The organism is Blautia intestinihominis, assembly GCF_040096655.1.
Taxonomy (GTDB): Bacteria; Bacillota; Clostridia; order Lachnospirales; family Lachnospiraceae; genus Blautia_A; species Blautia_A intestinihominis.
In genome coordinates, this window is sequence record NZ_JBBMEI010000006.1 from 1 (window position 1) to 57671 (window position 57671).

Genomic DNA, 57671 nt, shown 5'->3' on the forward strand with positions numbered 1-57671 from the left:
AAAAATCAAGGAATTGATATTCTAAAAATTTTAGTTTTCCAATAATTACAGGGATTCTTTGCGCATTTACAGGTTTTTATATAATTTATTTGAAGTAGCACAATAGGTTAAGTTAAGTGTAACATGTTTGCGGTGGTTGTCAATAACTGAGAAATAGGGTATAATCACCATAGAAAATGTAGAAAATTCGATACAGAATCATCTATGGAGGTTGAAATGGAGAATGTATTTATTATGGATCATCCGCTGATCCAGCATAAAATTTCTATGCTTCGTAACAAAAATACAGGAACAAATGAATTTCGTAAACTGATCGAGGAGATCGCAGTACTGATGGGATATGAGGCACTGAGAGATCTTCCACTGGAAGATGTTGAGGTAGAGACACCGATCGAAACCTGCATGTCACCTATGATCGCAGGCAAGAAGCTGGCTGTTGTTCCGGTACTTCGTGCCGGACTTGGAATGGTCAATGGTATCACTACACTTGTTCCGTCTGCAAAGATCGGACACATCGGACTTTACAGAGATCCTGAGACACATGAGCCGCACGAATATTACTGCAAACTGCCGGATCCGATCGATCAGCGTCTGATCGTTGTCACAGACCCGATGCTTGCAACAGGTGGTTCTGCTGTGGACGCAGTCAGAATGATCAAGGAACACGGCGGCAAAAATATCAAATGCATGTTTGTTATCGCAGCACCGGAAGGATTGGAGAGTCTCCATAAAGAGCATCCGGATGTACAGATCTATGTAGGACATCTGGACCGTGAACTGAACGACCATGCATACATCTGCCCGGGACTTGGCGATGCTGGAGACCGTATTTTCGGTACTATCTAAGGAGCGCAGAATGACCAAAGAAGAACTGGCACTGGAAGTGATCGACAGACTTAAGAAGGAATACCCGGATGCAGGATGCACACTGGATTATGACCAGGCGTGGAAGCTTCTTGTGAGCGTGAGACTGGCAGCCCAGTGTACGGATGCGAGGGTCAATGTAGTCGTAGAGGATCTTTATGCAAAATATCCTGACGTAGCTTCTCTTGCAGCAGCAGAACCGGAGGAGATCGAGGCAATCGTCCGTCCCTGCGGTCTTGGCAAGAGTAAGGCGAGGGATATCAGCGCGTGTATGCGGATCCTTCATGAGCAGTACAATGACAACATCCCGACCACATTCGAAGAACTTCTCAAACTCCCGGGTGTAGGACGCAAGAGCGCAAACCTGATCATGGGAGATGTCTTTGGCAAACCGGCGATTGTGACAGACACACACTGTATCCGTCTGACGAACCGTATCGGTCTGGTTGACGGCATCAAGGATCCTAAGAAAGTGGAGATGGCTCTGTGGAAGATCATTCCGCCGGAAGAAGGCAGTGATTTTTGCCATCGTCTTGTTTGCCACGGAAGAGAAGTCTGTACTGCACGGACAAAGCCATATTGTGATAAATGCTGTCTGGAGGATATCTGCCAGAAGAATATATAACGACCAGGCTCCTCACTATATGAGGAGCCTGTTTTGAAACATAATACAAGTGATCAAAGGAGGAATCTGGTGTGAAATACGCAATCATCGGGGCAGGAGGAACCGGAGGGACTCTTGGATTTTATCTTACAAAAGCAGAAAAGGACGTAACTCTGATCGCGAGAGGCAGCCATCTTGAGGCGATGCAGAAACAGGGACTTACCATGAGGCAGCTCTGGGATGGAAAAGAAGAGACCATTCCTGTCAAAGCATGCCGGATGGAAGAATACACAGAGCAGCCAGATGTGATCCTGGTGTGTGTCAAGGGCTATTCCCTGACGGATCTGATCCCGGATATCCGCAGGATTGCCGGACCGGAGACAGTAGTTCTTCCAATCCTGAATATTTATGGAACCGGCGGCAGATTACAGAAAGAATTTCCGGATCTCACCGTACCGGATGGATGCATCTATGTATCAGCGGCGATCGAGGAGCCGGGAGTGATCCTTCGCCATGGCAAGATCCTTCGAGTTGTTTTTGGCGCGCGGACTCCTTCTGAAGAGACAGAAAGCATGAGAGCGATCGCACGGGATATGGCATCCGAAGATCTGGAAGTGATTCTTTCACCGGATATCCGCAGAGATGCGATGGTGAAGTTTTCCTACGTATCACCGATCGGAACGGCAGGTTTATATTACAATGCCACGGCAGTTGATTTTCAGCAGGAAGGCGAGAAACGTGAGATGATCTGCGAACTGATGCGTGAGATCGTTAATTTGTCCCATGCAATGGGAATTGAATTTGAAGAAGACCTTGTGGAACGAAACCTCAGGATCCTTTCAAATCTCGCACCGGAATCAACAACATCCATGCAGAGAGATGTTATGGCAGGAAAGCAGTCTGAGATTGACGGACTTGTATATGAAGTTGTGCGTATGGGCAGAGAATACGGCGTGCCGATGCCGGAATATGAAAAAGCAGCCGCACAGTTTCAGAAACAGGGATTATAGTTATAAGAAAAGAGAAAAAATATGAGAAAGATGAAACATATGGAGGATTCCCGTACCGAAAATACTTATCTCATCATGAATAAGCACATCAACGGTTACGGCAGGCTCTTTGGCGGAGTTCTGATGCAGTGGATCGATGAGATGGCGGGGATCGTAGCGTACAGACATGCAGGAACGATCGTGACGACTGCCTGTGTGGACAATCTGAATTTTAAGGCAGGAGCCTATCTGGGAGACACCGTGGTCCTGATCGGAAAGCTGACTTACGTCGGAAGAACTTCCATGGAAGTACGGATCGATACTTATGTAGAAAGTCCTGACGGAACACGCAGGGTCATCAACCGTGCCTATGAAGTCATGGTCGCACTGGATGAAAACGACAACAAGGTCGAAGTTCCCGGTCTGATCGTTGAAACGGAATCCGAGAAAGCTGAGTGGCTCGGGGCACAGAAGCGTAATGAACTCCGAAAGGAAAGACGCAGAGAGGGCTACTGATAATATCATCAGATCTGAAAGAAAGGAAGTGACATCATATGGCAAAAAAAATTGGCATCATTTCAGACACTCATGGTTTATTAAGACCGGAAGTCCTGGAAATCCTCAAAACATGTGACTGCATTCTGCATGCAGGTGATGTGGACAGACCGGAACTTCTTGACAGGATCCGTTGCCTTGGTTCCATCTATGTCGTAAGAGGAAATAATGACAGAGACTGGGCTGAGGGGATTGCAAAGACACTTCGTTTCACTATAGAAGGTGTGAAATTTTTTATGACACACAACAAAAAAGATGTGGCATGGGAGCTTGGCAGTGCCCAGGTCGTGATCTTTGGTCATACGCACAGTTATTCTGAAAAAGTGGTCGACGGCAGATTGTGGCTGAATCCGGGAAGCTGTGGAAGAAGCCGTTTTGGGCAGGAGGCCACGATGGCTGTCATGAGCGTGGATCAGGGGACGTATCATGTGGATAAAATTGTGTTCGCAAATAAATAGTGAACATATATTCTGAAATTTAAGTTCGTCCCGTTTTATTGGACATTTAATATGAGATACTCTTTATATCGAAAAGATGTTCGGAAAATATGTTCAGAACAAATATTCGAAATTCTCAAACCATAATACGATATAAAGGGGATCTTACTATGATGAACACAGCAGAAACAGCAAAGAGACACTACGAGACAGAGAACAGAGAGAGCCATACAGAGAAGAAGAAATTTTCCAATGTCATGGCAATGATACTCGGAATACTGGTAACAGTGGAGATCATGATCCTGGGTGCCATGGTCATGAAGATCGATGTGCATTCTGCTGACAGGATTGCGATGGCACTGGCATTTGTGGTAGTATATTCCGGTGTGGTAGCAGCACTGACTGACAAGTAATAAGAAGGATAACAGACAATACATGCCGAAATCATTTAACCAGAAACTCAAAATATTATACCTGATGGATGTGCTGCTGGAGCGGACAGATGAGGAGCATCCCATATCTGCGAAGGATATGGCACAGTATCTCAGAGGATACGGGATCAGTGTCGAGCGCAAGACAGTTTACGATGACATTGAGGCACTGAGGATCTATGGACTTGATATCCGCAACCGCCGTGGGAAGGTTGGCGGTTTCTATATAGCGAACCGGAAGTTCCAGCTTCCGGAAGTGAAGTTCCTGATGGATGCAGTACAGTCTTCCAGATTTGTCACACAGAAGAAATCCAGAGAACTGCTCCGCAAACTGGAGAGCCTTGTTATCCCGGAAGCTGCAAAGAAACTCCGTGAGCAGCTTTTTATCGAACCAGGCAATAAGACAGTCAACGAGGAGATATACAGCAACATCCAGACGATCTATGACGGCATGTCCAGGAACAGACAGATCCGTTTTCATTATTACGAATGGACTCTGTCCAAGGAACTGAAACCCAAGAAGAATGGAGAGTGGTATCAGGCCAGCCCATGGAAGATGATCTGGAAGAATGAGAATTACTATCTTCTGGGACTGGATGAGCGAAGCGGAGTTGTGAAGCATTATCGCGTGGACAAGATGATGCAGGTAGAGGTAATTGAGAAGCAGAAGAGAAATGGCGGCAATATTTTCAGGGATTTTGATCTCGGGAAGTTCTCTTCCAGTACTTTCGGGATGTTCGGAGGGAAGGAGAGAAGTGTCCGGATGGAGTTTGAGAATCAGTTTGTAGGCGTTGTGCTTGACCGTTTTGGTCAGGATGTCATGCTGATCCCCAAGGATGAGAATCATTTTTCCATGCAGGCACAGATCAAGGTCAGTACACAGTTTTTTGGCTGGCTTGCAGGACTGGGTACAGGAGCCGTGATCGTATCACCGGAGAATATCCGCAGGGAATATGTATCATTTCTCAAGAAGACCCTTAAGAATTATGGAGAGAAATATGACGGTAAAATCTAAACTTTTAGGAATATTAGAACAGCAGAAGGGGGAAACTCTTTCTGGAGAGAAACTTGCCGAGGAACTTCACTGTACCAGAGCTGCGATCTGGAAGGCGGTGAAGTCCCTGAGGGAAGAAGGATATACAATAGAGGCAGGACAGAATAAGGGCTATATGCTGGTGAAGGACAGTCATCGTCTTTCCATGGAAGCAATACAGCCCTTTTTAGTTTCACCGGAAGTTTATCTGAAGGTATATCAGGAGATCGACTCGACCAACCGTGCCGCGAAGGAAGCGGCGGTAACCGGACTTGCCGGTCATGGTGGATGCGTTGTGGCAGGGAAGCAGACAGCAGGAAGAGGACGGAGAGGCAGAAGCTTCTATTCTCCGGAGGAAGCAGGACTCTATCTCAGTGTTATCCTTAAACCTCGCGGGAGCCTCAAGGAGAGCCTTCTGCTCACCGCAGAGGCGGCTGTGGCAGTCTATAAGGCTGTCCTTCGGATTACTGGTATCTCACTTGGAATCAAGTGGGTGAATGACCTCTATTACAATGAGAAGAAGGTCTGCGGCATCCTGACAGAAGCTGTCACAGACTTTGAGAGCGGAGATATTGACTTTGCCGTAGTTGGGATCGGGCTGAATCTGTATGAGGCAGAGGGCGGATATCCGTCTGAGATCAGGAATGTCGCCGGAGCCCTGTATGAGAACCGGGAAGCGGCAGCAGGACTGGATCGTAACCGTCTTGCCGCTGAGATCATCAATGCCCTTCTGGAAGAGACAAGAGAGCTGCGTTTACCTCCTGAATATATCCAGCAGAATCTTGTCCCGGGAAGGGAGATCCAGATCGTGGACGGGCAGGATATCCGTAAGGCGAAGGCACTGGAGATCTGTCCGGACGGAAGGCTCAAAGTACAGGAGTCTGACGGCTCTTTGTCTATTTTAGCCTATGGAGAGGTCTCACTTATAATATGAAGTTATATTTAATATAATTGTGCAAAGTGTATAGGATCGGCTGATCTTTTTGGACAAAATGGGGAGAATGGATATTGACTTTTTTTTGACAAAGCGTAAAATAAAGGCATCAAATGACAGACCGGTATGACCAATATGTTGGTTCGGTCGGAGAAAAGGAGGGAGAAAGACGGGGAATTTATCAGCCACATTGGCAGAAGAGCTTGAGAGCAAGACATTGTTTACGATACCAGTGTTCGGCGGAATACCGATTGCAGAGAGCGTCGCGGTTACCTGGGTCATTATGGCCATTCTGGTAATACTTTCTCTGATACTGGTTCGAAATCTTAAAGTCGAGAATCCAGGCAAAAAACAGCTTCTTCTGGAATCAGGAGTAAGTTTCCTTCAGGATTTCTTTGTGGGAATTCTGGGAGAAGAGGGAAAACGGTATGTCCCTTATCTGATGTCAACCGTAATTTTCATTGGAATAGCCAATATAGCAGGTGTGTTTGGGTTTACACCACCGACAAAGGACATGAATGTTACCATAGCATTGTCGCTTATGAGCATTATTCTGATCGAATATGCAGGATTTCATAAGAGAGGACTTAAGGGATTCCTTAAGAGCTTTGCAGAGCCTGTGCCGATCATGCTTCCGATCAATATTCTGGAGCTTGCGATCAGACCAACATCTCTGTGTATGCGATTATTTGGTAATGTTCTGGGAAGCTTTGTTGTAATGAAATTGCTTGAATTTATATGTCCGGCAATTCTTCCCATACCGTTCAGCCTGTATTTTGATTTCTTTGACGGATTCATACAGGCTTATGTATTTGTATTTTTAACATCCTTGTTCATCAAGGAAGCAATCGAGTAAGACAAAAGAAAATTGGATATCTATTCAGGAGGAAAAAAGTATGTCAACATTAGTAGCAATCGGAGCAGCTATCGCAGTTCTTACAGGTATTGGAGCAGGTATTGGTATTGGTATCGCAACTTCCAAGGCAGTTGAAGCTATCGCAAGACAGCCGGAAGCAGAGAGCAAGATCAGTAAGAACCTGCTGTTAGGATGTGCCCTTGCCGAGGCAACAGCTATTTACGGTTTCGTAATCGGACTTCTGATCATCATCATGCTGGGCTAATGATAAAGAACCGAAAAATACAGAGAGGCAGGTGGACCAGGTGATAAAAATTGACATCAACCTTGTCTTTACGATCATCAACCTGTTAGTTCTTTATTTATTGATGAAGAAGTTTTTATTCGGACCGATCATCAAAGTGATGGACGTAAGAAAGGCTATGATCGATCAGCAGTTTGCAGGAGCAAAGGAGCAGGAGGATCAGGCGAAGGCACTTAAAGAACAGTATGAGGGTGCATTGAAATCCGCCAGAGAAGAATCCTTCCAGATTATGGAACAGGCCAGAAAAGAGGCCAAAGCACAGGCAGACAAAACTGTGGAAGATACACAGGCAAAGGTATCTGCAATGCTTGCCAAAGCGCAGGAGGACATCAACACAGAGCGCGAGAATGCTATGCGTCAGATGAAAGATGATGTTGCCTCTCTTGCTATGGAAGCTGCCGGTAAAATTATTGGTAAAAACAGTGGAGCAGACCAGGATTTATCCTTGTATGACCAATTTATAGAAAAAGCAGGTGATCCAGATGACAGTGACCGCCGTTAATTATGCAAAAACTCTGTATGACCTTTCTGTTTCCAGAAAGGTCATACAGAATACAAAAGAAATATTTCGGAAGGTTCCTGAACTCGCACAGAGTCTGAAGAACCCATTGGTACCATTTGAGATCAAGGAAAAAGTGATCGACAGAGTGATCCCTGAGGAAATGAAGAGTTTCATCAAGGTCGTCTGCAAGCATCACAGAATTGATCTGATCGAGGAAATTTTTGAAGATTACGAAGAACTGTGCCGACAGCATGAGAAGACCATACACGCAGTCATGCGTTATGTAACAGCACCGAAGGATGCACAGCTTGATGGTATCAGAGCATTTTTATGCCGGGAATTTGGGGCGCAGAAAGCCGAAATAGAAATGATAGAAGATAAAAGCCTGATCGGAGGATTTGTCCTTCTGGCAGGCGGAAGCGAATATGACTGGAGCCTGCGGGGACGTTACCGCAAGCTGGAACAGAAATTGACCCGGAGGTGAACACGTTGAGTGCAATCAATCCAGATGAGATTATTTCCATTCTGAAAGAAGAAATAGAGAATTATGATGAAATCAGCCAGAACCAGGAAGTAGGAACGGTCATTTCCGTAGGAGATGGAATTGCAACTGTTTATGGAATTGATCACGCTATGTATGGCGAGGTTGTAGTATTTGAAAACGGACTCAAGGGAATGGTTCAGGATATCCGTACAAACAGCATGGGATGTATTCTGTTTGGTAAGGATACCGGAATCAAGGAGGGAACCAAAGTAACCAGAACTGGTAAACAGGCAGGTATACCTGTAGGTGATGGTTTCGTTGGACGAATCGTCAATGCTCTTGGAGCCCCGATTGACGGAAAAGGTGATATCAAAGAACAGGATTATCGCCCGGTAGAGAATCCGGCACCTGGAATTATTGACCGTAAATCCGTAAATGTACCGCTGGAAACAGGAATCCTTTCACTTGATTCCATGTTCCCAATCGGACGAGGACAGCGAGAACTTATCATTGGTGACAGACAGACCGGTAAGACTTCCCTTGCAATCGATACCATCCTGAACCAGAAGGGTAAGGATGTGATTTGTATTTATGTGGCAATCGGTCAGAAGGCATCTACGGTAGCCAAAGTTGTATCCAACCTTGAGAAATATGGAGCTATGGAATATACCACAGTATTTTCTTCAACAGCAAGCGACTGTGCGCCGCTTCAGTACATTGCTCCTTATGCAGGAACAGCACTTGCAGAGTACTTTATGTACAAAGGCAAGGATGTCCTGATCGTATACGATGATCTGAGCAAACATGCAGTTGCATATCGTGCACTGTCACTGCTTCTGGAGCGTTCTCCGGGACGTGAAGCATATCCTGGTGACGTATTCTACCTTCATTCCAGACTTCTGGAGCGTTCCAGCCGTCTGAGTGATAAGCTGGGCGGAGGTTCCATTACAGCACTTCCGATCATCGAGACACAGGCAGGAGATGTATCCGCATACATTCCTACCAACGTAATTTCCATCACAGACGGACAGATCTTCCTCGAGAGTGACCTGTTCTTCTCAGGTATGAGACCGGCGGTCAACGTAGGTCTTTCCGTATCCCGAGTTGGTGGTGCAGCGCAGACCAAGGCAATGAAGAAAGCATCCGGAAGTATCCGTATCGACCTGGCACAGTACCGTGAGATGGAAGTATTCACCCAGTTCAGTTCCGATCTGGATGATGCGACCAAAGCACAGCTTGCTTATGGCGGATGCCTGATGGAACTTCTGAAACAGCCGTTGTGTAATCCACTTTCTCTCCACCAGCAGGTTATCACACTGTGGACAGCGACCCACAAGAAGCTGGTTCATGTGGATAAGAAGGCTGTGAAGAAATATCAGATGGATATGCTCGAATACTTCGACAACGTATATCCTGAAATCGGCAAAGAAATCGATGAGAGCAAAGTCTTAAGCGATGAACTCGGAGAAAAAATCCTTCAGGTTGCAGATGAATTCAAGGATCGTGCAGCCGCAAAATAAAGCAGAGATTGCATAGGAGGAACTTATGGCAAATGCAAGAGAAATAAAAAGCAGGATAAGCAGTGTCCAGGACACAATGAAGATTACCAATGCCATGTATATGATTTCCTCTTCCAAGATGAAAAAAGCCAAGAAGATACTGTCTGATACAGAGCCTTACTTCTATAATATGCAGGGGGCGATTGCCAGAATTCTTCGTCATGTTCCGGATATCCAGCATCCGTTCTTCAGCGTGCGTCATCTGATCCCACAGGAAGAACGTAAGATAGCGACCATAGTGGTAACCGGTGACAAGGGTATGGCAGGTGCTTATAACCATAACATCACCAGAATGACAGAAGAATTTATAGCATCTACACCTGGATATCATAAGCTGTATGTTCTTGGTATGGTCGGTCGTCAGTATTTTGGCAAGAAAGATGTGGACATGGATGGAAGCTTCCACTATACCGTACAGAAGCCGACCATGCATCGTGCAAGATTGATCAGTGAGGAAGTTGTAAGAAGCTTTCTGGAAAGAGAAGTGGATGAGGTGCATATCATCTATACACAGATGCAGAATGCAGTTGTGATGGAGCCGGTAAATATGCAGCTTCTTCCTTTAAAGAAAACGAACTTTTCGCCACTTGAGGTTCCGGTGGGCGTTCATCAGGAGGAGATAGAGATGTTTCCTTCAACAGACGGCGTACTGGACATTATGATTCCTAATTATCTGACAGGTGTGATTTATGGCTGTCTTGTAGAAGCATATGCAAGTGAGAACAATGCGAGAATGACAGCCATGCAGTCTTCTACAGACAGTGCAAAGAAAATGCTACAGGATCTTTCAATTCAGTATAACCGTGCACGTCAGGCAGCGATCACACAGGAGATCACAGAAGTTTGCAGTGGTGCGAAGGCCCAGAAAAGGAAGGGACGATAATGAGTAAAGGTAAGATTGTACAGGTCATGGGACCTGTTGTAGATGTTGTTTTTGAGAATGGCGATCTTCCGGATATCAAGGACGCCCTTGAAGTCGAAAACAATGGTAAGAAATGCGTTATGGAAGTTTCTCAGCATCTGGGAAATGATGTGGTTCGCTGCATTATGCTGAGTGCCAGTGAGGGACTTCAGAGAGACAGAGAAGTAGTTGCCACAGGAAGTGGAATCAAGGTTCCGGTAGGAGACTGCACTCTTGGCAGACTTTTTAATGTTCTTGGAGAGACAGTTGACGGTGGAGAAGCTCTGGATGATGCAGAGCGTTGGGTGATTCACAGAGATCCGCCAAGCTTCGAAGATCAGAAACCGGCCGTAGAGATCCTGGAGACAGGTATCAAGGTCATCGACCTTCTTGCTCCTTATGCAAAGGGTGGTAAGATCGGTCTGTTCGGTGGTGCCGGTGTTGGTAAAACCGTTCTGATCCAGGAACTTATCCAGAATATCGCTACAGAGCATGGTGGATATTCTATTTTTACAGGTGTCGGAGAACGTTCCCGTGAAGGTAACGACCTCTGGTCAGAAATGAAGGAATCCGGTGTTCTTGAGAAAACAGCCTTAGTGTTCGGACAGATGAATGAGCCACCGGGATCCCGTATGCGTGTTGCGGAAACAGGTCTTACAATGGCTGAATATTTCCGTGATACAGAGCACAGAGATGTACTTTTGTTTATTGATAATATTTTCCGTTTTGTACAGGCCGGTTCTGAGGTATCTGCACTTCTCGGACGTATGCCGTCTGCCGTAGGTTATCAGCCTACACTGGCAACTGAGATGGGTGAACTTCAGGAGCGTATCGCTTCTACAACTTCTGGTTCTGTAACTTCTGTACAAGCCGTATATGTACCTGCCGATGACCTGACTGACCCGGCTCCGGCAACAACGTTTGCACATCTGGATGCGACTACAGTACTTTCCCGTAAGATCGTAGAGCAGGGTATTTACCCGGCTGTTGATCCGCTGGAATCTACTTCCCGTATTCTGGAAGCTGATGTAGTAGGCGAGGAGCATTATGAAGTTGCACGTAGAGTACAGGAAATCCTTCAGAAATACAAAGAACTCCAGGACATCATTGCGATCCTTGGTATGGAAGAACTTTCCGATGAGGATAAGAATACGGTATTCCGTGCAAGAAAGATCCAGAAATTCCTGTCCCAGCCATTCCATGTAGCTGAGAACTTTACAGGTATTCCTGGTAAATATGTTCCGCTCAAAGAAACAATCCGTGGATTCAAGATGATCATTGATGGTGAGATGGATCAGTATCCGGAAAATGCGTTCTTCAACGTAGGAACCATTGACGAAGTAATCGAAAAAGCCAAAACTTTATCAGAAGAATAAGGGGTGAGGCTTATGGAAAGTACATTCGGACTTGAAATTTATGCTGCCAACAGACAGTTTTTTGCAGGAAGAGCCAAATCATTGATCATCCCGGCCGAGGATGGACAGAAGGAATTTCTGGCACATCATGCCAATATGATCTGTGCGATCGTTCCGGGTGAGATGCGCTTTGAGGATTCTGAAGGGAACTGGCTGACAGTTGCAGTAAGCTCAGGTTTTGTTGAGATGATCAACAACCGTGCAAAGCTGTTCTGCCTGACTGTGGAACGTCCGGAAGAAATTGATATCCGCAGAGCAGAAGAGGCAAGAGACCGTGCGGAAGAGCAGCTGCGTCAGAAACAGAGCATTGTGGAATATCACAGAAGCCAGGCTGCACTCGCAAGAGCGATGACAAGACTTCGTGTCAGCAAAAATATATAAAAGTAACTGCTAAGACATGAACCGGTTACGGGATGTGAACAGAGAACAGTTACAAATCAAAGTCAGCAAAACAGGACTGCGATTCAGAAATGAATGCGGTTCTGTTTTTTTGGATTTCAGGGAAATCTGAAGAACTTGTTTCATGTTTTCAGGAGAGGTTGCTGAAAAAACGTCTGTTTTTTCCTACAGGATGATAATTGTAAAGAAAATGCTGCTGTGCTATAATTGTCACATTACTTATAACTGCAGAGTCACTCTGCGTGATAAGAATTCATATTGCTGTTGATGAATGAACAGTAATGATCTACCGCGAAAAAGATTGGAAATGTTTTGAACTCGTTGTCTGAAGTGGAAAAACTGTAAGGAGACAGAACAGTTACAATAAACTATCGTAACCAGACAACAGAGTATAAGAAAGGTTAATTTAAGAAATATGGCAAGTATCAAAGATGTGGCACAGAAGGCCGGAGTAGGGGTCGGTACTGTGTCCAGAGTAATAAATGGCAGTGGCTATGTTGCTGCTGATACCCGCAAAAAAATTGAACAGGCGATCAGCGATCTGGAATATACACCAAATGAACTGGCAAGAAATCTGTTTCGTAACAGAACCGGTATCATAGGTGTCCTGATCCCTGATCTGGATCATCCGTTTTTCTCGGCATTTACGCGGGAAACGGAGGTAGCTCTCTACAAGAGAGGCTACAAGGCGATGATCTGCAACACAGTAGGGAGCAGCAACAGAGAACGTGATTATCTGAATATGCTTGACCGTAATATGGTGGATGGGATCATTACCGGTGCACATACACTGCACTGGAAGGAATATGTAAACCGGAAGCGTACAATTGTCGCACTGGACCAGGATTTCGGTCCGGAAATCCCTATGGTAGGGTCTGACCATGCTTATGGTGGTAAGCTGGCAGCAGAGATCATGCTGAAAAATAACTGTAAGAGGGTCGTCCACATCACTGGTATTGCTCCGAATGTAGCGGCAAATGACAGACATATCATATTTGAAGAGACGTTGAAAAAGCATGGAGTGGAAGTCCTGGATCTGACCATGGAATGGAATCTGTTTGATCACCAGTCTTACTGGGATGCAGCAGCCGAGGCATTAGAGAAATATCCGGATGCGGATGGTATATTTGCGGCTGACCAGCCGGCGCTCTGCTATATGCATCTTGCCCTCAAGGCAGGGAAAAGAGTCCCGGAGGATCTCAAGGTGATCACTTATGATGGCATGGATGTCAGCAGAATCTGCTATCCGGAGGTAACGGCTATTTGTCAGAATGTGAAATTTTTGGCAGAAACCTGTGCCAAAAGTGTCATAAATCTGATAGAAGACAAGGAACCCGTTCCACACAGACAGATTTTATCCGTGGAATTAAGGCAGGGACAAAGCACATACCCAGTTGAAATTAACGATGAATTATAAAAAATAAAAATAAAATACAGAATATACGACATAAAAAGTAAATTACAAGCAAATTATAGTAAAATATTCTGATAATAATTCGAAACATGCAGAGTCTGCAAGCGGCTTTGCATGTTTTTTATATTACAGATAATTTGTGTTAAAAAAATAACGCATACAGATATGCAATATGCACAAAAATGAATATATAAAATTATAAAAATGCACGGAATTGTGCTTGGAAGCGGTTTTTTAGTTAAAATCTGTTGACAAATGTACCTCATGGAAGTATGATAAAGACACGATATGGAACGGATTCCATATAAAACTTCTCGAACATAATAATGAGAATCGGCTGTTTGAGAATATGGAACGGGTTCTATAATATTTCCTTTCGCGCGGTGGAAATAAACATTAAAGGAGGATTAAGAAATGAAAAAAACCATTAGTCTGGCAATGGCAGCAGCACTTGCAGTTTCAGGAGCAGTAACGACTGTACCGGTATTTGCAGATGACGTAACAAATATCACCATCTGGAGTCCAACAGACAGAGAATCAATTGAAGCATGGTGGAAAGAAAAAATTTCCGAATGGAACGAAGAACATCCTGAGATTCAGGTAAGTCGTGAAGCAATTGACCGTTCTGACTCTTACGCTTACGACAACAAGATCGCTACAGCAGTTACATCCAACGATCTTCCGGATATCTTCTATGTAGACGGACCGCAGGTTTCCTATTATGCAGCTAATGGAATCACAGTTCCGCTGGATGACTATTTTACAGATGAAGACAAAGCAGATTTCGTAAATTCTTCAATGACGCAGAATACATATGATGGCAAATTATATGCTGTAGGTGCAACAGAGTCATCCGTAGCATTCTACTACAACAAAGATTACCTCAAAGAATGTGGTGTAGATACAGATGATCTGGATTCCCGTACACTCGAAAATCCTCTGACAACAGATGAAGTTGCTGAGATTGCTGAAAAATGTACAACAGATGATTATGTAGGAACACACATCATCATGGACCACGGCGAAGGACTTCCATATGCTCTTGAACCGCTGTATCTTTCTGCTGGAAAAGATTATATCAGCGAAGATGGAAAAGAAGCCGATGGATATGTGAACAGTGAAGAAGCAGTAAACACAACAGCATGGCTTGCAGATCTGATCGCTAAAGGATATGCAAACGTTGAACCGATCACAGATGAATTCCTCAATGGTGCATGTGCAACAATGATCGGTGGTTCATGGGAAATCGCAACACTTGAACAGAATGCTGATTTTGACTGGGGGGTAACTTATTATCCGGTTAATGCTGAAACTAAAAAAGCAGTTTCCCCATGTGGTGACTGGGCAGCAGCAATCTCCAAAGACTGCGAGAACGCAGATGCAGCAGGTGAATTCCTGGCATGGCTGATGAATACTGATAACGTAGCATCTTATGCAGCAGCAATTGCAAAACCTGCAACACGTTCTTCTGCTTATGAAACAGAAGCAATGGCTGACTATAAAGAAGGTGCAAGAGCTCTTATTGTAGATCAGCTTGAAAACACAGCAGTTCCGCGTCCTAGAACACCATCCTATGCTACATTCTCATCTGCATACGCAGAAGCAATGACAAACATTTTCTCCGATGCAGCAAGTAATGAAGAAGTAGATACAGATTATGTTCAGTCCGAGCTTGATACAGTAGTTGACACATTTACAGAAGACTACGAAACATATTACGCTGAATAAGAAAACAAATAAATGAAAACGAAGCCGCATCGGCAAAAAAGCGGTGCGGCTTCGCTTTTTCTGGATAAGAAAAAGGGGGAAAGGCAATGGCAAAGGCAGAAAAAAAGAAGCTTTCCGGCCGTAAACGTGATGAAAGAGTGGCTGCATATATCTTTGTAGCACCGGCAGTGATTCTTCTGATTGCATTTCTTGTTGTACCTATGATCTATACCGTATATTTTTCAGGATTTAAATATCAGATCATGAGACCTGATGCCATGAAATTTATTGGTTTAGAAAACTATCAGAAGCTTTTCAGTGACAAAAACTTCTGGCTTGCATTAAAAAATACAGTGTACTTTACTGTAATTGTTGTTCCGTGTCAGTGTGTACTCGCACTCGCACTTGCACTTCTGGTTTCAAAGAAGTTCCGTGGAGTGGCTGTTTTCCGTACCATGTACTTTGCACCACAGCTTACTTCTATGGTAGTTATCTCCGTACTGTGGTCCGTACTTTACAATGCAAACCCGAACACAGGTCTTATCAACTCCATTCTGGTATCTCTGGGAATGAGCCCGATCAAGTTCCTGAGTGATGCAAGCACAGCGATGAATTCTATCATCTTTATGTCTGCATGGCAGGGCGCCGGTTATCAGATGATGATCTTCCTGGCAGGTCTTCAGGGAATCCCGAGAGACCAGTACGAAGCAGCATCCGTAGACGGTGCTACAAAATTTAAACAGTTCCTTTATATCACTATTCCTGGGCTGAAGGGAACAATTAAATATGTAATCATGATCACTATGATCCAGGCAATGAAACTCTTTACACAGCCATATATCATGACACAGGGTGGACCGAAAAACTCCACAAAGACTCTTGTATACTATATTTATACACAGGGCTTCCAGAAGGGTAACTTTGGCTATGCCTGCTCGATCGCGGCTGTATTCTTTGTAATCGTAGTATGTATGTCTATGGCTATGAAGAAAGTAACTGCGGCAACAGACTGAGAAAGGAGGATATAAATATGAAAAAATCAATGAGGTTTTCTAATGCATTTGGAAAATTTATGTTCTATTTTGGAAATATTATCATCGGTATCATCTTTGTATCTCCTCTGATCTGGATGATTTCCGCATCACTGAAGCCAGAGGCTAAGATTTTTGCAAATATGGATTCACTGACTACTTTTTTACCAGTTCAGGCATCCTTAAGTAACTATGCAGAGGTATTTTCACGATTGAATATGCCACTGGTATTTAAGAATACACTTCTGTATATTGCATTGATCCTGGTTCTTGATCTTCTTGTAAACTCCATGTGCGGTTATGCACTGGCTAAATTTGAGTTCAAAGGTAAAGGTGCAGTTCTGAATCTCGTAATTGCACTGATGGTATTGCCGATGGAAGCTATCATGCTCCCGCTTTATATTGAAATGTCTCAGCTTGGCTGGGTCAATACACTGGCAGCACTTGTTATTCCTTTTGTTGCGAAATGTTTCTCTATTTATATGTTCCGGCAGTTCTTCTGTGATGTTCCGGATGACCTGATTGAAGCAGCGGCAATTGATGGCTGCAGTCCGATCAGAACCTTTTTCCAGATTGTAATGCCAATTTCCAAAACGGTGTATGCTACAGTATTTATTCTTGATTTCGTAGCACACTGGAACGACTTTATGTGGCCATTCCTCGTTATGACAGGTGAGGATAAACGTACGATCCAGCTTGCAGTTCAGTCATTTTTTGGTACCCAGCCGGTGCACTACAGTGCCATCATGGCAGCCCTGGTTGTCTCTGCGATCCCGATGATCATTATGTTTATCTTCATGCAGAAATACTATGTAGAAGGTATTGCATCTTCTGGTATCAAAGGCTAAAATCTTACTCGGATCAGAAACAGGAAACCAAGATGTCAGGTTTTTTTGTTGCCATGTAAAACACATCGTGGGATACTATCTGTAAACCGTTAGAATATTACAACAAGGAGAACGAATGTATGATTAGTGAGAAATTACAGAAGGCCAGAGAATTTGAACAGGAACAGTTGAGCAAAATTTCTCCGGAAGAGCGTCCTTCTTTTCATGTGACTGGTGGCACAGGCTGGATCAATGATCCAAATGGATTTTCCTATTACAATGGAGAATACCATCTGTTTTATCAGTACCATCCATATTCCAATGAATGGGGTCCGATGCACTGGGGACATCTCAGCAGCAAAGATATGCTTGTATGGAAAAGGCTTCCGGTAGTTATGGCACCGGAAGAATCCTATGATAACTTTGGATGCTTTTCAGGAAGTGCTCTGGAGCTTTCTGATGGACGTCATCTTCTGATGTATACCGGAGTTGGATATGTAGGCGATACCCCGATGGCAAACGGAGAACTTCCGACTCACCAGACACAGTGTATGGCTGTTGGCGATGGCGTTAATTATGAGAAATACGAGAACAACCCGGTCATCACCGGAGACGATATCCCGGAAGGCGGAAGCAAAGTAGATTTCCGTGACCCGAAGATCTGGAAAGAAGACGATGGTTATTTCTATGCTGTTATCTCCAATATGACAGACGATGGAAACAGCCGTATCCTCCTTTACAGAAGCCCCGATGGTTTCAAATGGGAATATGTCACCGTTCTGGATCACAGCGATGCAAAACTTGGCAAGATGTGGGAATGCCCGGACTTCTACGAAGTTGACGGCAAACACGTTCTTGTAGTAAGTCCGATGGCAATGCTTCCGGAAGGACTGAAATTCCACGTAGGTCACAGCGTTATCTACCTGACAGGAACCTACGACAAAGAAACACACAAATTTGTAAGAGAAGATGTACAGCCGCTCGACAGTGGAATCGATTTCTATGCTCCACAGAGCATGCTCACACCAGACGGCCGCCGTGTAATGATCGCATGGATGCAGGCATGGCCGAACTCCAAGTTCGTTCCGGACGGAGCGAAATACTTCGGACAGATGACTGTTCCGAGAGAGATCAACTACCGCAATGGCAGACTGATCCAGCAGCCGGTAAGAGAGATCGAGAACTATCGTGGAGAGCTGGTTCAGCACCACAACGTTGAAATCTCAGAAGAAACCGCACTGGACGGAATCAAAGGCCGCGTTCTTGATATGACCGTGAAACTCAAAGTGACCGATGATTTCAGTAAGTTTGCGATCAAACTTGCAGCAGACGATACATATTCTTCTTATATTACCTATGATCCGGCAAAAGAAGTTCTGAACATCGACAGAAGCAGAAGCGGATATCTCTACGACATCCTCCACACCAGAGATATTCAGGTGAAACCGGTAGATGGAGAAGTGACATTACGAATCCTCATGGATAAATTCAGTGTTGAGATCTTCATCAATGATGGAAGCCAGACTGCTACAATGGTCCTGTTTACTCCGCAGGAAGCAGATCAGATCACTTTTTCAGCAGAAGGAAAAGCAGAGATCAGTATTGACAAGTATAACCTTGTTTTCTGATACAACCTCCAAAGAAAGGCAGGCGTAAGCATTTAGCTGCGCCTGTCTTTTTTCTGTTCAGAAAGGCAAAGCTGTGCTATACTAAAGGGCAGAAAAACAGATTTTTTACTGACTTAAATTTACAGAAAGAAGGTTCGGCAGCATGAGTGAAACAAGAAAACTGTATTACGAAGATGTATATATAAAAGAATTTACCGCAAAAGTTCTCGAGTGCAGAGAAGCTGGTAAAGGATATGAGATCGTTCTGGATCAGACCGCTTTTTATCCGGAGGGCGGTGGACAGCCGTGTGATCTTGGAACACTGAATGAGATCGCAGTGACAGATGTCCAGGAAAAAGACGGCGAGATTGTTCATCATACAGAGGTGGCTCTGGAGGTCGGAAGTGAAGTAACTGGAAAGATCGACTGGGAGAGAAGATTTGACCTGATGCAGCAGCATTCCGGTGAACATATCGTCAGCGGTCTGGTGCATGAAGCATACGGATATGATAATGTAGGATTCCATATGAGCAGTGATGTGATCACAGTGGATCTGAGCGGCGTTCTCACCGAGGCACAGCTTGCTGAGATCGAGGCAAAGACAAACCAGAAAATCTGGGAAAATACTCCGGTAGAGATCTTTTATCCACCGAAAGAAGAACTGGAGAAACTTTCTTACCGAAGCAAAAAAGAACTGACAGGACAGGTGCGTCTCGTGCGTTTCCCTGGTTCCGACCTCTGTGCATGCTGTGGAACACACGTTACCCACACAGGCGAGATCGGTGCGGTTAAGATCCTTACTGTCGAAAACTTCCACGAAGGAATCCGTCTGACCATGATCTGCGGAAAACGTGTCATGGATTACCTGAATATGGTCAACGAGCAGAATCATCAGATTTCCATGAAACTTTCTGCAAAAACAGGCGAGACAGCGGCTGCAGTAGCGCGCCTTCAGGACGAAAACTTCCGTCTCAAAGGAAAAGTCAGCCACATGGTTGATGAACTCTGCGCGACAGAGGCAGAGAGATGGGCAGATTCCGGAAGCGTTCTTCTGTTCCACGAAGGACTGGAGGCAGATCAGGTCCGCAGGATGGCAGATGCAGTGATGCAGAAATGCTCCGGCTGCTGTGCAGTATTTTCAAAGAGTGAAGATGGCAGTTATAAATATGCAATGGGAGAGCAGAACGGAGATCTACGTCAGTTCACAAAAGAAATGAACGCTGCCCTGAACGGCCGCGGCGGCGGCAAGCCGTTCTTTGTGCAGGGTTCTGTCAAAGCTTCTGAAGAAGAAATCCGCAGTTTTTTCCAGCAGTAAAAGACGGAGAGGTACGGGACAATGTTTGGTGAATGTCATGCACATATGCTGATGGATGGTGTCAATTACCGCGAGGCTGTAGCGCGGCACAGAGATGCTGTCTGCGAAGAGAAGGTCAGAGAATTTTTTGAAGCGTATCAGAGGGCTGGAGTTTCTTTTATCCGGGATGGCGGTGATAATGCAGGAGTCTCAAAGAGGGCATCTGAGATTGCCGGAGAATACGGGATCGACTATCGGACACCGGTTTTTGCTGTCCATAAAGAAGGACATTATGGCAGGATCGTCGGACGCAGTTTCAGCAATATGAAGGAATTTCACCAGAGAGTGCAGGAAGCGGCTGCAGAAGGTGCTGATTTTATCAAGATCATGACGACCGGGCTTCTGGATTTCAATAATCATGGAGCGGTCACAGGAACACCTCTCGACAGAGACGAAGTCCGGGAAATGGTACATATTGCACACGAAGAAGGTTTTGCAGTGATGAGCCATACAAATGGAATTTATGGTGTACAGGCGGCGGTCGAGGCAGGTGTGGACAGCCTGGAGCATGGCAACTACATGGATGAAGAGACGCTTTCCATGCTTGCAGACAGTCATACCGTATGGGTTCCGACGCTTGTCACAGTCAGGAATCTTCTGGGCTGTGGAAGGTACGAAGATGAAGTCCTGCTTCCGATCATCCGTCAGGCAGAGACTATGGTCAGGACTGCTTTTCGCAAAAAAATCAAAGTCGCCCTCGGCAGCGATGCAGGGGCGTACTGTGTACCTCATGGGAAAGGAATCTGTCAGGAATATCAGTCTTTCCAGGAGATCCTGGGAGATTCTGACGAAGTCCGGGAATGGTTGGAAAACGGAGAAAAGATCATCCGGCAAAAATTCAGACGAAGTTAAGATCATAGAAATAAAAAATGCCATAATTCTCAGAAAGATGATGATTCTGAGGGTTATGGCATTTTTGTGTGCAGTATATATTTGTGGATCACGTATATAAATCTTCAATCTTGATCGCGGAGACAATATTGGAATTCCGGGATTCCGCCGGATTGAATGTGATCTTTACGGAACTTCCACTTAAGAGCCCGCCCGTGGAGGAATTGGAGGCGTTTTCTATGCTGCAGGTCACATACATATTGTCGTAGGTCAGAAGTGTGAGTGTGTTGGAGGTGGAGGCGGTAATGTCTCCGGATACGGTAAAGGAGATACCGTGGTCGCTGAGTGATTCCGGAACTTCACCGGTAATGCCGAGAATCGAGATTCCTGCTGTAGAAACTCCATCAAACTCACCGGTGTAGGTAACTGTCACATGAGAACCAGAGGAAAGTCCACCACTGAAATAACAGGGGATTGCAGACATATTAAGGTTCAGAAGGTTATCCGTGTTTTCAACAGAGACCTGCAGAATATTAGTCTGGATTCCCTGAATCACGGCACGCATCTGTCGTTCCTTTTCCTGATCTTTATTTTTGGAAGGAGCGGGTGTTGGCGTTGGCTCGGGAACTTTGAGAGGATCAATGTCAGATACACTGAAAACTTTCGTATGGAAGCCATATAAATGGGAAGGATTTTCCGGATCAGGTGTGTCCATTTCACCCTTGAAATGGATGTAGACCCATTTGCCTGCTTTGATTCCGTTCTGATAATACTGTTCGGTTCCGGTGATCGGGAAGGTTGCGGTCTTGCCGCCTTTTGACTTGATGGTGATGGAGTTGGTGGTGAGTTCCTGAACCTGTCCATGGGTGGTTCTTTCTTTGAGGGAATCCATATCGTGATAATCATCGACAACTTTCAGAGTACGGACGGTAGAAGTGTCAGTGCCGGAAAGCTGCCCTTCATAGATTACGCTGATGGAATCTCCCCGTACCATGCCGTCCACGGATTCCAGCGTAGCCTGAGAAACATCGAAGGTGTAATCCTGGGAAGAACTGGTAAGAGTCAGCTTGTTTCCGGTAAAAGTCTGAAGTGTTCCCTGAATTTCATCCATATAGACGCGGGTGCTGTCCGGGTGGATATCCTGCGGTGTTTCTTCTCTGGAAGGTGAAACAGACTCGACAACATTCTGCAAACTGCAGCCTGACAAAGAAACCCCAAAAAGACTGCAGATCAACAAAAGAAGCCATTTTTTCATTTTGTTCCTCCCTGTGGCTGAACACGGAACCAGTATGTGTAGGAATCCGTAAAACCAAGTGAAGCGTAAAGTCTCTTGGCAGGAGAGTTTCCCTTGACGACCTGCAGATAGGCATTCTGTGCGCCCTTGGTCATGCCTTCTTTGAGAAGAGAAGTGCAGATCTGGCGGGCGAAGCCCTGTCCGCGGTATTTTTCTTTGACGTGGATCGCATAAATCCCAATATAATCACGGTCCAGAATGCCGAGACCGGTAGCGATGATCTTGCCGTTCTTCCAGATGGAAGCGCAGACGGTTTCCTTCGGGATCGCACGGTACATGGAAGGAACGACGGCACGGTGGATCGGATTTGTCATTCCCTTGAGGTCAAACAGGCTGGTGATCCAGATATCCGGGATTTCGTCTGTGAGGGTGACATCCGGGCAGTCGGCACTGAGTTCGGCATTTTCAAGGTGGAGTGTCATGACTTCGGTTGTGTGCTGGATCTCGTATCCGCGATTCTCCAGTGTATAGTCAAAATCCGGCGAAACCAGAGGACTGATCTTAAAGATTGCAGGTGATCCCAGACGCTTATAAACGTCCTCACAGTAGGAAACCTTCTCTCTCCATGGAAGGGTAGAAGTTCCAAACTGCTCAACACTGTTCGTTCTGTGTGTATAAAAATAAGAAAAACGGAGGATCCAGCCATCGTACAGTTCCATTTTGTGGGAAGGCCATGCGTTCAATGACATATCCTCGATTTTTTTGATGTTTTTTTCCATAAAAAAAGCCTCCTGTTTCGGGCATCTTCGATAAAATCCAAGATGGATAGACATATTATACAAAAGCCTAAAAAAAACTGCAATAACTCTGAAGCGAAGAGATAAATAAATTTAAGAAAAAAGCGAAATCCGGGAGAATCCTGCTGTCCGGATTTGGCGAACGAATCTTCTTTACAAAGGGCGGAATGCAGGACTATAATAAGACTCACCAGAAATCATCTGGTATTCCTGCCGTCAGTTCTGACGGAACAATCCCATTTTTTTATAATCAAATATCAACAGCGAGGAGGGGTTTTTATTGCAGATGAAATGCTGCTTCTGACGATCGCCGGTGTATCTGTGGTCATGGATCTTTACAAAATGCGTGTAAAAAACAGCTGGATCCTGTGTTCATTTCTTGCCGGAGCAGTAACATGTTTCTGGCAGAAAGGATTTGCCGGTCTGACAAGATTCATACCGGGAATCCTGATGCCGCTGGCGGTCCTTGGATGGATGTTTTATTTTCGGATGCTTGGTCCTGGTGATATCAAGGTATTCTGTGCACTGGGAGGGATTATGGGACCTGTAAAGATCCTGTGGTGTATCTGGTTTTCCTTTCTGTGCGGAGCCGGGATTTCACTTGCCATTCTGCTCTGCAGTGGAGAAATCCGGCAGAGGATGGCGTATCTGGCGGCATATCTTATGGAGTATCTGCAGACAGGCAGCCACAAACCCTATTATCGAAGGGAAAGTACACCGGAAAATATTCATTTCACGGTGCCCATATTTATGAGCGTGATGCTTTATACAGGAGGTCTATATTGAAGAAACAAATTTTTGCAGTCTGTGATCTTGAAGCAGAATATGCCAGAAACTTCATGGAATATCTCAATCGCAAAAACAATCTGCCCTTTGAAGTACAGGCATTTACCAGTGTGCAGAGCCTGATTGCGTATGCAAAAGAAACACATGTGGAACTGCTTCTTATCTCAGCAGATGCCATGTGTGACGAGGTACGGGAACTGGATATCAGCAAAACTGTGATTCTCACGGAAGGAACCAGACCGGAAGAACTGGATACATATGCAGAAGTCTATAAATATCAGTCTTCGGCAGAGATCGTCCGGGAGGTCATGGCGTGCTATGGCGAGGAAAAAACTGTGTTTCCGATGCAGAACCCTGCGTTAAAAAGAAAGACAGAGCTTTTTGGCGTGTATTCTCCATTGGGACGATGTCTTAAGACCTCGTTTGCGTGGACACTGGGACAGATTTTGAGTGAGGAACGAAGTGTTCTTTTTATAAGTCTGGAAGAATATTCCGGTCTGGAGGAACTGATGCAGAAAAAATTCTCCTGTACATTGAGTGACCTGCTTTATTATGTACGTCAGAAAAATCCGGGTGTGATTCTGAAGCTGAACAGTATGGTGCAGAGTGTGGGGCAGCTTGACTTCGTGCCGCCGGTGCAGTCGCCGGAGGATATCCGGGGAACATCCTGGAAGGACTGGGAATATCTTTTGCAGGAACTTATTCTTCATGGAACTTACGAGGTAGTCGTGATCGACATGGGGAATGGAATTGAGGAACTTTTTCAGATGCTTGACCTGTGTAAATTTATTTATATGCCAATCTGTGTGGATCCGGTTTCCAAAAGCAAAATACGACAGTTTGAAAATCTTTTGAATGCAAGAGATTATTCCGAGGTATCTGAGAAAACAGTAAAAATGAAACTTCCGTTCTGTACCGTGGAAAGCGTGAGCGCAGATTATCCGCAGTCGCTGGTGTGGAGCACGCTGGGAGATTATGTGAGAGAACTTCTCGGAAAGGGGCTTTCTTATGAGCAATGACCATTTCCGGAAACTCCGGCAGCTTCTGATGGAGAAACTGGATCTGGCAAGAGAACTGTCAGATCAGGAGATCCTGGAACAGATTGATGATCTGATCCTGAATGGAATGCGGGAATCTGCACTTTCACTCAAAGAGAAGGTACAGCTTCGCCAGGAACTTTTTTATTCGGTGCGTAAACTGGATGTTCTGCAGGAACTGATCGAGGACGATTCCGTGACGGAAATTATGGTGAATGGTCCGGAAAGCATTTTTGTGGAACGTGCAGGGAAACTGAAAAAATGGGAAAAGGGATTTACTTCCAGAGAAAAACTGGAAGATGTGATCCAGCAGATTGTAGGAAGGTGCAACCGTGTGGTCAACGAATCAATGCCTATTGTGGATGCCCGTCTGGAAAACGGAGCCAGAGTAAATGCGGTGATCCGCCCGGTTGCCTTAAACGGTCCGATCCTTACGATCCGAAGGTTCCCGGACACACCGATCACAATGGAGAAACTAATCGCCCTTGGAAGTCTTCCGCGGGAATGTGCAGAGTTTCTGGAGACTCTTGTAAAAGCGAGATATTCCATGGTGATCGGCGGTGGAACCGGCAGCGGGAAGACGACATTTCTGGGGGCATTATCTAACTACATTCCGAAGGATGAGAGGCTGATCACGATTGAAGATAACGCAGAACTCAAGATCCAGGGTGTGCAGAATCTGGTGCGTCTGGAAGCAAAGATGGCAAATGTTGATGGTGGTACTTCGATCACAATACGGGATCTGATCCGGACGGCACTTCGAATGCGCCCTGACAGGATCGTGGTAGGCGAAGTACGAGGCGGCGAGGCAGTTGATATGCTGCAGGCTCTGAATACGGGACATGAGGGCAGTCTGAGCACAGCGCATGCGAATTCGGCAGTTGATATGCTTTCGCGTCTTGAGACAATGACGCTGATGGGTGTAGAGTTACCGCTTGAAGCGATACGCAGGCAGATCGCATCGGGAGTGGACATCCTTATACATCTCGGGCGAATGAGGGATAAGAGTCGTAAAGTACTGGAAATAACAGAAGTTTGTGGATTTGAAGAGCATGAAATAAAGACCAGGACACTTTACCGGTGGCAGGAGGGACGCGGGCTTGTACAGACGGCAGAACTTCTGAACCGGGAGAAGCTGGTCCGGGCAGGGGTGGAACTATGAAGCAGGATTACAGGGAATATCATTTTTCAGGAAAGGAGATCACGAAATATCTGGTACAGAGCATTCTGCTCTGTGGTGCACTGGATTATCTTTTTTACCAGAGCAAATGGTTGATGATACTGGCTATTCCGGCAACAGTGGTGTTTCTGAAAATGCGGAAAAGGCAGCTGATCCGGGAGCGGAAGAAAAATTTGAATTATCAGTTCAAGGATGCGCTGAATGCGCTGAGCGTGGCAGTGCAGGCCGGATACTCTGTAGAAAATGCAGTCTCGGCCTGTGCAGGAGATCTGGAACGGATCTATCCGCAGGACGCAGATATTGTAAAAGAATTCCGGTATATGGAAGGCCAGCTAAAAGTCAGCGTTCCGGTAGAAGCACTGTTTCAGAGTCTGGGTGAGCGCAGCGGTATTGAAGATATGGAGAATTTTGCAGCAGTCTTTTATACAGCCAAGAGAACAGGCGGGGATATGACCAGAATCATTCAGACTTCCGCAAGGATGCTTGGAGACAAGATTGACGTAAAGAAAGAAATAGAGACAACTCTGGCGGCAAAGAAAGCCGAGCAGATGGTCATGAGTCTGATGCCGGCAGGGATCATTATTTATCTGAAACTGACTTCTCCGGGATTTTTGAGTGTTTTGTATGGGAATCCGTTCGGGATCGCTGCGATGACGGTGTGTCTTGGAATTTATGGATTTTCCTACTGGCTTGGACGTAAGATCGTCGATATAGAGGTGTGATATGTGGGTACATCTTGTGATTTTTATCGTTGCGGCAGGAAGCGCCTTTGCCTGGAAAGCCGGATGGCTTAAGCTGGACGGACTGGCAGACAGAGAAAGCGTGCGATGGTTTCTTATTGTGGCAGTTTGTGGAAATCTTGTGGGAATGCTTCTGACACTGACAAGTGGAAGCAGTGAAGTTTACACGAATGGATATCGTCTCGAAAAAGAGTCGACAGGGGCATATACCCAGGAGTTTCAGGTTGCTGTAAACGGCGAAGATACGGAGAAAGTTGAGATTCAGGTGCCGGAGAAAGAGAGTGAGGAATCACCTGCCTCTGAAGAAACAGTAAAAGAAGAAACTCCGGAGGAATCCAGAAAAAAAGAACTCAGGGAAGCTATCGAGAAATATAACGAAGAAAAAGAGGACCCGGATTACTATTATCTGCCGGAAGAATGGAATGGACAGAAGTTAGAATGGCAGAAGCCGGGAGACAATACAGGAACGTTGATCGCTGCGCTGAGCTTCTTTGCTGCTTTTGTGCTTCTGTTGAAGAAGGCAAGGGAAGAACAGGAGGCACTGGCAAAACGTTCGGAACAGCTTCTGATGGACTATCCTCCTCTGCTTCTGAAATTTACACTTCTGATTCAGGCAGGAATGACAGCGAGGCGGGCATTTCAGAAGATGGCAGCAGATTATATGAGAACAAAACCGGCAAAAGGCAGGTTTGCATATGAAGCGATCGTGACAGCCTGCCATGAGATGGACAGCGGCGTGTCAGAACTGGAAGCCTATCGTCGGTTTGGAGAACACTGCGATCTGATGAAGTACAAAACCTTTTCTACGATCCTGATTCAGAACCTTCAGAAAGGAAGCCAGCGCATGGCGGATCTTCTTGAGAAAGAAGCACTGGAAGCCTGGGATGAGCGCAAACGAAAAGCGAGAGTTCTGGGAGAGGCGGCAGCCACGAAACTTCTGGTACCGATGGTCATGATGCTTGTGGTTGTCATGGCAATCATCATGATTCCGGCATTTCTTTCCTTCTACGGGCAGTAAAAATAAGGAATTGCAACAATTCAAAGACAGTATTGGGAGGTATGTATATGAGAGAGTTTATGGAAACAGCAAGAGAGTTTGGAAGAGAAGAAGATGCAGTAGGTGTTGTTGAGATTATTTTGATCCTGGTGGTGTTGATCAGTCTTGTCATTATCTTTAAGGAACAGCTCACAAATCTTGTAAAAGCAATTCTCAGCAAGATCACAAAACAGAGTAATTCTATCTGATCCGGTGGTGTGTTTATGAAGAAAAAAGGCAGCATTACGGTTTTTCTGGCACTGGTACTCAGTGTTCTTTTGTCTCTGGTTGCCACCAGTATCCAGTCGGTGCAGGCGGCTGCGGCGAGGACACAGATCCTGAATGGGCTGGATATTGGACTGTATTCTCTGTTCGGGCAGTATGACCGTTCACTTCTTAAGGATTATGATCTGTTTTTTCTGGACGGGGCGCAGGGTGGAACTGAGCTGGATCTGGCAGCTGTCTATGACAATATGGAATCCTATATGAAGCCTGTATTGAAGCAGAACAGCCAGAAACTTCGGATTAAACAGGGTGGTTTTACCGGATATCGTCTGGCAACAGATCAGAATGGAGAAGTTTTTTATCATCAGGCGGTGTCCTATATGAAGGATACTCTTGGCGGTCAGGGAGTTCAGGCACTTCTGAACCGGCTGAAAGACAGGGAAGAAAAAACGAAACAGGCAGAGACAGATGGAAAGACTGCAGAAAATGGAGGGACGCTGGAAAATTATGATTCGGAGATGAATGGTGCATTTAACAAAAGTCAGGAAGCGGCAGAAGCTGCCAAGAAGGAAGAAGCGAAGGAAGAGGATTTCGGAAGCGGTGAAGGCGGTGGATTTTCGGATGGTGAATCAAATAATGCAAAAAATCCGATCCCGGCAATCCGACGGATCCGAACGATGAGTCTTCTGGATCTGGTCGTTCCGGCATCGAAGGGAATCTCAGAAGTACAGATTTCAACGAAAGATCTGGTATCCAAGCGGAACCTCGAAGTGGGAATGTCCATGCCAGGAAATCCGACAGAAGACTCTTCACAGACTTCTCAGATGCTGTTTCAGAAATATCTGACAGACCGGCTTGGCAATTACCAGAAACCGGCAGCCTCGGGACTTAAGTACCAGCAGGAGTATATCCTTGGCGCAAACGATAATGACAGGGCAAACCTGCGGACAGTCGCGAACCGGCTGCTTCTGATCCGTGAGGGAATCAATGCGGCATGTCTGATGTCGGATGCAGGAAAGCGGGCTCAGATGCATGCACTTGCACTTGCGATCGCGTCTGGATTTCTCGTGCCGCCTGCGGCGGTCATCATCGAAGCAGCACTTCTTCTTTGCTGGTCCTTTGCGGAGAGTGTTCTGGATGTCAGGGAACTGTTTCACGGCGGCAAAGTTCCGCTGGTAAAGAATGCGGCAAACTGGCAGTTATCACTGGAAAATCTTCCGTATCTTCTCGAAAATCTTGACAGTCAGAGGAAGGATGCCGAGAATGGCATGTCCTATGAAGACTATCTTCAGGTGCTGCTTCTGGCACAGTCCAAACAGGAAAAATTACAGCGGGGGATGGATATGATCGAGGTCTGTATCCGTGAATCGAAGGGCAGAGACAGCTTCCGGCTGGACTGCTGCATTGAGGCGATCGAGGCTTCGGTGGATGTTGATGCGAACAGAAACAGAGTATTTACCGTAACAAGACAATACAGTTATATCTGAGGTCAGGGCGGTTCAGCAAAGGGACCGTCCGATACAAAAGGGGTGCAGAAAGATGCTTTTTCAGAAGGATATATATGATGGGTATATAAAAAAGATAGACAGGAAGAAAAAAGAAGTAAATGAAAATAAAAAAGAAAGGAAGCGCTCTTTAAAAAAATCAGTTCTCCAGTTTCCCCCGATAAGCGGAGATTTCCTGAAGCCTTCTGAAAAGGTGTCTTTCTGCACCTTTTTGAGATTCTGCAGGCGTGCAAGCCTCGCGGTGGAGACGGCACTGGTGCTGCCGTTGTTTTTCCTGGGGATGGTTACGATGATCTCCTTTATGGATATTTATCAGATCCAGACACTGCATCTCCAGAAATTGTGTGAAAAGACGAAAGATGCGGGAATGTATGCGTATGTACTGGACGGGAAAGGTCCGGACAAAGTTACTCTGCCGGATGTATATTCCTATACGCCGGTTGGCGGACTGATTCCGCTCTCAAATGTGTGGATGCATAATACCATAACTGTCCATGCATGGACGGGAGCAGAGGAACAGGAAAATTCAGGAAAAACAGAGAAGCAGGAAGAAATGGTGTATGTAACAGAATCCGGTTCTGTATATCACAGAAAACTGGGATGCCGGTATTTGAAAGTGTCGATCCAGCAGGTTGCCGGTTCAGGAATCTCCTCGATGCGGAACAGTTATGGAGAGAAGTATGCAGCGTGTGAATCGTGCAGCCGTGGTCAGAAGCCCGCGGGAAGTGTCTATGTCACTTCGACGGGAAACCGCTATCATAATCAGGAAACATGCAGCGGACTGAAGCGGACGGTGAAACTGGTGAAGCTGTCGCAGGCAGGAAGTATGCATGCGTGCAGCAGTTGCGGATAAGGAGGATGGAGTGAAAGAATTGTGTACGGTGGTTTTTCTGGCGATGAACAGCTGGCTGGATATCAGGAGAAGGGAAATTTCGCTGCTCCTGACTGTGGTCTATGCAGGATGTGGGATCATTTGCAGTATTTTGCAGGGAAGAAAAATTCAGGATGTGCTGATACCGGCAGGGATTGGTATTTTGTTTCTTGCAGCGGGGCTGATAAGCAGGGGTGCGATTGGGGCGGGAGACTGCTGGATCCTGCTGGCACTGGGAGCTTTGCTGGATACGGAAACATATATCCGGATGCTCTGCATTGGATTTTTTCTGGCAGCGTTCTGGTCCGGGATTTTGCTTGTGATCCGCAGGAAAAGCAGGAAGACAGAGATTCCGTTGGTGCCTTTTCTGCTGGCGGGATATATAGGAGGAATTTTGATATGACGGATTTGCGACAGATAAAAAAAGGCAGTTTTACGATCGAGGCAGCATGTGTGATGTCACTGGTCCTGCTGGTTTTGATGGGAGTTTTGTACTTGAGCTTTTTTGTACATAACCGTGCATGGCTGACAGCGGCGGCGTGCGAGTCGGCACTTACCGGAAGTATGGAAGGTGTACGAAAAGACGGACAGCCACAGGAAGCGGCATCTGTCAGGAGCCGGGAACTTGGAAATGTCGGATTTTTTGGAGCTGAGAATCTGACCGGTCAGGTAAATGGCGGTAAGGAGATCAAAGTAACTTATACAGCGGATACAGTGTCTGGATTTGGAGGTCTGAAATGGAAACTTGCAGTGGATGGAAGTTCCAGAGTCGTTCGTCCGGTGGAGTGGATCCGGAAGATCAGGGCTGCTTCTGAAGTAATAGCAGAAATTGGAGGATAAAAATGAGGGCAGAATATAAACGGGATGTAAGTCGTAATTATCTGATCCTGCATGGGGAGAATCCGGTAGATACTGCTTCCTATCAGGTGAGGATGCTGACGGGAAATGCGGTTCCTTCTATATTGAAATGCAGGATCCAGGGGCTGGACGGGAGATTTCTGTTTTATTATGACATTACGTCAAGGCAGTCGCTGGCATCTTTCTATGAGCAGAAGAAACTGAAAGCATCGGATCTGCGTATTATTTTTGGCGGTGTTGTGAAGATCATGGAAGAAATGATGGAATTTCTTCTGAATCCGGATCAGCTGTTGTTATCGCCGGAATATATGTATCTGGATGTGGAAAAACAGAAACTGTATTTCTGTTGTCTGCCAGGAGAAGCAAAGGCAGTCAGCGAGCAGTTCCGGGAGATGACAGAATATTTCCTGCCGAAACTGGACCATGATGATGCGGCAGCTGTGACGATGGGGTATGGAATCTACCGCAAAGCACTGGAAACGGGAGTGCAGCTGGATGCACTCAAAGAGTTTATCTATCAGAGTGGGACAGAAGAACCAGCGGAGAATAAGGAACCGACGAAGCCAGAGGAAAAGATTTCAGAACAAACAGTACTTCGGGAAGAACAAATACCGCTGGATTTTGCAGAGAAACCGCCCGAATGGGAAGAAAAAAGTGAAACCTCGAACAAAACAGGAGGAAAGATTCGCGGAAACTTTGTGTGGATCGGTGGATGCGGTTTTGGGGTGTTCGTGCTGCTTGGAATTCTGGCGGCGTGTTATCTGGGATACCTCCCCGGAGTTCCGATTGAGGCGGTGCTGGCAGCAGCGATCGCGCTTCTGGGTATTGGAGCACTTGGGATGTGGGCAGGTGAGAAAAAGAAGAAAAAGCAGGACGAAACAGCGGAATGGAGAAAGAAAGTCCGCCGGGAATTTACAGATGCCGCAGGGAATACTGAAAAAGCAGAACAGCACAAAAAGTTCCGGGATGAGTACAGAGAAAGACTGCAGTTCGAAGAACCGGAAGAGACAGATTACGGTGAGACAGTCGTTCTTTCCGCAGGAGCAGTCAAGGGACCGTCCAGCCTTGTGAGTAAGGAACCAGGAGAGCTTGCAACGATCTTTCTGGAACGGGACCTGACGATTATCGGCAAAATGGAAAACGCAGCTGATGCAGTGATTCCCAGACCAACCGTAAGCCGGGTTCATGCCAGGATCCGTAAAGATGAGGAAGAATATTTTCTTGCGGATCTGAACTCAAGAAACGGTACTTCTGTAAATGGAAGAATGCTCAGGGCAAATGAAGAATACCAGCTTCAGGACGAAGATGAAGTAGATTTTGCAGAAGCGCGGTATATATTTATAAAATAAGCTGCGGAAGTTTATAAAAAGATAAGATTTCACGGGGACACAGTGCTTGCTATGCAGCAGACCATCTGTTAGAATAAACGGAATAATGAAAATGTTGACCAGGCTGCTGGAAACAGTGACCATCTGACAGAATGGAGTGAGGACTTTGGAAGAGATTCGGAAAGAACCGGTGACGGTCGCATTAATTCTTATTAATGTACTGATTTTTATTGCAGTGGAACTTACAGGGACTTCGCAGGATGCATGGCATGTACTGAACTATGGAGCGGCGTATACGCCTTATATTGTGGAAAAAGGAGAAGTCTACCGGCTGTTTACCTCCATGTTCCTGCACTTTGGAATTGAGCATCTTGTCAACAATATGCTGGTGCTGTTTGTACTTGGAAGCCGGCTGGAGCAGGTGACCGGAAAGATCCGTTTCGTGCTTATCTATCTTCTGGGCGGAATTGCGGGAAATATTCTCTCGCTGGTTCTGGAACTGCGGTCTCAGGAATTTTCTGTATCAGCAGGGGCATCCGGAGCAGTGTTTGCTGTGATGGGAGCGATGATCTATGTTGTCATTCGAAATAAAGGCTGGCTTGGTGATCTGTCTATGAGACAGGTTCTGGTGATGGCAGCATTCTCACTTTATTTTGGGTTTACCAGTTCAGGTGTGGATAATGCCGCTCATGTTGGAGGGATGATAGCCGGATTTGTAATTGCTGTTCTGGCCTGGCATCCGTCCAGCCGGGTTAAGGGAAAATATATATGAAAAGTGCTTCCACTTCCGGGAGCACTTTCGATTTCTATGGAGCCGTGATGGGCTTCGATGATCTGTCTGGTGACAGCAAGTCCGAGGCCGGTGCCGCCGGACTTGTAGGTTATGAAAGGTTCAAATACCCGCTTTTTTTGAGAGGAGGTCATGCCGCATCCGTTGTCAGAGATGGAAATATGTACGTACTGTGCTGAGGATTCGGCACGAAAATGGATGGTTCCATGCGGATGATCGATTGCTTCCTGTGCATTGCGAAGAATGTTCAGAAAGACCTGGCGGATTTTTAACGGATCGAGAGATAGATTGGGGAGATCATTTGGAATATCCGTCTCAAATTCAATACCAAGATAATCAAGTGTGGGGCGAAAGGACTTTGCGATTTCATTTAAACATGCGCTTAAGTCAGTCAAGACAAGGGAAAGCTGCCCCGCATTCTGGTATCTGGTCATGTCGTTCAGGAGAGCATGGATATAATCCAGGTTTGCATAAATATTTTCCCACTGTTCGTCATATGTGAGTTCCGGGTGGGAGGAAGCGAGAAGCTGCAGTTCGCTGGAGAGAAGAGCCAGCGGGTTTCGCAGCTCATGCGAAAACCTGGAAAGCAGGATCTGAAACTGTTCTGTCTGTACCGCAGAATCGATTTTTTCTTTCATAATCTGTCACCTCACGTCAAGTGTAGCATTGGAAAATGCCCACGGCAACAAATTTCGTATTGAAAAAATCGAAGAAATACGTCACAATAGAACCAGAAAACACTATAAAATAAAGGAGAAAACGACCATGGAAAATTGTATTTTTTGTAAAATTGCAAATGGAGAAATTCCGTCAGCTACTTTATATGAGGATGAAGACTTCCGCGTGATCCTGGATCTGGGACCGGCAAGCAAGGGACATGCCCTGATTCTTCCGAAATCACACGCAGCGAATATCTATGAACTTCAGGATGAAACAGCAGGCAAGGCAATGATCCTTGCAAAGAAAATGGCAACGAAACTCAGAGATGGACTGAACTGTGACGGCTTCAATATCGTTCAGAATAACGGTGAGATCGCCGGTCAGACAGTATTTCATTTCCATATGCATCTGATTCCGAGATATGAGGGCGACAATGTTGGGATTACCTGGAAACCTGGCAATCTGACTGATGAGGAGAGAGAGGAAATTCTGGCAAAAGTAAAATAAAAATGCCGGAGTGCTATGAAAGATATGGTTGAGAATTTTACAGGCTTTTATAATGCTTTCTTTGAATTCTCAGCAAGAAGTGCCTACAGGATCGTGAAAGAAAAGAATGCCGCCATGGATATTGCACAGGAAGTATTTCTGTATTTCCTCAAAAATCAGGAGACGCTTGATTTCTCAGATGAGGCGAAATTAAGAGCCAAGATTGGATGGAAAACCAGGAAGGTATGTCTTGATTATCTGGAGCGGTCCTGTAACAAACATGAAATGTGTATTATCAATGATGAGGACAATGGTGCCGATATCATAGATGAGAAGAATAATCCTGAAGTTGTTATTCTCGAATTAGAGGACAAGGCAGACAGGGAACTTGCCCTTGAAATGCTTCGGAGGGAAAATCCTGTGAGTTATGATATTCTGATCAGGACACAGCTTTACGGAGTGCCGCCGGATGTGGTGGCGAAGGAGTATGGAGTAAGCAGAAATGCTATCAATAATCGTAATCTGAGGTCGAAGGCGTGGATGGAAGAGAAACTCAAAAAAATACGCAGACAAACCTGAGCGGAATGCCTGCGCGAAATAAATTCTGTTATTTGGAAACACATCCCTCAACGAGAGAGACAATGTGATGGATAGAATCCATCTGTTTGCTTGCTGCCATGGCTTCTTCGAAAGAATGACGGTTATCATAAAGCTGATGGATCGTATCAAGGAGTTTCTGGTCAGTAATCTCTTCTTCCTCGAGAACCATGCTGTAACCCTGTTTTTCGAAAGAACGGGCATTGAGGATCTGGTCACCGCGGCTTGCATTGGCTGACAGCGGGATCAGAAGATTTGGTTTGTGAAGAGCACTGATCTCGCAGATCGCATTGGCTCCGGCACGGGAGATCACAACATCTGCCAGGGAAAAGAGATCCGGCAGCTCATCTTTGATATATTCGTACTGTACGTATCCGGCTGTGCCGGTCAGCTTTTCGTCCATTTTTCCCTTACCACACAGATGAATTACCTGGAAATCCTTCAGAAGTTCCGGAAGGATCTTGCGCACATGGTCGTTGACTGAGGCTGCACCGAGGCTTCCACCGATGATCATAAGGACTGGTTTGTCTGCGGTGAATCCACAGAACTGGCGGCCTGCTTCTTTGTCGCCGTTTAATAATTCCTGACGGATCGGAGTACCGGTAAGAACAGCCTTGTCCTTCGGAAGAGAGCTGACAGTTTCCGGAAAGTTACAGCAGACTTTTACGGCAGATGGAATACACAGTTTGTTGGCAAGTCCTGGAGTCATATCGGACTCATGGATGATTGCTGGGATTTTACAACGCTTTGCAGCGATAACAACAGGGACGGTAACGAAACCTCCCTTGGAGAATACAACATCGGGTTTCAGCTGTTTGAGAAGCTTCTTGGCTTCATGAAATCCCTTGAGAACGCGGAACGGATCGGAGAAGTTCTTAGGATCGAAATAACGTCTTAATTTACCGGAAGAAATTCCATAATACGGAATTCCAAGTTCCTCGATCAGTTTACGTTCGATCCCGTTATAGGAACCGATATAAGATATCTGATATCCAGCATCCTTAAGAGCTGGGATCAGAGCTATGTTTGGAGTAACGTGTCCGGCAGTACCGCCGCCGGTAAGAACAATATGCTTCATGGGAATTCCTCCTGAAAAATCTTTTTTATTATTACCAATAACTATGAACCACAAGGGATGAATTGTCAAGGAAAGATGAGAGGGAGCTGGAAAACCATCGGCAGGAGACATCACTTTATGAGAAAAGAATTTGAAGAAAACGAAGAATCGAAAAAAACTTTAGAAAATAACCTGGAAATACAGGATGAGATAGATGACGAAACCTTCCAGAAGATCCTGGAAGAAGAATTTATAGAACGAGAGAAACAGATTGAGGAAGCTCTCTTTGCGGACGAAGACTTCGAGGATCTTAAACTTACGGACAAAGAAGTGCAGGATTCTTATCAGGAACTGATGCGCCGGTTTGAGGAGGATAAGAAGAAAAGTGCAGAATTTTCCGAGGAACTGGTACCGGATGAGAAAAAGGTGCTTTAGATGGAAAAAGTACGCGAGCGCAGGCACAAGACTGCTGGTGGCATGCAACGGCTTGGGAAAGTCGTGGTCATGGCTGTTGTTGCTGTCGCATGCGTGTTTGCAGCAAGTATGACCAGTGAGGCGAATCGGACATATTTGGTGAATAGTGTGCGGATTTGGAGTGGGGATGATACGAAGACGGTGGTTTATAATGATGATAGTAATGAAAATGCAAATCCGGACGAAGCGAAGGCTATTATTGATATAGAAGAAAAATTGGGAGTAGAAGTTCCGGAATTCTATTATAGGCCTTATGGAATGGAATTTTTAAATTATACTATAAGGGATTTGACATCGTTAGCGAGGATAGAATACAGGTATAAAACTAATAGAATTGTATTACTCATAGACAAGCAAAATGATGACAGGTCAAGCAGAATAAAAAGTACATGTGGAGATGAACAAAAGTTAATAGTAACGAGCAATGATGGAACAACGGTAGAAATAAAGCAAAACTATGATGATGAAGAGACGAGTTATTCAGCAGAATGGGAAAAAAATGGAGTAACATATACTTTGTCGGGTAAGATAGAATTAGAAGAAATTAAAAAAATTATAGAAAAAATGATTTTTTAGCGTGATTTTTCCTTTTTTCTGTCGTATTAATAATGTAAGGGTTGTTTATGACAGAAAGGAAGTGAAAGTGGCAAAGAAGTGGAAACAAGTATTACTGGCCGGTTTAACCGCAGGAATGATATTTGCAGGAAGTTCACAATCAGTATTGGCAGATTCTTCTGATAATCTTATGGATGCAATTTTAGCGGAAGAAACAGAGAATGATGAAGTTACGGATGAAGAGACAACAGAAGATTTTGCAGAAGATACTAATTATAGTTTACTTCGCAGTACAAATTTAAATTTTGGTACGGTTAAGATTAAACGAGTAGCCAGTAATGAGATTGCTATTTATGGTTTGACGCAATGCCATAAGGTATGCAGCAAAACATATCTGTATTTATATCTTGAGCGTAAGGTAAATGGTAGTTATGGTACATATAAATACTGGGAATTTACTGGAAAGAATGCGTCATATTTGGAAAAAGAATTAGACGTTGCAGTCCCAAGCGGTACCTACTACCGTGTCCGTGGCTACCACGCAGCAAGCAATGGAGGTCTGAAAGAGTCAACATCTACCCTGACCCAGGGTATCATGGTAAACTAATCTTTCTACCGGACCAACAGAAAAAGAAAAATATCAGGCAACAAAACCTACAACTGAATAGCGAAGCATGGGTGCAGCCAGCAGGATGACACAACAGATAAAATGAACGAACAAAAATAAAACGGAGTAAACATCCATTACCTTCCGGCTGACGCGAAGTGCTTGCGGCTGCCGATTACACGGAGAAATATTCCGGATCGGCAAAAACAACATCATACAACATACATACAAACAACATACACAGAAGCGGGGTGAAATTTATAAAAATTTCATCCCGTTTTTGTATCTAAAGACTGTTAAAAACTTGCTATATCGTGTATAATAATTACAACTAGAATGTATTGGAATAATTGTCAGAAAAAGGGGGTTCGCACATGAAGATTACCTTTATTGGGGCGACGCACGAAGTAACTGGTAGTTGTTATTATCTGGAAGCAGCAGGCAAGAAGTTTCTGGTAGACTGCGGTATGGAACAGGGACCGGATTATTATCAGAATCAGGAAATCCCAGTTAATCCGGGAGACCTGGATTTCGTTCTTTTGACACATGCGCATATGGACCATTCCGGAAACCTGCCCGCTATCTATGCGAAAGGCTTTTTGGGTCCGATCTATGCGACCCAGGCAACCTGTCACCTCTGCGATATCATGCTCCGTGACAGCGCGCATATTCAGATGTTCGAGGCAGAATGGCGTAACCGTAAGGGACGCCGTCAGGGTAAACCGGAATTTGTACCTGCCTACACGATGGAAGATGCCATGGGTGTAATACAGAATTTTGTACCATGCCCATACGAAAAAACAATTACCCCGGCACCAGGGATTTCCGTTCGGTTTGTAGACGCAGGACACCTTCTCGGATCAGCAAGCATTGAGCTGACCATCCAAGAGGACGGAGAGGAAGAGAAGATCGTCTTCTCAGGAGATATCGGAAACCTTCATCAGCCGTTGATCAAGGACCCGACTTACCTCCACGATGCAGATTATGTTGTCATGGAATCCACTTACGGTGACAGAAGCCATGGGGAACGTCCGGACTATGTTGCCATCCTTTCAGAAGTGATCCAGCATACGTTTGACAGAGGCGGAAGCGTTATCATCCCGTCTTTTGCGGTCGGCCGTACACAGGAAATGCTGTACTTTATCCGGCAGATCAAGGAAGAAAACCGTGTCACAGGACATGGCAACTTCAAGGTCTATGTCGACAGCCCGCTGGCAAATGAGGCGACGACGATCTTTAATGAACATCAGTATGACTGCTTCGATGAAGAAGCGATCGCACTGGTCCAGAAGGGAATCAACCCTTTGATGTTCCCGGGACTCCGTACATCCATCACAAGCGATGACTCCAGAGCCATCAACTATGATGAGGACTGCAAGGTGATCATTTCTGCGAGCGGTATGTGCGATGCAGGACGAATCAAGCATCACCTGAAACATAACTTATGGGATCCAAGAAATACGATACTTTTTGTAGGATATCAGGCGATCGGAACGCTGGGAAGAGCACTGCTCGAGGGTGCCGAGGACGTGAAGCTTTTTGGTGAGACTGTCCATGTAGGCGCAGAGATCCGCCAGATGCCGGGAATCAGCGGCCATGCCGATGTCAACGGTCTGATAGACTGGATCAAAGCTTTTGACGATAAGCCGAAGAAAGTATTTGTAACACACGGCGATGACGAAGTGACGGAGATTTTTGCCCGCCGTCTGCATGATGAGATGGGACTGGACTCCATGGCTCCGTTCAGCGGTACGATCTACGACTTCAAGGCAAACAACTGCATCTATGAGGCACAGGGTATCCGCATCACCAAGGCTTCCGCTTCCCCGAAGGCAAGCAAAGCCGCAAGAGCATTCCAGAAACTGGTTGCCATGGGACAGCGCCTTATGTCCGTTATCCGCAAGAGCGAGGGCATTCCGAACAAAGACCTCGACCGCTTTGCGAGAGACATCCAGTCGCTGTGTGATAAATGGGACAGAGATGATATCTGATACACAGAACAATTTTATAAACATAATAAATCAGCGGAGGTGTCATTGGCACTTCCTCGATATGCAATGCAAAAGGGAGAGGCTTTTATGCCTCTCCTAATGCCTGTTTTAATGCTTTGGAAAGCTGATCCGGGCAGGAAGTCGGTCTGAAACCACAACGGATTCCTTCCAGTCTGCTGATCGCTTCCTTGGCATCCATTCCCTCGATGAGTTTGGCAACACCCTGTGTATTTCCGGAGCAGCCGCCCTGGAATTTCACGTCGTGAACCTTTCCTGCATCGTCAATATCAAATGAAATGGCGCTGGAACAGACACCAGATGTCTTGTATACCATAGTAAAATCCTCCTTTGAATTCAACATTTACGGCAGAATTCCCTGCCGAATTAATATTATAACAGAAAGCAAAAAAAGTTTCCATATAATCTGAAGTTTTGTTATAATGAAAAAACAGTAACGAAATGTTTACTGAAAGCAGAATAGCCAGTGATATAATAAAAAACTGCCATAGAGAATGGGCAGTTACTGGTTTGATAAAATATAAAGAAATTTTTTACAGATAAAACATACACACAGAGGAGAATAACTATTATGAGATGTATTGGTATCATCGGCGCAATGGAAGTAGAAGTAGAGAAACTGAAAGCACGTATGGAGAACGTAGAGATCACACGCAAAGCCTCCATGGAATTTTATGCAGGAACTCTTGAGGGTAAGAACGTAGTCGTAGTCCGCTCCGGGATCGGCAAGGTAAATGCGGCAGTCTGCACACAGATCCTGATCGACGATTTTGACGCAGAAGTTGTCATCAACACCGGTATCGCAGGAAGCCTGAATGCTGATATCAACATCGGAGACCTTGTGATCTCCACAGACCTTGTACATCACGACATGAACGCAGTTGCATTTGGATATCCGGTGGGACAGATCCCGCAGATGGAGACTTTTTCCTTCAAGAGTGATGAGGCTCTGCGTAAACTTGCCGTACAGGCATGCAGAGATGTGAACCCGGATATCGAAGTTTTTGAGGGACGTATCGCATCCGGGGATCAGTTCGTGGCAGATCAGGGAGTCAAGGACGAGATTGTGAAACAGTTCGATGCTTACGCAGTAGAGATGGAGGGCGCAGCGATCGCACAGGCTGCTTACCTCAACAATGTTCCGTTCCTCGTAGTCCGCGCGATCTCTGACAAAGCAGACGGAAGCGCAGAAGTAGATTACCCGACTTTTGAGGCAATGGCAGTAGAACACTGCGTCAAGATGACACTTCGCATCCTGAATCAGATCCAGGGCTGATTGTTACTGCTCACAGCAGCCGTGAACAGTAACGGTTGAAATCGCCTGATTTCTGGCTGAAAACGCACACTACAGACCTAAGTGCATAGACTATTATAGATAGTGGGAAAAACAGGAGAAACTTATGTACTATGACAGATTTTTTCCATTCTATGTAGCATATGCCAATCCCGCTCTTTATGACGGGGAACGGATACAGGAGCAGGAGTTTGCGCTGATGAAATCTTATTATCCCGAGGCAGCAGGCAGGATCCAGGAAAAAGTGGAGGAAGAATGCCAGCTTCTGGATTACGAAGGAAGCAGACTTTATGACGAATATCCGGATAAATTTATGCTGCATCAGCTGTGCAGGCAGATCCGCACGCAGGTAGAAGGTGAAACGGCAGCCCAGGGTGTACCAGACAGCCTTATGGATGATCTCATCCAGGTCCTTCTCTGCCAGGAAATCTCCCGCAGACGATGCAGAAGACGCAGGAACTATGGTTTATATAGATAGAAAGAATTTACAGTAAAATATGAAAACATTACAGGAATTTTTGGAGGAACAGTTTGACCAGGAAATGATGCTGGCGGTCTTGAGCGGACAGCGCAAAAAAGATGCCGATGTCCCGTCCAAAGTGCGTATACGTCCTGTGGAGATCAAAGGAACTGTCTGTTATCAGGCAACTGCGACAGTCGGTCAGAAAGCCATCCACAAGAACTACACACATGAGGAAGTGACTGCCTACATTACAGACTGCCTCGAAGACGGTTTTTCCCAGCTTCAGATACAGGGACAGCGCAAAGATGCTTCCGTTCTTGTCAGCAAGAAGGGTAAACAGACCATGAAAGTAAAACAGCATCCGGCACTGGAACCGGTGAAGATCATGGCACACAACAGGGTAAAGCAGTATATCCTCAAAGAAGGAATACCAGTCCCATTTCTGGTGGATCTCGGCGTAATGAATGCGCAGGGCAAAGTTCACCAGCACTCTTATGACAAATTTAAACAGATCAACCGTTTTCTGGAATTTATCGAGGATATCCTTCCGGCACTTTCCAGAGAGCGGGAGATCACGATTCTGGATTTTGGCTGCGGTAAGTCATATCTTACTTTTGCCATGTATTATTATCTGAGAGAACTTAAGGGTTATGATGTCAACATCATCGGTCTGGATCTCAAGACAGATGTAATTAAGAAATGCAGCGGACTCGCGCAGAAATATGGTTATGAGAAACTGCATTTCCTGCAGGGGGACATCGCAGATTATGACGGCGTTACGAAGGTGGATATGGTCGTGACACTTCATGCCTGTGACAAGGCAACCGATTATGCACTTGCCAAGGCGGTTGAGTGGGGGGCAGAGGTCATCCTTTCCGTGCCGTGCTGCCAGCATGAGCTGAACGACAAGATCCAGAACGAACTTCTCAAACCGGTTCTCAAATATGGAATCCTCAAAGAACGAATGTCCGCGCTCCTGACAGACGGAATCCGCGCGGAACTTCTTGAATCGAAGGGGTACCGTACACAGATCCTTGAGTTCATCGATATGGAGCACACGCCGAAGAATCTTCTGATCCGTGCGGTCAAGACCGGTAAGAAACAGTCCACAGACAGCCTTGCAGAGATGACAGAGGCACTTCACGCAGATCTCATACTCGAGAAACTTCTCTATCCGCAGGGCATCCAGACAGAGAAGGGAGCACAAAAACCATGAAAAATTTTCTCAAACGGTTTTTGATCCTTCTTGGTGTGTTTGTGCTTGGAGTGGCAGGAACCTCATTTCTTATGAACAGTGAGACAACCGATGACCGTTCAGATATGAATGATTCCACCTTACCGGAGGTAATGGTGCAGTTCGGAGATACACTCACGAACCGCATGTACGGATATAAACAGCCTATGGAGACGGATTTTGTCAGGGACAGCGTAACACCTCTGGATACGACAAAGAAATTAACACTTGCAGTAAATCCATATGATGCGAAAGTCAGAAATCTTTCTTACGAGATCCGGACTTCTGATGGAAGCAAGGTCATGGAAAACCGCACGATCAAGAACCTGGAGACAGGTTCTGACGGATATTTAAGGACAGAGATCGAGATTTCTTCCGGGCTTCTGATGAATCAGGAATATTCTTTTCAGATCACGCTTTCGACGAATCATGGTGATGTCTATTACTATACAAGGGTAGTTTCCAGATCTGCAACGTATACCGAGCAGTATGCGAAATTTGCGAGTGACTTCGTACAGATGAGTCTCGATAAAGACCAGGCAGATAATCTGGCAGCTTATATGGAAACGTCAGACAGTGCTTCTTCGAGGAATTTTGCCGGGCTGAATATCAATTCACCGCTTTCTGATATCATCTGGGGAAACCTGAATCCGCAGTTATCCAAGGCGGGAATTCCGATCATCAAGGATATCAATGAAACAACAGCCAGTATTTCTGTTGAATATGAGATCACGGCACCGGATGAAAATGGAAACGCCGAATATTATCTTGTAACAGATTTTTACAGAATGCGATATGATGAGACAAGAATCCGCCTTCTGGATTTTGAGCGTTCTGCAACGCAGGTTTTTGCCCCGTCTCGTTCTGTGATCAGTAACAGTGGGCTTATTCTGGGAGTCCGGAGCAAAAATGTGGATTACATGACGAACGAAGAGGGAAGTGTGACTGCATTTACGCAGAATGGAGATCTGTGGAGCTACGCACCGGATACCGGTAAGTTTGTGGAGATTTTTACCTTCCGCAAGAATGAAAACAGTGATTTTCGTGACGCGCGGGTAGAGCATGATATCACGATTCTGGATGTCGCGGAAAACGGCGATGTTGATTTCATGGTTTATGGATATATGAACCGCGGAGCGCATGAGGGCTACAGCGGTGTCGGAATTTACCACTACAACAACGACAAGAGTGTGATTGAAGAGCAGGTATTTATTCCGTGTACGGAGTCTTATGAATTCCTGAAAGAAGATCTTGGAACATTATCTTATGTAAACCAGAATAACCAGTTATTCCTTCTGATTTCAGGAAATCTCTATAGCATTAATATTAATGAAAATACCTATGAAGTTCTGGGTGATCACATTGACAGTGATGACTTCGGAGTTTCTGCAACAAATGCACATGCGGCATGGAAGATTAAGAGCGGGGATCAGGCAGGCCAGATCGAAATGATTGATTTTGATACCATGGAAACCCGGATGATCGCTCCGAAGACAGCACAGAAACTGGTTCTTCTTGGTTTTATGAATGAGGATATCATTTATGGAATCGTTCTGGATGGAGATACACTGCCGAATGCGAACGGCTACGATATAGATGGAATTTCGACTTTCCGTATCGAAGGCTTTGACGGCACGGTAAAGAAGGAGTATCACCAGGATGGACTGTATGTGGCAGGTGTGACGGTTGGATCGACGCTGATGGAATTTAATCTTTTGCAGAAAAACGGCGATATTTACAAAGCTGTCAAAAAAGACAATATCATGAACAACAACACGACTTCAACGGATCTGACAAGTGCGGAGCAGACAAGCTCAACCCGCCAGGGTGTGATCGTCCGGCTTACGTTTGATGATTCACCGTCAGCAGAGGAGCCGCTGGTTCTTTATGCGAAGGTGAGCAGCGTCGGTGAGAAGACTGTAGATATCCAGGTGGACAAGAGTTCCACAGAGGAAGTTTATTATGTATATGCCAGAGGCGGTCTGGACAGTGTCTGGACAGATCCGGCAAAAGCAGTCCAGCGTGCTGACAAACAGACAGGAGTTGTTTTGAACCGTGCACAGCAGTATGTATGGGAGCGTGGAAATATGAAGACACAGCTTACCCTGAATACTACGGACATTCCGGAAATCATCCGGACAGCTTCTCTGGATGTTCAGAATCTTCAGAATGGTCTGGGTGACAGTGCAAAGGTTGTCGATCTCAGTGGATGCTCTCTGGAAAATGTGCTTTACGAGGTCAGTGCACAGCGTGCCGTGATCGCCAAGACCGGTGCAGATTCCAGTGTTGTGATCGTTGGATATGATCAGTACAATACCTATTTGCTCGATCCGTCTACAGGAGAAGTGAAGCCATATGGAATGAATGACAGTACAGCACTGTTCCAGAGTGCAGGAAATGTGTTTATCACGTATCTTGATCAGAAATAAATGGAAACAAGTTGTTAAAAAACACCACAAAATGACAGGGGGACAACACATATGTTAAGTAACAGTATTGCAAAACTTGTACAGTATGGAATTGAGTCAGGACTTACACCAGAATGTGAGCGCAGTTACACGATCAACCTTCTTCTTGATGTTTTTCATGAGGATGAATTCGTGGAACCGGAAGAAAAAGCTGCTGATGTAGATCTGGAAGAAACTTTGAACGAGCTTCTGGATGAGGCGGTCAAAAGAGGTTTGATCGAGGACAGTGTTGTCTACCGTGATCTTTTTGATACAAGACTTATGAACTGCCTGATGCCGCGTCCGGCACAGGTTCAGAAGGAGTTCTGGGACAGATATGAGAAGAACCCGCAGGAAGCAACGGATTATTTCTACAAACTGAGCCAGGACAGCAACTATATCCGCCGCTATCGTGTTAAGAAAGACCAGAAATGGAAAGTTAAGAGCCCATACGGAGATATCGACATCACCATCAACCTTTCCAAGCCGGAGAAGGATCCTAAGGCGATCGCTGCAGCAAAGAATGCCAAGGCAAGCAGTTATCCGAAATGCCTTCTGTGCCCGGAAAATGAGGGATATGCAGGCCGTGTAAACCATCCGGCAAGACAGAACCACAGGATCATTCCGATCACGATCAACGATACACCGTGGGGATTCCAGTATTCTCCATATGTATATTACAATGAGCACTGCATCGTGTTCAACAGCCAGCATACACCGATGAAGATCGAGAGAAATGCGTTTATCAAGCTGTTTGATTTTGTGAAACTTTTCCCGCATTATTTCCTTGGTTCCAATGCAGACCTTCCGATCGTTGGCGGTTCTATCCTGAGCCATGACCATTTCCAGGGTGGACATTACACTTTCGCCATGGCAAAAGCTCCGATCGAGAAACATGTGACCATTCCGGGATTTGAGGATGTGGAAGCTGGAATCGTGAAATGGCCGTTATCTGTACTTCGTATCCGTCACAAAGATTCTGACCGTCTGGTGGATCTTGCGACTCATGTGCTGGAAGTATGGAGAGGATACACCGATGAAGCGGCATTTGTTTTTGCAGAGACAGATGGAGAGCCGCATAATACGATTACTCCGATCGCGCGTAAAGTCGGCGATATGTATGAACTTGACCTGACACTGAGAAACAATATCACAACAGAGGAGCATCCTCTTGGTGTTTATCATCCGCATGCTCAGTATCATCACATCAAGAAAGAAAACATTGGTCTGATCGAGGTTATGGGACTTGCAGTTCTTCCGGCGAGACTGAAAGAAGAGCTGGAACTTCTCGAGGAATACATTCTCGAAGGCAAGGATATCGCTTCCAACGAAAAAATCGAGAAACACGCTGCCTGGGCAGCAGAATTCCTGCCGAAATATGACAACATCAACAAGGACAACGTTCATGAGATCCTTCAGAAAGAAGTTGGGATCGTCTTCACCCATGTTCTCGAAGATGCCGGCGTCTACAAATGTACACCGGAAGGCAGAGAGGCGTTTATGAGATTTATCGAAACTTTATAAGAACACTAGTATAACAGTTTCCACGAGAGGGACTTCGGCTGTGACAGGCTGAGGCCCCTTTTGTTTATATTCTTTTAACAAAAAAATTTTACAGATAAGCGGGAATGATATGGTACAATAGCACTAATATAAATAAATGGCACAGGGTAAACTTATAATAACGGAAACAGGGCGAAGCAGTAACAGAAATCATGAGGAGAGGTGACTTTATGAAAGATGATCTGAACAAACCAGAAGATAAGAAGCAGAAACAGCCAAAGTTTGAGAAGAAATCCACAGACCAGCGTATGCAGGCGACACCGCCGGTGGATAACTCTGGTGAGGAGGAGATCCCGGAGTGGAAAAGTTCGATCCGCAGGGAGCCGGTGCAGGAGGAGCAGCCGGAACGTAAGATGCCGGTTATCAATAAAAAGTATATGATAGCGGCGGCAGCGGTCGTTGTGCTGGGAGCGGCGGCGTTTGGCGTGGCACCGCGGCTCATGAAAGATCCGGAGACGAAGAAACAGATCGAGGAAGCGAAGAAGCAGGCTGCACAGGAAGAAACTGCGAGCGCAGATGAGAGTCAGGAAAGCGCAGAGCAGGGGGAAGAATTACAGGCAGATGAGGCAGCCCTGAAATCGGATACATCAAATGTAACAGAAACAACAGATGAAACAGATATATCAGGCACCGGGCAGCAGGACAGCAAGGCTGATGGTAAGGAAAAAATCGCCACACCTCCAATCACAGGTCTCGCACATGCTGAGAGCTATGAATCTTTATATGAGATCCTGCACAAATGGCAGAGCGACAGCAACAACTGGAACGCAGCAGACGGTGCACGAGGAATTGAATTGTATTCATCTGATGCAGAGACAGATATGGTAAGCGAAAGCACCGCAGATGCTGTTTCCACGGAAGACTCCTCCGCGGCAATGTATCCGTCTGATATTGACTCCGGTTTTACCTATGATGAATCGCAGGAATCCACCGACCATTCAACAACCAATACACAGGAAGAAAACGTTGACGAGGCAGACATTGTCAAGACAGACGGGACCTACATCTATGCGATGAACAGCAGGGGTGATATCCGTATCGTAGATGCCGTTTCCATGAAACTGGTCAGCGAGATCTCCGGCGACCGTAATGCCGATTATATGGAAATGTATTTAAACGGCGACAGCCTCCAGGTGATCCGCCAGCAGGAGACATATATTACTTATAAAGGAGATATCAACCTTTCTTCATCTGACAGCGGCGACCAGGAAACCAACGCACAGAATAACAGCGACAGTAAAGCTAATAAGAACACCGATAAAGACAGCGAAACAGATAACACCGACACCAACACCGTCCGCGCCAGCTACAGCGTCCCGGTGACAACGGTCTCCATCGACACCTATGACATTTCCGACCGTGAGAATCCGAAACAGACAGGAACCTGCCAGCAGGACGGCACATACCTTTCTTCCAGAAGAAATGGCGGGAATCTTTATCTCTTTACTTCCTACTCCCCGGACACCACAGACGGGGTCGATGCAAAAGTAAAATACATTCCGAGGATTGATGACGAGTACATCGCATACGACCACATCTACCTGCCGGCAGCCGAAGAAACAACAGACTATACCTATGACGGCAAAAACTATCTGGTAGCATCCTCCGTCTCCGATGAGAACCCGGATCAGATCACAGACAGCATGGCAGTTGTCAGCGGCGCAGAGACTTTTTACGTAAGCGAATCCAACATCTATTCTGCTGTTTCCGACTGGACCGCATCCGACACGAAACCGCGCACGGAGATCGTCCGCATCGGTTATGAGGATGGCTTTTTTACAGAAGGAAGCATCGGTTCCGTATCCGGAGAACTCAACAATAGTTTTTCCATGGATGAATATAACGGAAACCTCCGCCTGGTTACAACAACCGCAGGCTGGAACAAAGATTACAGCGAATATACCAGAACCAACGGACTTTATATCCTTGATGCAGACATGAAAACCATTGGCAAGATCGAGAACCTTGCCGATAACGAAGAGATCAAGTCTGCCCGTTTCATGGGAGATACCGGATACTTTGTCACCTACAGAAACACAGACCCGCTGTTTTCAGCAGATCTTTCTGACCCGACGAAACCGAAGATCATCGGCGAACTCAAGATCACCGGCTTCTCCGAATACCTCCATTTCTACGGAGAAAACAAGCTGCTCGGTATCGGCTGGGAGACAGATCCCGACACAGGCAGCATCGAAGGGCTGAAATGCTCCATGTTCGACATCACAGATCCTTCCGATGTCAAAGAGATTGACCGCATTGTTCTCAAGAATGTATCCATCTGCGATGCGCTTTCCAATTACCGTGCGATCCTGGCATCCCCGGACAAAAACCTCTTCGGTTTTGCCTACGGACTGTATAAGAACAGCGGCACAGGAGACTACTACCACACAGAAGAACAGTATTACTACGGACTTCTTTCCTACAGCGAAGAAGACGGTTTTGTTCCGGGAGCATACCTGAACATCACACAGAGCGGTCTGTTTGACGATGCACTCACCAATACGGAATACCGCACCATGAGAGGCATTTATATTTCAGATACGTTTTATCTTGTTACAGAAAACGGCATCAGTTCCTACGATATGACAGACGGATATAAACTTACAGATACTCTTCTCTGGGAATCATAAGAAATCCCGTAATCTCTCATATTTACTCCTTGCAGGAATCAGACGAATAGTCTATACTAGAAATCAATTGGATGAGAAATGAAAGACAGAGAGGAAACAGATTATGAAGCTTACAACTGTAAGAGAAATTTACAAAAACAGAGAACAATATATGAACCAGGAAGTGACAGTAGGAGGCTGGGTCCGCAGCGTCCGTGGTTCCAAAGCATTTGGATTCATCGTCCTTCATGACGGAACCTATTTCGAGACACTTCAGATCGTATATCACGACACCATGGAGAACTTTGCTGAGATCAGCAAATTAAACGTAGGTGCTGCCATCATCGTCAAAGGAACCCTCGTTCCGACACCGGAAGCAAAGCAGCCGTTTGAGATCCAGGCAGAGGAAGTACAGGTAGAAGGCGCATCCGCACCGGACTACCCGCTTCAGAAGAAACGCCATACTCTTGAATACTTAAGAACCATGACACACTTAAGACCGAGAACAAACACTTTCCAGGCAGTATTCCGTGTACGTTCCCTGTGCGCTTATGCGATCCACAAATTCTTCCAGGAGAGAGGATTTGTTTACGTTCATACACCACTGATCACAGGAAGCGACTGTGAGGGTGCAGGAGAGATGTTCCAGGTAACCACACTGGATATGAAGAACCCGCCGCTGAACGAGGACGGAACTGTAGACTACAGCAAGGACTTCTTTGGCAAGGAGACAAACCTCACTGTAAGCGGACAGCTCAACGGCGAGACTTATGCACAGGCATTCCGCAACATCTACACCTTCGGACCGACCTTCCGTGCAGAGAACTCCAACACCACACGTCATGCTGCTGAGTTCTGGATGATCGAGCCAGAGTGTGCATTTGCAGACCTCAACGACAACATGGATCTCGCAGAAGCAATGCTCAAATACGTGATCCGTTATGTACTTGAGAACGCTCCGGAAGAAATGAACTTCTTCAATTCCTTCATCGACAAGGGACTTCTGGATCGTCTGAACCACGTAGTAAATTCCGAATTCGGTCATGTAACCTACACAGAAGCAATTGAGCTTCTTGAGAAAAACAACGACAAATTCGACTACAAAGTATTCTGGGGATGCGACCTTCAGACAGAGCATGAGCGCTATCTGACAGAGCAGATCTTTAAGAAACCTGTATTCGTTACAGATTATCCGAAGGAGATCAAAGCATTCTACATGAAACTGAATGACGACGGCAAGACCGTTGCAGCTATGGACTGCCTTGTTCCTGGAATCGGAGAGATCATCGGAGGAAGCCAGAGAGAGGACGACTACGAGAAACTGAAATCCCGTATGGATGAACTCGGACTCAAAGCCGAGGATTATCAGTTCTACATGGATCTCCGTAAATACGGTTCTACCCGTCATTCCGGATACGGACTTGGATTCGAACGCTGTGTAATGTATCTGACAGGAATGGGCAACATCCGTGACGTGATCCCGTTCCCGAGAACTGTAAATAACTGTGATTTATAAGGAGTAGTAATTAAATGATAAGATTTATTCATCTTGCAGATGTACACCTGGGGGCAGTGCCGGATCGAGGCTGCCCGTGGAGTCGCGAGCGGGAAGAAGAAATCTGGGAAACTTTCCGCCGGGTGATTGCGACAATACGCAAGAGCCCGGTGGATTTGCTGTTTATAGCCGGAGATCTCTTTCATCGACAGCCTCTTCTAAGCGAACTGAGAGAGATAAATGACCTTTTTGGCACGATCAGTCAGACCAGAGTCTTTCTTATGGCCGGAGACAGCGATTATATGAGGAAGGATTCTTTCTACCGGACATTCAAATGGAATCAGAATGTATCATTTTTTGACGGAGAGAGCCATACCTGTATTGAGATTCCGGAGAAAAACGTCTATGTATATGGTCTGAGTTACGAACATAAGGAGATTCACGAAGCACTTTATGATGGCTGGAAGAAATCCGATAAAAGAGGATTTCACGTTCTGATGGCGCATGGTGGAGATACTGAGCATATCCCGATGGATTTCCGTAAACTGGCAGACGGTGGATTTGATTATATTGCACTTGGACATAAGCACCAGCAGCAGGCACCGTTCAAGGACTGGATGCTGTATTCCGGTGCGCTGGAGCCGATCGACAGGAATGACCTGGGAGAGCATGGATATATAGAAGGAACCTACGGTGAAGGTAAAGTAAGGACGCACTTCGTACCGTTTGCCAGCCGTTCTTACCAGAATCTTCTTCTGACAGTCAAAGAAGGTTCTACACAGCATACGTTGGAGGAAATGCTGCGTAACGAGATCATGAAGCGTGGCGGAAAAAATATCTACCGTATCATCATACAGGGAACCCGCTCCCCGGGAAGCCTTCTTCTCGCAGAACGCCTCAAAACAATGGGAAATATCGTGGAAGTTCTGGACGAGTCCCGTCCGGCATATGATCTTGAGAAACTGCACGAACAATATAAGGGAACCCTGATCGGGGACTATATCGAACAGTTTGCAGATAGCGGCAGCAGACCTGTCGTAGAGGACAAGGCACTTTATCACGGCCTGCAGTCCCTTTTGAATGCTTCTGTGCTTGTAAACGGGCGTGTTATGCAGGACGCAGAACAGAAGGATCTCGGACGCATTTTACAGATGCTCAAGATGTCCCGCAAGGGTTATCAGGTGCAGGTAGAACGCCGGAAGAAAGAGAATCTTGCTGAGAAACAGAAGATCCGTACCTCTATTGACCATATGAACAGGGAACTTCATGAACTGGAGGAAGAGAGAATTGAAATGCGCGCGCAGGAGGATTCTTTACGCAGACTGGATGGAGGTCACGGAGAGGGATTTTCGGAAGAACGTATTCAACAGCTGGAACGCAGAAATCAGATACAGGCAGCCGGAATCTGTGTAACATTGATTCTGTTTCTGGCAGGTGCACTCATTCTTGGCGTACATTTCAAAGAAACGATGCTGGCACTGGTAGCAGCCGCAGCCGGAATCTGCCTCGTGCTGCTGGAAGGCTTTTTCAATATGAAAACCATCCGTGAGCTTGAGAAGCGTCGGAGAGTCAAGAAGCGTTTCCTTGCGCGTCAGGACCGCTTACAGTCCGGCAAAGATGATCTCGATGAAGCAATCAAAGAAAAGGAGATCAGCCTGTCAAACCTGATGGAAGAGTACCAGGAAGTCGAAGACTATACATACCTTCCGATCGCAGAGGAGATAGAGATCGATTCCCTTAATCTGGCAATGTCCACGATCCAGAAGCTTGCAGGAGATCAGAACTAATATACTTATAAATTCAAATACCCCGCAGAGAAGATGCAAGAAACATCCTCCCCGCGGGGTATTTATTATGGAAGAAAAAATGTAATCAGATATTATTTCTCGTCATACTGAGCCATATAATTGGACACGCAGCGCTTGATCCTGTCTGCCGGGTTCAGCAGGTGGCTGACAGACATATCATGGTTCAGAGTGTCGATGATCAGGGCGATATACTTACTCATATCACAGCTGATGTAGTATGGCTTCGCAAGAAGTTCCGGAGTCTGATAGATCAGGTTGGTGGTCAGAAGCTTATCAAAGATTCCGTTTCTTGCAGCATCGTCAAACTTCTCAAGTCCGTCTGTAAAGAAGCCGAAGGTTGTGCAGATATAGATCCTGCCTGCACCACGTTTCTTGAGGAGAGATGCGATCTCAAGAATACTGTATCCGGAGGAGATCATATCGTCGATCAGGATAACGTCCTTGCCCTCGAGCTTCGGTCCAAGAAACTCGTAAGCTGCGATCGGATGACGGCCGTTTACCTTGCGGGTGTAGTCCAGTCTGCGGTAGTACATACCCATGTCAACACCGAGGACGTTGGCAAGGTAGATCGCTCTTCTCATACTTCCTTCATCCGGGCTGATGATCATGAAATGGTCATTGTCGATATGAAGTCCCTCTTCGTTCTTAAGAAGAGCCTTAATGAACTGATAAGCCGGCTGGATGGTCTCAAAACCATGAAGCGGAGTAGCATTCTGTACACGCGCATCATGTGCGTCAAAAGTGATGATGTTCTCTACGCCCATTCCGGTCAGTTCCTGGAGTGCAGATGCACAGTCCAGAGATTCACGGCCAGTACGTTTGCTCTGGCGGCTCTCATAAAGGTACGGCATGATGACATTGACACGGCGTGCTTTGCCGCCGATCGCTGCAATCACACGTTTCAGATCCTGAAAATGGTCGTCCGGAGACATCAGGTTGGTGAATCCGCTGATACGGTAAGTCAGGCTGTAGTTGGTTACATCTACCATAAGATAGATATCATCACCACGGACAGATTCATTGACCTCACCCTTACCTTCACCGGAGCCAAAACGAGGAGTTTTGACATCGACAATGTAAGAATCGCGCTGATATCCTTCAAATGCGAAGGACTGCATTTCTGCGTGGTCTCTTTCGTTTCTCCATTTAACAAGCCATTCATTGACCTTTTCGCCAAGGGGACGACAGCTTTCCAGAGGGATGAGTCCCAGTCTTCCTACTGGAAGTGTAGTCAGTTCCTTGTTGTTTAACTGTGCCATCTTTATTTTCCTCCTAAAAATATTTTCTGTATTCGGATGTCTTTGCCGATCAGTTTCAACATCTGATAGTTGCTCGCGATCCGGGAAAAAGTTCTCTCGGAATACGTGGCTGAGAAATCCTCAAGCGTCAGATTCGTTGAAATGACCGTGGATTTACGCCGGGCAATACGCTCGTTGATGCACAAAAATAACTGCGAGGACACAAAGCTGTTGGTCAGCTCCGTACCCAGATCATCAATGATCAGTAGATCACAGTCCAGGATAAAATTTTCGCCGGGGTCGGTTTCGGATTTTCTGGAAAAAGCTGTCTGAGCCATGCTGTCAAACAGATCAAACGCAGAAAAATACAAAACACAGTGAGAACTCTCCAGAAGTGCATTGGCGATACAGTGGGAAAGAAAAGTCTTGCCTACACCGGTGCTGCCATAGAAAAACAGATTCTGGAAGCGGGAGTCAAAATCCTGCACAAAGTTCCAGGCGGTATCGTAAGCCCGCTGTGCTGTCTGGCGGGCAGTTAATCCTGTTGCTTCATTTTTTATTGTATCAGAATACCAGTCAAAAGAAAAGTGCTCAAAATTTTCTTTTTTGAGAATCTCTGTAAGATTTGACTGTGTATAAAGAAGTTCGATCTCTGCTTTTTTGAAACAGGCGCATTTGCGGTGGCCGTCAGTATATCCTGTATCCTGACATTCACGGCAGAAATAATGCGGTTTCAGGTAATCCGCAGGAAACCCGTTTGCCTTGAGAAGAGAGATCCGCTCATTGGCAAGCGCAGCAACCTCCTCGCGCAGTTCCTCGATGGAAGCCGGCTGTCCGAGAAGCAATGCACGGGCCTTACGGGCACTCAAAGATGCGACTTCCTGGTCGATTTCCAGGAGTCTGGGAACTCGTGTATACGCTTCTTTGCGCCGCTCCTCGAGGGCACGCTGGACCTCTGACTGACGGCGGCTATATTCTCTCATGATGGTATCATATTGAAAATTCTGTAAAGCCACGCTTTCCTCCTTATGTGTAAAAAGCTTACTGATTCAGCAGATGCTTCTCATATTCGCTGAAATCATATTCTCTCTGTTCGAAATTGTTAAAACGGTTATTGGAAGCAGGTGCGGCCGGTTTCCTGGAGGCAGCCTTCTTGCTCTGGCGGCGTTTCTGGTGCTCATCATCCAGAGAACGGATGTCGTCCAGAGTTTTGACTTCTTTCTTCTTCCAGCCCTCGAGGATCTTGTCCGTATACTGGAAACTTGCCTGTCCGGTCTGGAGAACGGTACGGTTACATGCCTCCTGGATGATCTCCATGGAAAAACAATACGTCTTGAGCCAGGTATCCATAAGCGTGATCTCTGTCTCAACCGGGTTACGGTTCGTGATCCCCAGCGCCTTGAGAATCGTAAAATATTCCTTATTATAACGTGAATTGGAACGCTTCGCCTGCTCGACAGTAGTGATGCCTTCCTCAGCCCAGGCAATGGCAACCTTCTCAATGTAACGGATGCTCTTGTGATTGTGGCTGACGCAGTATTCAAGAAGATACTCGATCAGATCCGCGCTTAAGCCAAGCCCGTCATAAAAGAAGAGCAGCTTCTGGCTCTCCGTAGGGGAGAGCGTCTTGCCGAGGTACTGTTCTGCGATATAAAGGATCTGGATGATCTCCTCATTCTGCTTCAGCTCGCGGATACGCTCAGGGGTCAGTTCCTGCTTCTTGTCAGAAGAAGCTTTGCCAGTGGGAACAGAAGGTTCCACAGCGGCGGAAGGAGCTGATGCAGCCTGAATGGCCGGCTGTTCTACGGTGGAAACGGTCTCCACAGAAGCAGAGACAGAAGACGCATTCTCCGTATGTTTATCCGGAGAGAGCAGTGCAATCCCGCAGAGTTTATCACTGTCTGTGAAATCAAGGACAAGGAGCTCCTGCTTTGCCCAGTATTTCAGCGCACGGAGGATGTCCCTCTCTGTGCACAGCAGACGGTCTGCCATCTGCTCCAGACTGAAAGAAACCGGAGCATTGGAGAGTGAACGCAAAAGATAGATATACACTTTGACGAATTCCCCGTTTGCCTCCGGCATATAATTGTCGATAAATGTGTTCGATAAGATCGTGACCTCCGTCATGGAGGAGTTTTGTAAGGTGATCATTGCCATGAAATATCGCTCACTTTCCAAGAAAAAATTCCGGTTAAATGCCGCCGAAACAGCGGCAGTCTGGAACAATTGGATTATAGCACAACCTTTTTCAAAAGAGAATAGGGTATTTTTCGGTAAAAGATTTCCACACTAAAATGTGGATAATGTGGATAATGTGGAAAGTGAAATCGGGATAAAATTATCTGCAACCATGATGAATGTCGATAAAACGTGCAAATCAGCGCATTTTTGCAGGTTTCCACATACACTTATGTAAACACTCCAGGGCAATAAAAATCCACATGCTATACACCGTCCAAAATGTGTATAAGCATGTGGATAATGTGGATAACTTACTTGCCGAGGAGCTGTTCTCCAATATTTACAACGTCTCCGGCCCCCATAGTTATCAACAGGTCACCCTGTGTACAATTTTCAAGCAAAAAGTTCTCGATTTCGTCGAAAGTCGGGAAATATTCGCACGGAGTACCGATCTCAGAGATCAGTTCCTGCAGGTTTGCGGAGGAAATTCCGAGGTTATCAGTCTCTCTGGCTGCATAAATATCAGCAAGAACGACATGATCTGCCAGGGAAAGAGCCTTGGCAAATTCCGGAAGCAGAGCCTTGGTACGTGTATAAGTATGCGGCTGGAAAACACACCAGATCTTTTTGTGTGGATAATTCTTTGCTGCATGGAGAGTTGCCTCGATCTCTGTCGGATGATGTGCATAATCATCGATGATCGTAACGCCGCCGATTTGTCCCTTGTACTGGAAACGGCGGTCTGTTCCTGTGAAGTCCTTAAGTCCCTCAAAGATCACTTCGTTGGAAAGTTCCAGAAGTTGTCCGCAGGCGATGGATGCCAGCGCATTGGAAACATTGTGGATTCCCGGAACGCGGAGAGTGCAGGTTCCGATCGGCTCACCGTTATGGAGTACGCGGAAAGTGGCATGTCCGAATTCATCGTATGTGATATTGTCGGCTGTGTAGTCGGCTTCTTTCTCAAGACTGTAGGTGATGACTTTGCATGGAAGATCCTTCGCGATCTCCTCGTATTTCGGAGTATCTGCGTTGATGATGAGTGCACCGTCTGCCGGAAGAAGTTCTGCAAACTTACGGAAAGAATGACGGATGTCATCGATATCCTTGAAGAAATCCAGATGATCCGCATCCATGTTCAGGATGATGCTGATCTTCGGGAAAAAGCTCAGGAAGCTGTTGGTGTACTCGCAGGCTTCGGTGAGGAAAGTCTCTGACTGACCGACACGGATATTTCCGCCGATCGCCGGAAGGATACCGCCGACACTGATGGTCGGGTCGCATTCACCTTTGAGCAGAATGTGGGAGATCATGGAAGTTGTGGTAGTCTTGCCATGAGTTCCGGATACTGCGATTGGGGTGTCGTAATTGCGCATGATCTGTCCGAGAAGCTGCGCTCTGGTGAGCATCGGGATGCCTTTCTCCTTTGCACAGGCGAATTCCGGGTTGTCCGGATGGATGGCTGCTGTGTA

The 57671-nt window shown here is 46.0% G+C and carries 58 protein-coding genes (1 of these 58 running past the window's edge); 49 read left to right on the plus strand and 9 right to left on the minus strand.

Translation table 11 applies throughout. The features are described from left to right. Window positions 1–216 precede the first annotated feature (216 nt). The 23 genes from upp to WMO75_RS03210 all read left to right on the plus strand — a co-directional run bounded on the left by upp (window position 217) and on the right by WMO75_RS03210 (window position 21059). Window positions 217–846, plus strand: a complete 630-nt coding sequence (upp, locus tag WMO75_RS03100; RefSeq protein WP_349077605.1) for a uracil phosphoribosyltransferase — start codon at window positions 217–219, stop codon at window positions 844–846. 10 nt (window positions 847–856) lie between these two features. After that, entirely contained in the window at window positions 857–1489 is a 633-nt protein-coding gene (locus WMO75_RS03105) for an endonuclease III domain-containing protein (protein ID WP_022213949.1), read from the plus strand. 71 nt (window positions 1490–1560) lie between these two features. Next, window positions 1561–2478 (plus strand): ketopantoate reductase family protein, encoded by a 918-nt coding sequence (locus WMO75_RS03110; RefSeq protein WP_022213950.1) that lies wholly within the window; start codon window positions 1561–1563, stop codon window positions 2476–2478. 21 nt (window positions 2479–2499) lie between these two features. Continuing rightward, window positions 2500–2973 carry an acyl-CoA thioesterase gene (locus WMO75_RS03115; RefSeq protein WP_022213951.1) on the plus strand — a complete coding sequence of 158 codons (474 nt, stop codon included), beginning with the start codon at window positions 2500–2502 and terminating at the stop codon, window positions 2971–2973. Window positions 2974–3011: 38 nt separating this feature from the next. After that, on the plus strand, window positions 3012–3470 hold the full coding sequence (locus WMO75_RS03120) for a metallophosphoesterase family protein (protein WP_349077607.1): 459 nt from the start codon (window positions 3012–3014) through the stop codon (window positions 3468–3470). A 149-nt stretch (window positions 3471–3619) separates the two neighbouring features. Then, a complete protein-coding gene (locus WMO75_RS03125; RefSeq protein WP_022213953.1) occupies window positions 3620–3862 on the plus strand; it encodes a hypothetical protein in 243 nt (80 codons plus the stop codon). A gap of 22 nt (window positions 3863–3884) precedes the next feature. Then, complete coding sequence (locus WMO75_RS03130; protein WP_118252167.1) at window positions 3885–4895, plus strand: helix-turn-helix transcriptional regulator; 1011 nt, start codon at window positions 3885–3887, stop codon at window positions 4893–4895. Then, window positions 4879–5847 (plus strand): biotin--[acetyl-CoA-carboxylase] ligase, encoded by a 969-nt coding sequence (locus WMO75_RS03135; RefSeq protein WP_118698921.1) that lies wholly within the window; start codon window positions 4879–4881, stop codon window positions 5845–5847. Before WMO75_RS03130 ends, WMO75_RS03135 begins: the two co-directional genes overlap by 17 nt. 190 nt (window positions 5848–6037) lie before the next feature. After that, window positions 6038–6703 carry a F0F1 ATP synthase subunit A gene (locus WMO75_RS03140; RefSeq protein WP_118698920.1) on the plus strand — a complete coding sequence of 222 codons (666 nt, stop codon included), beginning with the start codon at window positions 6038–6040 and terminating at the stop codon, window positions 6701–6703. Window positions 6704–6743: 40 nt separating this feature from the next. Beyond that, a complete protein-coding gene (gene atpE / locus WMO75_RS03145) occupies window positions 6744–6968 on the plus strand; it encodes an ATP synthase F0 subunit C (RefSeq protein ID WP_015540752.1) in 225 nt (74 codons plus the stop codon). A gap of 40 nt (window positions 6969–7008) precedes the next feature. Then, entirely contained in the window at window positions 7009–7509 is a 501-nt protein-coding gene (atpF, locus tag WMO75_RS03150) for a F0F1 ATP synthase subunit B (protein ID WP_022213957.1), read from the plus strand. Next, the gene (atpH, locus tag WMO75_RS03155; protein ID WP_022213958.1) at window positions 7490–7993 is read left to right on the plus strand and encodes an ATP synthase F1 subunit delta; all 504 of its coding nucleotides are present in this window, start codon (window positions 7490–7492) and stop codon (window positions 7991–7993) included. The genes atpF and atpH overlap by 20 nt, the downstream gene beginning before the upstream one ends. A 5-nt stretch (window positions 7994–7998) precedes the next feature. After that, on the plus strand, window positions 7999–9513 hold the full coding sequence (gene atpA / locus WMO75_RS03160) for a F0F1 ATP synthase subunit alpha (protein WP_022213959.1): 1515 nt from the start codon (window positions 7999–8001) through the stop codon (window positions 9511–9513). A 25-nt stretch (window positions 9514–9538) separates the two neighbouring features. Then, the gene (atpG, locus tag WMO75_RS03165; protein ID WP_022213960.1) at window positions 9539–10435 is read left to right on the plus strand and encodes an ATP synthase F1 subunit gamma; all 897 of its coding nucleotides are present in this window, start codon (window positions 9539–9541) and stop codon (window positions 10433–10435) included. Next, entirely contained in the window at window positions 10435–11829 is a 1395-nt protein-coding gene (atpD, locus tag WMO75_RS03170; RefSeq protein WP_118252163.1) for a F0F1 ATP synthase subunit beta, read from the plus strand. The genes atpG and atpD overlap by 1 nt, the downstream gene beginning before the upstream one ends. Before the next feature lie 12 nt (window positions 11830–11841). After that, the gene (gene atpC, locus WMO75_RS03175; protein WP_022213962.1) at window positions 11842–12249 is read left to right on the plus strand and encodes an ATP synthase F1 subunit epsilon; all 408 of its coding nucleotides are present in this window, start codon (window positions 11842–11844) and stop codon (window positions 12247–12249) included. A 433-nt stretch (window positions 12250–12682) separates the two neighbouring features. Continuing rightward, the gene (locus WMO75_RS03180; protein ID WP_118698918.1) at window positions 12683–13684 is read left to right on the plus strand and encodes a LacI family DNA-binding transcriptional regulator; all 1002 of its coding nucleotides are present in this window, start codon (window positions 12683–12685) and stop codon (window positions 13682–13684) included. A 411-nt stretch (window positions 13685–14095) separates the two neighbouring features. Next, window positions 14096–15409 carry an ABC transporter substrate-binding protein gene (locus WMO75_RS03185; protein WP_243111612.1) on the plus strand — a complete coding sequence of 438 codons (1314 nt, stop codon included), beginning with the start codon at window positions 14096–14098 and terminating at the stop codon, window positions 15407–15409. Window positions 15410–15495: 86 nt separating this feature from the next. After that, window positions 15496–16401, plus strand: coding sequence for a carbohydrate ABC transporter permease (locus WMO75_RS03190; protein WP_118252160.1), 906 nt, complete (start codon window positions 15496–15498; stop codon window positions 16399–16401). 17 nt (window positions 16402–16418) lie between these two features. Beyond that, the gene (locus WMO75_RS03195; protein WP_022213966.1) at window positions 16419–17267 is read left to right on the plus strand and encodes a carbohydrate ABC transporter permease; all 849 of its coding nucleotides are present in this window, start codon (window positions 16419–16421) and stop codon (window positions 17265–17267) included. Between the two features lie 119 nt (window positions 17268–17386). Further along, entirely contained in the window at window positions 17387–18874 is a 1488-nt protein-coding gene (locus tag WMO75_RS03200; RefSeq protein ID WP_349077612.1) for a glycoside hydrolase family 32 protein, read from the plus strand. Window positions 18875–19016: 142 nt separating this feature from the next. Next, complete coding sequence (locus WMO75_RS03205; RefSeq protein ID WP_173905339.1) at window positions 19017–20168, plus strand: alanyl-tRNA editing protein; 1152 nt, start codon at window positions 19017–19019, stop codon at window positions 20166–20168. A gap of 21 nt (window positions 20169–20189) precedes the next feature. Next, window positions 20190–21059 carry an amidohydrolase family protein gene (locus WMO75_RS03210; RefSeq protein ID WP_349077614.1) on the plus strand — a complete coding sequence of 290 codons (870 nt, stop codon included), beginning with the start codon at window positions 20190–20192 and terminating at the stop codon, window positions 21057–21059. A gap of 88 nt (window positions 21060–21147) precedes the next feature. Here the strand turns inward: WMO75_RS03210 and WMO75_RS03215 are convergent, their stop codons facing one another. Together WMO75_RS03215 and WMO75_RS03220 are read right to left on the minus strand one after the other, a co-directional pair. Next, window positions 21148–22293: a hypothetical protein gene (locus WMO75_RS03215; protein WP_118252156.1), complete on the minus strand. Its 1146-nt coding sequence runs from the start codon at window positions 22291–22293 to the stop codon at window positions 21148–21150. Next, window positions 22290–23051 (minus strand): GNAT family N-acetyltransferase, encoded by a 762-nt coding sequence (locus WMO75_RS03220; RefSeq protein ID WP_349077615.1) that lies wholly within the window; start codon window positions 23049–23051, stop codon window positions 22290–22292. The genes WMO75_RS03215 and WMO75_RS03220 overlap by 4 nt, the downstream gene beginning before the upstream one ends. Window positions 23052–23360: 309 nt before the next feature. Between WMO75_RS03220 and WMO75_RS03225 the strand changes: the two genes are divergently transcribed. The 12 genes from WMO75_RS03225 to WMO75_RS03280 all read left to right on the plus strand — a co-directional run bounded on the left by WMO75_RS03225 (window position 23361) and on the right by WMO75_RS03280 (window position 33407). Then, window positions 23361–23855, plus strand: coding sequence for a prepilin peptidase (locus WMO75_RS03225; protein ID WP_349077616.1), 495 nt, complete (start codon window positions 23361–23363; stop codon window positions 23853–23855). Beyond that, window positions 23852–24874 (plus strand): P-loop NTPase family protein, encoded by a 1023-nt coding sequence (locus WMO75_RS03230; RefSeq protein WP_349077617.1) that lies wholly within the window; start codon window positions 23852–23854, stop codon window positions 24872–24874. The genes WMO75_RS03225 and WMO75_RS03230 overlap by 4 nt, the downstream gene beginning before the upstream one ends. Further along, on the plus strand, window positions 24864–26054 hold the full coding sequence (locus WMO75_RS03235; protein ID WP_022213974.1) for a TadA family conjugal transfer-associated ATPase: 1191 nt from the start codon (window positions 24864–24866) through the stop codon (window positions 26052–26054). The genes WMO75_RS03230 and WMO75_RS03235 overlap by 11 nt, the downstream gene beginning before the upstream one ends. After that, a complete protein-coding gene (locus WMO75_RS03240) occupies window positions 26051–26794 on the plus strand; it encodes a type II secretion system F family protein (protein ID WP_227222162.1) in 744 nt (247 codons plus the stop codon). Before WMO75_RS03235 ends, WMO75_RS03240 begins: the two co-directional genes overlap by 4 nt. A gap of 1 nt (window position 26795) precedes the next feature. Further along, window positions 26796–27830 carry a type II secretion system F family protein gene (locus WMO75_RS03245; protein ID WP_118698912.1) on the plus strand — a complete coding sequence of 345 codons (1035 nt, stop codon included), beginning with the start codon at window positions 26796–26798 and terminating at the stop codon, window positions 27828–27830. A 47-nt stretch (window positions 27831–27877) separates the two neighbouring features. Continuing rightward, the gene (locus WMO75_RS03250; protein WP_022213977.1) at window positions 27878–28057 is read left to right on the plus strand and encodes a Flp1 family type IVb pilin; all 180 of its coding nucleotides are present in this window, start codon (window positions 27878–27880) and stop codon (window positions 28055–28057) included. 15 nt (window positions 28058–28072) lie between these two features. Continuing rightward, entirely contained in the window at window positions 28073–29560 is a 1488-nt protein-coding gene (locus WMO75_RS03255) for a DUF5702 domain-containing protein (protein ID WP_118252151.1), read from the plus strand. A 229-nt stretch (window positions 29561–29789) separates the two neighbouring features. Beyond that, entirely contained in the window at window positions 29790–30431 is a 642-nt protein-coding gene (locus tag WMO75_RS03260; RefSeq protein WP_227222165.1) for a TadE/TadG family type IV pilus assembly protein, read from the plus strand. Next, window positions 30409–30852, plus strand: a complete 444-nt coding sequence (locus tag WMO75_RS03265) for a prepilin peptidase (RefSeq protein ID WP_118698909.1) — start codon at window positions 30409–30411, stop codon at window positions 30850–30852. Before WMO75_RS03260 ends, WMO75_RS03265 begins: the two co-directional genes overlap by 23 nt. After that, window positions 30849–31289 (plus strand): TadE/TadG family type IV pilus assembly protein, encoded by a 441-nt coding sequence (locus tag WMO75_RS03270; RefSeq protein WP_022213981.1) that lies wholly within the window; start codon window positions 30849–30851, stop codon window positions 31287–31289. The genes WMO75_RS03265 and WMO75_RS03270 overlap by 4 nt, the downstream gene beginning before the upstream one ends. A gap of 2 nt (window positions 31290–31291) precedes the next feature. Continuing rightward, the gene (locus WMO75_RS03275; protein ID WP_118698908.1) at window positions 31292–32656 is read left to right on the plus strand and encodes a DUF6382 domain-containing protein; all 1365 of its coding nucleotides are present in this window, start codon (window positions 31292–31294) and stop codon (window positions 32654–32656) included. Between the two features lie 136 nt (window positions 32657–32792). Further along, entirely contained in the window at window positions 32793–33407 is a 615-nt protein-coding gene (locus tag WMO75_RS03280) for a rhomboid family intramembrane serine protease (RefSeq protein ID WP_243111609.1), read from the plus strand. On the opposite strand, the gene WMO75_RS03285 is transcribed toward WMO75_RS03280, so the two are convergent. After that, complete coding sequence (locus WMO75_RS03285; RefSeq protein WP_022213984.1) at window positions 33323–34063, minus strand: sensor histidine kinase; 741 nt, start codon at window positions 34061–34063, stop codon at window positions 33323–33325. The genes WMO75_RS03280 and WMO75_RS03285 overlap by 85 nt on opposite strands. Before the next feature lie 127 nt (window positions 34064–34190). Here WMO75_RS03285 and WMO75_RS03290 point away from each other — a divergent pair, with 127 nt between their 5' ends. Together WMO75_RS03290 and WMO75_RS03295 are read left to right on the plus strand one after the other, a co-directional pair. Beyond that, a complete protein-coding gene (locus WMO75_RS03290) occupies window positions 34191–34592 on the plus strand; it encodes an HIT family protein (protein ID WP_296054102.1) in 402 nt (133 codons plus the stop codon). A 15-nt stretch (window positions 34593–34607) separates the two neighbouring features. Beyond that, complete coding sequence (locus WMO75_RS03295; protein ID WP_303223198.1) at window positions 34608–35150, plus strand: RNA polymerase sigma factor; 543 nt, start codon at window positions 34608–34610, stop codon at window positions 35148–35150. Between the two features lie 28 nt (window positions 35151–35178). Here WMO75_RS03295 and murG read toward each other — a convergent pair whose 3' ends face one another. Next, window positions 35179–36246 (minus strand): undecaprenyldiphospho-muramoylpentapeptide beta-N-acetylglucosaminyltransferase, encoded by a 1068-nt coding sequence (gene murG, locus WMO75_RS03300; protein WP_303223197.1) that lies wholly within the window; start codon window positions 36244–36246, stop codon window positions 35179–35181. A gap of 117 nt (window positions 36247–36363) precedes the next feature. Here murG and WMO75_RS03305 point away from each other — a divergent pair, with 117 nt between their 5' ends. The 4 genes from WMO75_RS03305 (at window position 36364) to WMO75_RS03320 (ending at window position 39852) form a co-directional block, all read left to right on the plus strand. Further along, the gene (locus tag WMO75_RS03305; protein ID WP_349077620.1) at window positions 36364–36660 is read left to right on the plus strand and encodes a hypothetical protein; all 297 of its coding nucleotides are present in this window, start codon (window positions 36364–36366) and stop codon (window positions 36658–36660) included. After that, window positions 36661–37275 (plus strand): DUF4367 domain-containing protein, encoded by a 615-nt coding sequence (locus tag WMO75_RS03310; protein ID WP_349077621.1) that lies wholly within the window; start codon window positions 36661–36663, stop codon window positions 37273–37275. Between the two features lie 67 nt (window positions 37276–37342). Continuing rightward, window positions 37343–37861, plus strand: coding sequence for a DUF6147 family protein (locus WMO75_RS03315; protein WP_303223195.1), 519 nt, complete (start codon window positions 37343–37345; stop codon window positions 37859–37861). Window positions 37862–38235: 374 nt separating this feature from the next. Beyond that, window positions 38236–39852 carry an MBL fold metallo-hydrolase RNA specificity domain-containing protein gene (locus tag WMO75_RS03320; RefSeq protein ID WP_303217198.1) on the plus strand — a complete coding sequence of 539 codons (1617 nt, stop codon included), beginning with the start codon at window positions 38236–38238 and terminating at the stop codon, window positions 39850–39852. Window positions 39853–39937: 85 nt separating this feature from the next. Here the strand turns inward: WMO75_RS03320 and WMO75_RS03325 are convergent, their stop codons facing one another. After that, window positions 39938–40186: a TIGR03905 family TSCPD domain-containing protein gene (locus tag WMO75_RS03325; protein WP_022213991.1), complete on the minus strand. Its 249-nt coding sequence runs from the start codon at window positions 40184–40186 to the stop codon at window positions 39938–39940. 255 nt (window positions 40187–40441) lie between these two features. Between WMO75_RS03325 and WMO75_RS03330 the strand changes: the two genes are divergently transcribed. The 8 genes from WMO75_RS03330 to WMO75_RS03365 all read left to right on the plus strand — a co-directional run bounded on the left by WMO75_RS03330 (window position 40442) and on the right by WMO75_RS03365 (window position 52762). Next, window positions 40442–41146: a 5'-methylthioadenosine/adenosylhomocysteine nucleosidase gene (locus WMO75_RS03330; protein WP_022213992.1), complete on the plus strand. Its 705-nt coding sequence runs from the start codon at window positions 40442–40444 to the stop codon at window positions 41144–41146. A gap of 124 nt (window positions 41147–41270) precedes the next feature. Continuing rightward, window positions 41271–41642, plus strand: a complete 372-nt coding sequence (locus WMO75_RS03335) for a hypothetical protein (protein ID WP_022213993.1) — start codon at window positions 41271–41273, stop codon at window positions 41640–41642. 19 nt (window positions 41643–41661) lie between these two features. Further along, on the plus strand, window positions 41662–42843 hold the full coding sequence (locus WMO75_RS03340; protein WP_022213994.1) for a class I SAM-dependent methyltransferase: 1182 nt from the start codon (window positions 41662–41664) through the stop codon (window positions 42841–42843). Beyond that, window positions 42840–45290: a hypothetical protein gene (locus WMO75_RS03345; RefSeq protein WP_303223193.1), complete on the plus strand. Its 2451-nt coding sequence runs from the start codon at window positions 42840–42842 to the stop codon at window positions 45288–45290. The genes WMO75_RS03340 and WMO75_RS03345 overlap by 4 nt, the downstream gene beginning before the upstream one ends. 51 nt (window positions 45291–45341) lie before the next feature. Then, window positions 45342–46832 (plus strand): UDP-glucose--hexose-1-phosphate uridylyltransferase, encoded by a 1491-nt coding sequence (gene galT / locus WMO75_RS03350; protein ID WP_022213996.1) that lies wholly within the window; start codon window positions 45342–45344, stop codon window positions 46830–46832. Between the two features lie 209 nt (window positions 46833–47041). Next, window positions 47042–49501 carry a beta-propeller domain-containing protein gene (locus WMO75_RS03355; RefSeq protein ID WP_303223192.1) on the plus strand — a complete coding sequence of 820 codons (2460 nt, stop codon included), beginning with the start codon at window positions 47042–47044 and terminating at the stop codon, window positions 49499–49501. Between the two features lie 103 nt (window positions 49502–49604). Further along, the gene (gene asnS, locus WMO75_RS03360; RefSeq protein ID WP_118698901.1) at window positions 49605–50996 is read left to right on the plus strand and encodes an asparagine--tRNA ligase; all 1392 of its coding nucleotides are present in this window, start codon (window positions 49605–49607) and stop codon (window positions 50994–50996) included. Between the two features lie 14 nt (window positions 50997–51010). Then, the gene (locus tag WMO75_RS03365) at window positions 51011–52762 is read left to right on the plus strand and encodes a metallophosphoesterase family protein (protein ID WP_022213999.1); all 1752 of its coding nucleotides are present in this window, start codon (window positions 51011–51013) and stop codon (window positions 52760–52762) included. Between the two features lie 92 nt (window positions 52763–52854). Here WMO75_RS03365 and WMO75_RS03370 read toward each other — a convergent pair whose 3' ends face one another. The 4 genes from WMO75_RS03370 to murC form a co-directional block, all read right to left on the minus strand. After that, the gene (locus WMO75_RS03370; RefSeq protein WP_022214000.1) at window positions 52855–54042 is read right to left on the minus strand and encodes a ribose-phosphate pyrophosphokinase; all 1188 of its coding nucleotides are present in this window, start codon (window positions 54040–54042) and stop codon (window positions 52855–52857) included. A 2-nt stretch (window positions 54043–54044) separates the two neighbouring features. Continuing rightward, entirely contained in the window at window positions 54045–55037 is a 993-nt protein-coding gene (locus WMO75_RS03375) for an ATP-binding protein (protein ID WP_022214001.1), read from the minus strand. A gap of 25 nt (window positions 55038–55062) precedes the next feature. Then, window positions 55063–56178, minus strand: coding sequence for a DnaD domain protein (locus WMO75_RS03380; protein WP_022214002.1), 1116 nt, complete (start codon window positions 56176–56178; stop codon window positions 55063–55065). Between the two features lie 335 nt (window positions 56179–56513). Further along, on the minus strand, window positions 56514–57671 hold the 3' portion of the coding sequence (murC, locus tag WMO75_RS03385) for a UDP-N-acetylmuramate--L-alanine ligase (RefSeq protein ID WP_118252143.1). The gene runs 222 nt beyond the window's last position; only the last 1158 of its 1380 coding nucleotides appear in the window; its start codon lies beyond the right edge, outside the window; the stop codon is at window positions 56514–56516.

Coding starts and splice junctions, on each gene's coding strand:
- WMO75_RS03115 (WP_022213951.1), top strand. CDS start 2,500: ATGAGAAAGATGAAACATATGGAGGATTCCCGTACCGAAAATACTTAT.
- asnS (WP_118698901.1), top strand. CDS start 49,605: ATGAAGCTTACAACTGTAAGAGAAATTTACAAAAACAGAGAACAATAT.
- atpD (WP_118252163.1), top strand. CDS start 10,435: ATGAGTAAAGGTAAGATTGTACAGGTCATGGGACCTGTTGTAGATGTT.
- WMO75_RS03250 (WP_022213977.1), top strand. CDS start 27,878: ATGAGAGAGTTTATGGAAACAGCAAGAGAGTTTGGAAGAGAAGAAGAT.
- WMO75_RS03215 (WP_118252156.1), bottom strand. CDS start 22,293: ATGAAAAAATGGCTTCTTTTGTTGATCTGCAGTCTTTTTGGGGTTTCT.
- WMO75_RS03220 (WP_349077615.1), bottom strand. CDS start 23,051: ATGGAAAAAAACATCAAAAAAATCGAGGATATGTCATTGAACGCATGG.
- atpC (WP_022213962.1), top strand. CDS start 11,842: ATGGAAAGTACATTCGGACTTGAAATTTATGCTGCCAACAGACAGTTT.
- upp (WP_349077605.1), top strand. CDS start 217: ATGGAGAATGTATTTATTATGGATCATCCGCTGATCCAGCATAAAATT.
- WMO75_RS03285 (WP_022213984.1), bottom strand. CDS start 34,063: ATGAAAGAAAAAATCGATTCTGCGGTACAGACAGAACAGTTTCAGATC.
- WMO75_RS03365 (WP_022213999.1), top strand. CDS start 51,011: ATGATAAGATTTATTCATCTTGCAGATGTACACCTGGGGGCAGTGCCG.
- murG (WP_303223197.1), bottom strand. CDS start 36,246: ATGAAGCATATTGTTCTTACCGGCGGCGGTACTGCCGGACACGTTACT.
- WMO75_RS03305 (WP_349077620.1), top strand. CDS start 36,364: ATGAGAAAAGAATTTGAAGAAAACGAAGAATCGAAAAAAACTTTAGAA.
- WMO75_RS03185 (WP_243111612.1), top strand. CDS start 14,096: ATGAAAAAAACCATTAGTCTGGCAATGGCAGCAGCACTTGCAGTTTCA.
- WMO75_RS03205 (WP_173905339.1), top strand. CDS start 19,017: ATGAGTGAAACAAGAAAACTGTATTACGAAGATGTATATATAAAAGAA.
- WMO75_RS03240 (WP_227222162.1), top strand. CDS start 26,051: ATGAAGCAGGATTACAGGGAATATCATTTTTCAGGAAAGGAGATCACG.
- WMO75_RS03225 (WP_349077616.1), top strand. CDS start 23,361: ATGCTGCTTCTGACGATCGCCGGTGTATCTGTGGTCATGGATCTTTAC.
- WMO75_RS03370 (WP_022214000.1), bottom strand. CDS start 54,042: ATGGCACAGTTAAACAACAAGGAACTGACTACACTTCCAGTAGGAAGA.
- WMO75_RS03190 (WP_118252160.1), top strand. CDS start 15,496: ATGGCAAAGGCAGAAAAAAAGAAGCTTTCCGGCCGTAAACGTGATGAA.
- WMO75_RS03120 (WP_349077607.1), top strand. CDS start 3,012: ATGGCAAAAAAAATTGGCATCATTTCAGACACTCATGGTTTATTAAGA.
- WMO75_RS03290 (WP_296054102.1), top strand. CDS start 34,191: ATGGAAAATTGTATTTTTTGTAAAATTGCAAATGGAGAAATTCCGTCA.
- WMO75_RS03265 (WP_118698909.1), top strand. CDS start 30,409: ATGCGTGCAGCAGTTGCGGATAAGGAGGATGGAGTGAAAGAATTGTGT.
- galT (WP_022213996.1), top strand. CDS start 45,342: ATGTTAAGTAACAGTATTGCAAAACTTGTACAGTATGGAATTGAGTCA.
- WMO75_RS03200 (WP_349077612.1), top strand. CDS start 17,387: ATGATTAGTGAGAAATTACAGAAGGCCAGAGAATTTGAACAGGAACAG.
- WMO75_RS03335 (WP_022213993.1), top strand. CDS start 41,271: ATGTACTATGACAGATTTTTTCCATTCTATGTAGCATATGCCAATCCC.
- WMO75_RS03135 (WP_118698921.1), top strand. CDS start 4,879: ATGACGGTAAAATCTAAACTTTTAGGAATATTAGAACAGCAGAAGGGG.
- WMO75_RS03125 (WP_022213953.1), top strand. CDS start 3,620: ATGATGAACACAGCAGAAACAGCAAAGAGACACTACGAGACAGAGAAC.
- WMO75_RS03345 (WP_303223193.1), top strand. CDS start 42,840: ATGAAAAATTTTCTCAAACGGTTTTTGATCCTTCTTGGTGTGTTTGTG.
- atpG (WP_022213960.1), top strand. CDS start 9,539: ATGGCAAATGCAAGAGAAATAAAAAGCAGGATAAGCAGTGTCCAGGAC.
- WMO75_RS03380 (WP_022214002.1), bottom strand. CDS start 56,178: ATGGCAATGATCACCTTACAAAACTCCTCCATGACGGAGGTCACGATC.
- WMO75_RS03245 (WP_118698912.1), top strand. CDS start 26,796: ATGTGGGTACATCTTGTGATTTTTATCGTTGCGGCAGGAAGCGCCTTT.
- WMO75_RS03195 (WP_022213966.1), top strand. CDS start 16,419: ATGAAAAAATCAATGAGGTTTTCTAATGCATTTGGAAAATTTATGTTC.
- WMO75_RS03130 (WP_118252167.1), top strand. CDS start 3,885: ATGCCGAAATCATTTAACCAGAAACTCAAAATATTATACCTGATGGAT.
- WMO75_RS03210 (WP_349077614.1), top strand. CDS start 20,190: ATGTTTGGTGAATGTCATGCACATATGCTGATGGATGGTGTCAATTAC.
- WMO75_RS03320 (WP_303217198.1), top strand. CDS start 38,236: ATGAAGATTACCTTTATTGGGGCGACGCACGAAGTAACTGGTAGTTGT.
- WMO75_RS03255 (WP_118252151.1), top strand. CDS start 28,073: ATGAAGAAAAAAGGCAGCATTACGGTTTTTCTGGCACTGGTACTCAGT.
- WMO75_RS03330 (WP_022213992.1), top strand. CDS start 40,442: ATGAGATGTATTGGTATCATCGGCGCAATGGAAGTAGAAGTAGAGAAA.
- WMO75_RS03340 (WP_022213994.1), top strand. CDS start 41,662: ATGAAAACATTACAGGAATTTTTGGAGGAACAGTTTGACCAGGAAATG.
- WMO75_RS03355 (WP_303223192.1), top strand. CDS start 47,042: ATGAAAGATGATCTGAACAAACCAGAAGATAAGAAGCAGAAACAGCCA.
- WMO75_RS03325 (WP_022213991.1), bottom strand. CDS start 40,186: ATGGTATACAAGACATCTGGTGTCTGTTCCAGCGCCATTTCATTTGAT.
- WMO75_RS03310 (WP_349077621.1), top strand. CDS start 36,661: ATGGAAAAAGTACGCGAGCGCAGGCACAAGACTGCTGGTGGCATGCAA.
- atpE (WP_015540752.1), top strand. CDS start 6,744: ATGTCAACATTAGTAGCAATCGGAGCAGCTATCGCAGTTCTTACAGGT.
- WMO75_RS03295 (WP_303223198.1), top strand. CDS start 34,608: ATGAAAGATATGGTTGAGAATTTTACAGGCTTTTATAATGCTTTCTTT.
- WMO75_RS03270 (WP_022213981.1), top strand. CDS start 30,849: ATGACGGATTTGCGACAGATAAAAAAAGGCAGTTTTACGATCGAGGCA.
- WMO75_RS03180 (WP_118698918.1), top strand. CDS start 12,683: ATGGCAAGTATCAAAGATGTGGCACAGAAGGCCGGAGTAGGGGTCGGT.
- WMO75_RS03105 (WP_022213949.1), top strand. CDS start 857: ATGACCAAAGAAGAACTGGCACTGGAAGTGATCGACAGACTTAAGAAG.
- WMO75_RS03275 (WP_118698908.1), top strand. CDS start 31,292: ATGAGGGCAGAATATAAACGGGATGTAAGTCGTAATTATCTGATCCTG.
- WMO75_RS03235 (WP_022213974.1), top strand. CDS start 24,864: ATGAGCAATGACCATTTCCGGAAACTCCGGCAGCTTCTGATGGAGAAA.
- atpH (WP_022213958.1), top strand. CDS start 7,490: ATGACAGTGACCGCCGTTAATTATGCAAAAACTCTGTATGACCTTTCT.